The sequence below is a fragment of the Bradyrhizobium sp. SZCCT0231 genome (genome assembly GCF_018130245.1).
In the GTDB taxonomy this organism is placed as follows: domain Bacteria; phylum Pseudomonadota; class Alphaproteobacteria; order Rhizobiales; family Xanthobacteraceae; genus Bradyrhizobium; species Bradyrhizobium japonicum_F.
In genome coordinates this window covers 1-55,481 of record NZ_JAFCKP010000017.1, presented here as the reverse complement: position 1 = coordinate 55,481, position 55,481 = coordinate 1, and the positions used below count along the sequence as shown (strand labels likewise).

Here is a 55,481-nt window from a genome sequence, read left to right as displayed (position 1 = left end):
CGCGGCATTCCCGTCATCGTCGGCGTCGATCGCGCGATGGCGTTGCAGGATGGCCTGCTCGCGGCCGCCTCGCATCTGCTGTTCGCCAGCGCGCAGCTGCAGGAGACGACAGGCATAGCCGACGACGGCGCGGCGCTGAGGCGTCTCGCCAAGCTGACGCCGGCCTTCCTCGCGGCCACTCGCGGACCGCATGGCACGATCTGGCTGAACGAAATGGGCCAGTTGGAGGAAGCACCGGCCTTCCCGGTCCGGGCGGTCGATACGCTTGGCGCCGGCGACGTCTTCCATGGCGCCTTCACGCTCCGGCTCGCCGAGGGCGAGGGGGCGCGGGAGGCGCTCCGATTCGCCGCGGCCGCCGCAGCGCTGAAATGCACCCACCATGGCGGCGGCCTCGCCGCCCCGCAACGCATTGAAGTTGAAGAGCTTTTACGCGGGTATCCCTAGAGCAATTCCACTGCTGCGCGCAGATTATGGGCTTGCTGTGGAAGGATTTTCTCTATATCAGGGAAATCGACCCTTGAAATGGAACAAAGTTCTTCAAATGACTGATGTCGCCGTCCAGATCCCCGAGACCAGCCGCCGCCTCGATGCCATCGACCGCAAGATTCTGATGGTCCTCCAGGAAGATGCCTCCCTCTCCGTCGCCGAGATCGGCGACCGCGTCGGCCTGTCCTCGACCCCCTGCTGGAAGCGCATCCAGCGGCTGGAGGCCGACGGCGTGATCATCAAGCGCGTGGCGCTCGTCGACCAGAACAAGATCGGGCTCGGCATCTCCGTGTTCGTCTCGGTCGAGAGTTCCGATCATTCGGATGCCTGGCTGAAGCGGTTCGCCGAGGCCGTCAGCGCCATGCCGGAGGTGATGGAGTTCTATCGCATGGCCGGCGACGTCGATTACATGCTGCGCGTCGTGGTCGCGGACATGCAGGCCTATGACGTGTTCTACAAGAAGCTGATCAGCGCCGTGCCGCTGAAGAACGTCACCTCGCGCTTCGCGATGGAGAAGATCAAGTCGGTCACCGCACTGCCGATCCCGGCGGTGGTGGCAGCCTGACGCCCGATCGTTACCTTGACGCGTTTTCTTCACGCGAGCCGGTATCCACTTCGCTCAAAAACGCTTCAAGCCGGCTGGAACACCGGCAGCGTGACATTGACGCGCGTGCCTCCGCCCGGAGCCGCGCCGATTTCGACGGTCCCGCCATGGGCCTCGACCAGATTGCGGACCACGGCGAGGCCGAGGCCGGCGCCACCGGTCGCGCGATTGCGCGACCTCTCCAGCCGGTGGAACGGCTCCAGCACGGTCTGACGCTGATCTGAAGGAATGCCCGGCCCCTCGTCGTCGATCGACACGACGATGGCGCCGTCCTTCACGGCCGCGCACACATGCGCGGCATGGCCATAGGCGAGTGCGTTGTCGAGGATGTTGGCGAAGACCCGCCGCAGGGCGAGGCGGTCGCCGAGGACGACGGCGTTGCGCGCACGCTCGTCCGCGACCAGATCGACCGCCGCGCCCTGACGGCGGTCGTGAATATCGACAGCCAGCAGCGCGGCCAGCTCGACCATCTCCTGCGACAGTCCGCCGGCGCCCGCCCGCGTCGACAGCAACGCATCGTCGAGCAGCCGGATCATGTCGTCGATATCGGCAACCGCCCGTCGCCGCTCGGCATCATCGGGGATGTGCTCGACCCGCAGCCGCAGCCGTGTCGCAAACGTCCTGACATCATGGGCGATGCCACCAACCAGCGTCATGCGCGCGCGCAGCATCTCGGCAAGCCGGCCCTGGAGGCGGTTGAACGCGGCGATGACGGCGCGGATCTCCGGCGCGCTGCGCCGCGCATCCGGCAGCGGCGGCGGATCGGCGGACAGATCGACACGATCGACGGCAGCGGCGAGCTGCGCCAACGGCCGGGTCTCGCGCTGCATGACCAGAAGCGCGAGCAGCGCCACGATCGAGCCGAACAGGCCCGCGCCGAAACCCACGGGCAGCCCGAACTGGGTCACCGGCAGGCGGGTATAGGCGTCGATGACGAGCAGATCGCCGCTGCGCAGGCCAATGCGGAATTCGATCGCATTGGCCATCAGCCGCGCGAGCCGAGGAAACAATCGACTGGCGCGGTGATCGGGCGGCGACACAATCTCCACGGGGCGGCCCGCAAGACCGGCCGCATAGATCTCGCGCAATTGTCGCTGCGGCTCCGGCGTCTCGCCGTCGACCGGTGCCCCCGACGACACGATCCGCGCCATGAATTGCGGCGACGACACTGCGTCGAGGACGGCCTGCCGTGCGTCGCCGACCGTGCCCTCGAGCAACGTTGCAAGCGCATCGAGGCGCGCAGGCGATGGCCGCGTGAGCTCGTTCTCCTGCAGCGTCGTACGGTAGAAGATCCCCACGAGCACGGTAACCACCACGATGAAGCCGACCAGTCCGATCAGCGCCAGGCGCGCGGCGAGCGTCACGCGCAGCATCACGACACCTGCTTGACGGTCGCGGTGAACAGATAGCCGCCGTTGCGCACCGTGGTGATCAGGTTGGAGCCTGGGCTGGCGCCGTCGAGCTTCTTGCGCAGCCGCGAGATCAGCATGTCCACGGTGCGATCGAACGGCTCGGCCGAGCGGCCACGCGTCCAGTCGAGGATCTGGTCACGCGTCAGCACCCGGCGCGGGCGCTGCACGAAGCAGCCGAGCAGGTCGAACTCGGCGCCGGTCAATTGCAGCGCCGGCGTCTCGGCCTCGACTGCCTCGACAGTGCGTGAATCCAGATCGATGACAAAGCGATCGAATGCGAAGCGCCGGACCAGCGGCTTCGCCGGCGCCCCGTTGGCGCGGCGCAGGATGGCGCGAACGCGCGCAAGGAGCTCACGCGGCCCGAACGGTTTTGTCAGATAATCGTCGGCGCCCATCTCGAGACCGACCACGCGATCGATCTCGTCGCTCTTGGCGGTGAGCATCAGGATCGGGAGGGTGTCGTCGGCGCGCAAGCGACGGCAGATCGAAAGCCCGTCCTCGCCCGGCAGCATCAAATCGAGGATGACGAGGTCGGGCCGCAGGCGCTGGAGCATGGAATCCATCGCCTTGCCGTCGGCGACGCAGGCGACCTCGAACCCCTCGCGCCGCATGAAGTCGGCAACGAGGCGGCTGATCTCGGGATCGTCCTCCACCATGAGAATTGTGGCCGAATGCGCGTTCATCGCCGCATTGTGGACGACCGCGCGCGCCGCGCAAGGGCAGCGGCGCCGTTGTTACATAGTGTTACACGAGGCCGACAAAGCCATAACATTCGTTTCGTCCCGGCAATGCGACGCAGACGCCGCGGCCCCAGTCTCCTCCGCATGGCTCCCGCTCACGGCAGCCCCCAGAAGGAGACGACAAGCATGACCAAGTTCTTCCTCACCTCCCTCGTCATCGGCGCCCTGTCGGTTGCCGCGGCGGCCGACGCCAATGCCTGGACGCGCTCGGCGACGGCGAGCGGGCCGCGCGGCACCTCGAGCGTCACCGCGACGGGAAGCTGCGCCAACGGAAGCTGCACGCGCAGCGTGACCCGCACCGGTCCCGCGGGGAACACCTACACCCGCACCGGCACGGTCTCGCGCTGACGCCGCGCCGCCGTCGCCGCGTCAGCCCCGCGCGGCGACGGCCGATCTCGTCGAATCAGAAAGGATCAGCACCGTGTCATCGATTTTCCGTTTCCTGCCGCAAGCTGCAGCCATCGTGGCCCTCGGCGCTTCGACGTCCGCGTTCGCCCAGAGCCAGTTGCAAACGCAGATCACCCCGCAGATGCGCAGCGAAGCACGAGCGGTCATGCAGGCCTGCCGCACCGACTATCGCCGCCTTTGCAGCGACGTCGCACCGGGCGGCGGACGCATTCTCGCCTGCCTGCAATCTCACGCCGGCCAGCTCACCCCGACCTGCGCGCAGACGCTGCCTCGCACGCAGGCGGCGGGGGACGGCGCCGTAACGAAATAGGAGGATGCCGTGGGCTACGTCTCACTTCTGCTCGATCCGACGCTCAGGCGCGTGATCCTGGCGACGGCGATCTGCCTGATGCTGCTCGAATACGGCATCGGCCGGCTTGCCAATCGCGACACCCACGACTGGCGCGAGAGCGCTGCATCGTTCGGCGTGGCCCTCGGACAGAACCTGCTGCGCGCGATCGAGGCCGGCCTCCTCGCGGTGCCGTTCGCGTTCCTGTACGAGCATCGCCTGTTCGACTTCGCGCAGACCGCTCCGCTTGCGCTCGCGGGATTATTCCTGGGCAGCGAATTCCTGTACTACTGGCAGCATCGCGCCTCGCATCGCATCCGCTGGATGTGGGCGACGCATGCCGTGCATCACTCGACGACGCGGCTGAACCTGACCGCGGCGATCCGGCTCGGCTGGACCGGCAACATCTCGGGCAATTTCCTGTTCTTCCTGCCGCTTGCGCTGATCGGCTTCCACCCGTTCGCGATCGTCGCGATGCTCGGGATCAACCTGTCCTATCAGTTCTTCATCCACAGCAACTTCGCGCCGAAGCTCGGCGTGCTCGAATGGGTGCTCAACACCCCGAGCCATCATCGCGTGCATCACGCCTGCAACGAGGCCTGCCTCGACAAGAACTATGGCGGCATCCTGATCGTGTTCGACCGCCTGTTCGGGACCTTTGCCGAACGGCCCTCCGACCAACCTCTCCGCTTTGGCCTCGTTGGCGGCGCGCAATCCTTCAACCCGATCCGGATCGCGCTCGGCGAATGGATCGCGATGCTGGGCGACGCCTGGAAGGCACAGGGTGCGGGCGCGAAGCTCCGTACCCTGTTCGGCCCGCCCGGAGGCTGAGCGCGTTAGCGCTCATATCTTCTGGTTGTACTCGCCGACTTCGGGATGCGTGCGCAGCACGCTGTTCACCATCTCGAACATGTCGTGCATACGCTGCTCGGAGACCGGACTCTCGACCACGACGACGAGCTCGGGCTTGTTGGAGGAGGCGCGCACCAGGCCCCAGCTGCCGTCTTCGACGGTGACGCGCACGCCATTGACGGTGACGAGATCGCGGATCGCCTGATCGCCAATCTTGGCGCCCTTGGCCTGCAAGCCCTCGAAATGCTTCACCACCTTGTCGATGACGCCGTATTTGACCTCGTCGGCGCAGTGCGGCGACATCGTCGGCGACGACCAGGTTTTCGGCAGCGCGTTCTTCAGGTCGGCCATCGACTTGCCGGGCGCGCGATCGAGCATGTCGCAGATCGCGATCGCCGAGACCAGACCGTCGTCATAGCCGCGGCCGAACGGCTTGTTGAAGAAGAAGTGGCCGGACTTCTCGAACCCCGCCAGCGCGCCCATCTCGTTGGTGCGGCGCTTCATGTAGGAATGGCCGGTCTTCCAATAGGCGGTCTTGGCGCCCTGCTTCTGCAGCACGGGATCGGTGACGAACAGGCCGGTCGACTTCACGTCGACGACGAACTGCGCGTCCTTGTGGATCGCCGACATGTCGCGCGCCAGCATGACGCCGACCTTGTCGGCAAAGATCTCCTCGCCGGTGTTGTCGACGACGCCGCAGCGGTCGCCGTCACCGTCGAAGCCGAGGCCGACATCGGCCTTGTGATGCAGCACCGCGTCGCGGATCGCGTGCAGCATCTCCATGTCCTCGGGGTTCGGATTGTATTTCGGGAAGGTGTGGTCGAGCTCGGTGTCGAGCGGGATCACCTCGCAGCCGATCGCTTCCAGCACTTGCGGCGCGAAGGCGCCGGCGGTGCCGTTGCCGCAGGCCGCGACGACCTTGAGCTTGCGCTTGAGCTTCGGACGATTGGTGAGGTCGGCGATGTAGCGCGCCGGGTAATTCTCGTGGAACTGGTAGGAGCCGCCGGCTTTGTTCTTGAACTCTGCGTTGAGCACGATCTCCTTCAGCCGCGTCATCTCGTCGGGGCCGAAGGTCAACGGACGGTTGGCGCCCATCTTCACGCCGGTCCAGCCATTGTCGTTGTGCGAGGCCGTAACCATGGCGACGCAGGGCACGTCGAGATCGAACTGCGCGAAATAGGCCATCGGCGTCACCGCAAGGCCGATGTCGTGCACCTTGCACCCCGCTGCCATCAGGCCGGTGATCAGCGCATATTTGATCGAGGCCGAATAGCCGCGGAAATCGTGGCCGGTGACGATCTCCTGGCGGACGCCGAGCTCAGCGATCAGCGCGCCCAGCCCCATGCCGAGCGCCTGCACACCCATCAGGTTGATTTCCTTCTGGAACAACCAGCGCGCGTCGTATTCGCGAAAGCCCGTCGGCTTCACCATCGGCTCGGATTCGAAGGCGTAGGTGTTTGGCAACAATACGGATTTCGGCTTCGGGAACATTGAGACGGTCTCTTGAAAAGGGGAGCAGGATTTGCTGCAGCCTTAGCGAATGCCAGGCCGCAACGAAAGGCGGGAATGAAGGCTTATGGCCGATAATTGCGGCAGTTTGGTAACGGAGAAACGTTACCGCGAAGGCGGCCGAAGCAAGAAATCTTTTTGAAATGAGCGGCGCCCGATCGCGACGGGCTCTGCCTACTGCTCGAGCACCATCTGGCCGTTGGCGTATTCGAAGCGCTTGAGGCGGGACAGGAAGGAGAGGCCGAGCAGGTTCTCCGACAGCGCTTCGTCCGGCAATACCATGGCATCGACGTCGCGCACGATCAGGCCGCCGACCTCGAGCATGGCGATGCGGGTGCGCGCGGCCTTGATGGTGCCGTTGGCGGTGGAGACGGTGGCGTTGTACTCGCTGCGCGACGGACGGAGCCCAAAGCGTGCGGCCGAGGTCTCGTTCAGCGCAACCACGGAGGCGCCGGTATCGACCATGAAGCCCAGGCGCTGGCCGTCGATCCGGCCCTCGGTCTGGAAATGACCGCGGCCGTCACGGGAAATGGCCAGGCTGCGGCCGCCGGCCGGGGCTGTGGCCGCGACCGCGACCGTCGTGCGCGGCACTGACGTGGCGGAAGCCGAGCTCATCTTGTCCGCCATCTGCGCCATGAAGGTGCCGAGGCCGATCATGACGGCCGCGATGATCATAATGTTACGCATCACACCACTTCCGAGCCGAGAGCTCGATTTCACCACGCGGCGCACCCGTCCGCGAGCGAAGACGCGCCGGGGCTCCTGTCATTTTGACGAAAAGGATGAGCGGACGGTTAATGCGCTGGTTTAAACCTCTCCCCGCAATCGCGGGCGAGGGAGAAAGACACATCACGTCCCGCGCGGCTTCGCCCGCCTTGTCGGCACTGCGCTCGCGGGATCGTCGGGCCAGGGATGACGCGGATAGCGGCCGCGCAGGTCGGAGCGCACGGCGGCGTAGCTGCCGCGCCAGAACCCGGGGAGATCGCGCGTCACCTGCACCGGACGCTGGGCCGGCGACAGCAATTCCAGCACCAGCGGCACCTTGCCCCCGGCGACCGAGGGATGGGTGTTGAGGCCGAACAATTCCTGCAGCCGCACCGCGATGGTCGGCCCCTGCTCGGCCTCGTAGTCGATCGCGAGTGCGCTTCCGGTCGGCGCCTCGAAATGGGTCGGTGCCTCGCGATCGAGCCGTGCGCGCATGTCCCAGGGCAGCAGCGCCATCAGCGCATCGGAGATATCCCCCGCTGAGATGTCCTTGAGCGCGATCTTGTCGTAGAGCGCCGGCACCAGCCAATCGTCGCGCCGCGCGATCAGGCCGTCGTCGGACAGGTCGGGCCAGCCGTCGCCTTCGGCCTTGCGCAGGAACATCACGCGATCGCGCCATTGCTTGGCGGCCTTCGACCAGGGCAGCCGGTCGAGGCCGGCCGCAATCAGTCCTTCGGCAAAGATGCGCGCGGTGTCCTCCGAGGGCGACACTGAAAGCGTCGCCTCGGACAGCGTGATCGCGTGCAGCACGCGCTTGCGCCGCGCCCGCAGCGCCATCGCGCCGCGATCAAAGGAGATCTCGTCGGCGGTCTCGATATGCTCGGCGAAATGCCGCTCGATCTCGTCCTGGGTGATTTGCGCAGCGAGCAGGATGCGTCCGCTCGCCGCCGTCCCGGTCATCTCGCCGATCGCGATGTAGGGCGCGCGGGCGAGCGAGGAGGTCTGCTCGACGGCAGCGCCACGGCCGTTGGCCAGCACGAAGCTGCCATTGCCGCGATTGCGCGCGACACGGTCCGGGAATGCATAGGCGAGCATCAGGCCGGTTGAAAGATCCTCATGCTGCCCAGCCTTCTCCGACGCCGCGACCTGCGAGGCCCAGCGTCGCGCCAGATCGCGCGCGCTCGCGGCGCGCGGCGAGCGGTCACGGCGGAACTGGTCGCGCCGGTGCTCGAGATCGACGCTGTCGCCCCCTAACCCGCGCTCGGTGATGATGGCGGCGATCTCGGCGGCGGCCTCACCGCTGCCGGCGCGATGCGAATCCACGATCATGCGCGCCAGCCGCGGCGGCAGCGCCAGTGCGCGCAGGCTCTTGCCCTCGGCAGTGATGCGGCCGTCGCCATCGAGCGCGTCGAGCTCGGTCAGCAGGCTCTTCGCTTCCTTCCAGGCCGGCTGCGGCGGCGGATCGAGGAACGACAGCGCGGCGGGGTCGCTGACGCCCCATTGCGCGAGATCGAGCACGAGCGACGACAGATCGGCGCTGAGGATTTCCGGCTGGGTGTAGGGCGCAAGCGAGGCCGTCTGCGGCTCGTCCCAGAGCCGGTAGCAGACACCGGGCTCGGTGCGGCCGGCGCGGCCGCGGCGCTGGTCCACCGCCGCTCGCGAGGCGCGCACGGTCTCGAGCCGTGTCAGGCCGATGTCGGGCTCATAGCGCGGCACGCGGGCGAGACCGCAATCGACCACGATGCGGACGCCCTCGATGGTGAGCGAGGTCTCCGCGATCGATGTCGCCAGCACCACCTTGCGCATGCCCTTGGGCGCCGGCGCGATGGCACGGTCCTGCACGGCGGCATCGAGCGCGCCGAACAGCGGCACGATCTCGACGGAGGCATCCTGCACGCGCTCGCCGAGAAAATTCTGGGTGCGGCGGATCTCGGCAGCGCCCGGCAGGAACGCCAGCACCGAGCCGCCATCGGCGCGTAGCGCGGACGCAATCGCATCCGCCATCTGCCGCTCGATCGGCGCATCCGCCTTGCGGCCGAGATAGTGCGTCTCGACCGGAAAGGCGCGGCCCTCGCTTTCGACGACGGGGGCATCGCCGAGCAGCCTTGCCACGCGCGCGCCATCGAGCGTCGCCGACATCACGAGGATGCGCAGGTCTTCGCGCAGGCCGGTTTGCGCATCGCGCGCCAGTGCGAGGCCGAGATCGGCGTCGAGCGAGCGCTCGTGAAATTCGTCGAACAGGATCGCGGCGACGCCGGAGAGTTCGGGATCGTCGAGGATCTGGCGGCTGAAGATACCCTCCGTCACCACCTCGATGCGCGTCGCGCGCGAGATCTTCGAGCCGAAGCGGACGCGGTAGCCGACGGTTTCCCCAGTACGCTCGCCAAGCGATTTGGCCATGCGATCGGCACTGGCGCGCGCGGCGATGCGGCGCGGCTCCAGCACGATGATCTTCTTGTCCTTGGCCCAGGGCGCATCGAGCAAGGCCAGCGGCACGCGTGTGGTCTTGCCGGCCCCCGGCGGCGCCACCAGCACGGCGGCGTTATGCGCCTCCAGCGTGCGCGACAAATCGTCGAGCACGACATCGATCGGGAGGGGCGTGTCGAAGCTGCGGGGCAAGATCTATCCACTCGTCATGCCCGGGCTTGTCCCGCCTGCGCGGCCGAAGCCGCTTCGGCGAGGCGAAGGCCCGGGCATCCACGTCCTCGACCAGAAAACAGACGTGGATGGCCGGGACAAGCCCGGCCATGACGAATTTATGTGGCGCCGTGTAACGATCAGCCCTGCACCGGCGGGCGGCCGATGCTCTCGTAGGTGAAGCCGGCGGCTTGCATGTCTTCGGGGCGGTAGATGTTGCGGAGGTCGACGACGACCGGCTGCGCCATGGTCGCCTTCAACCGGTCGAGATCGAGCGCGCGGAACTGCACCCATTCGGTGACGATGACGAGCGCGTCGGCGCCTTGCGCGCAGGAATAAGCGTCCTCGCAATAGGTGATATCGGGCAATTCGCCCTTGGCCTGCTCCATGCCGACGGGATCGAACGCCTTCACCTTCGCGCCCATGTCGATCAGGCCTGTCACCAGCGGGATCGACGGCGCGTCGCGCATGTCGTCGGTGTCGGGCTTGAAGGTGAGGCCGAGCACGGCGATGGTCTTGCCGCGCAAGCCCCCGCCGAGCGCCTGGCTCACTTTGCGCGCCATCGCGCGCTTGCGGTTCTCGTTGACTGCGAGCACGGATTCGACGATGCGCAAGTTGACGTCGTAATCCTGCGCGATCTTGATCAGCGCCTTGGTGTCCTTCGGGAAACACGAGCCGCCGAAGCCGGGACCGGCATGCAGGAACTTGGTGCCGATGCGGTTGTCGAGGCCAATGCCGCGCGCGACCTCCTGGACATTGGCGCCGGCCTTTTCGGAGAGATCGGCGATCTCGTTGATGAAGGTGATCTTGGTCGCCAGGAACGCGTTGGCGGCGTATTTGATCATCTCGGCGGTGCGGCGCGCGGTGAACATCATCGGCGCCTGGTTCAGCGACAGCGGGCGGTAGATGTCGCCCATCACCTTGCGCCCGCGCTCGTCGGAGGTGCCGACCACGACGCGGTCGGGGAATTTGAAATCGCGGATCGCCGCGCCCTCGCGCAGGAATTCGGGATTGGAGGCGACAACCACATCGGCCTTGGGATTGGCTTCGCGGATGATGCGCTCGACCTCATCGCCGGTGCCGACCGGCACGGTCGATTTCGTCACCACCACAGTGAAGCCTTGAAGCGATTGCGCGATCTCGCGGGCGGCGGCGTAGACGTAGGAGAGGTCGGCGTGCCCATCGCCGCGGCGGGAAGGCGTGCCGACCGCGATGAACACGGCATCCGCATCGGCAACCGGCTTGGAAAGGTCGGTGGTGAAATCCAGCCGCTTGGCTTTGACATTGTTCGCGACCAGCTCGTCCAGCCCGGGCTCGTAGATCGGGATCTCGCCGCGATGGAGCGCCGCGATCTTCCTCTCGTCCTTGTCGACGCAGGTGACGTCGTGGCCGAAATCCGCAAAGCAGGCACCGGACACCAGTCCCACATAGCCCGTGCCGATCATCGCAATTCGCATGAAAAATCCTGTTCCAGCTTGGTTAACGGAAGCCCAATTTGGGGCGGTTTAGCATTTTCCCGAGGTCATGGAACAGTCCGCATGCAAAAACCGGCCCGCGATTTGAACCGGTAAAGAAGTCGGAAACCACTGGGCTCCAAACTGCCCCACACCCACACAGGGACAGGCGGAACGCGCCTCGAAAAGGGACACCATGGCACGATCAGGCACAATCGCGGCGGCCAGCCTTTCCAAGGCCCCTTCGGCCGCGCGTATCGACTGGGTCGACTACGCCAAGGGCATCTGCATCGTCATGGTCGTGATGATGCATTCGGTGCTGGGGGTCGAGCTCGCCGCCGGCCAGACCGGTTTCATGCACGTCGCCGTGGCCTTCGCAAAGCCGTTCCGGATGCCGGATTTCTTCCTGATCTCGGGCTTGTTCCTGTCTCTGGTGATCGATCGGGACTGGCGAACCTATCTCGACCGCAAGGTGGTGCATTTCGCCTATTTCTATGTCGTCTGGGTGACAATCCAGTTCGGCTTCAAGGCGCCGGCCTTCGCCGCGGAGACCGGCTGGCGCGCGGTCGGCTTCCTGTACCTCGAATCCTTCATCGAGCCGTTCGGCACGCTGTGGTTCATCTATCTGCTGCCGATCTTCTTCATCGTCACGAAACTGACACGCAAGCTCCCGCCGCTCGCGATCTGGCTCGTCGCCGCCGCGCTGGAGACCGCACGCATCACGACCGGCTGGACGGTCATCGACGAGTTCTGCGCGCGCTTCGTCTATTTCTATTCGGGCTATTTGTTCGCGCCTTATGTGTTCGCCCTGTCGGATCGCGCGCGGGCACGTCCCGTGCTCGCAGTCGCGGCGCTCGCGGCCTGGGCGCTGGTCAATGCCGGCCTGGTCGCGCATGGGGCCAGCGAATGGAAGCTCGTCTCGCTCGTGCTCGGCTTTGCCGGCGCCTGCGCCATCATTACGACAGGCACGCTGCTCGCGCGCGCGCAGTGGCTCAATTTCCTCCGCTTCTGCGGCGAGCATTCGATCGTGATCTACCTCGCCTTCTTCCTGCCGATGGCGGCGACGCGGACGCTGCTGCTGCGCACGGGCGTCATTGCCGACATCGGCACGGTGTCGCTTATCGTCACCATCGCCGGCGTGATCGGAGCGCTGGCGATCTGGCGGATTGCGTTGCGGCTTGGTGCGCACTTCCTGTTCGAGCGGCCCGATGTGTTCTGGATCGCGCCGAGGAAGGCCGGCGTGCGGTTGCAGGCGGCGGAGTAGCGCTCTCTCCCCGAGGTCGTCCCCGCCTAGTGCGCAATTGCGCACAGGGGCAGGGACCTATAACCCCAGGAAGCGGTTATGGCGGGAGATGGCAACCACGGGTCTTCGCAAAACTACATCCTGTGGCTATGTCCCGGATCTGCGCGCGCTTGAGGCGCGCTTGTCCGGGACGACGAGAGGTGTGGGAATCGCGCCAAAAATCCCTCTCCCATGGCTGTCAAAGCCCGCAAAAATTCATACATTGCGGCCATGCCCAAAACATCCCCGAAGACCACCGCCAAAGCTGACACCAAGGCCGCGCCGAAAGCTGCCGAGACCAAGCCCGCTGCTGCCAAGTCTGTTGCCAAGGCTGCTGCCAAACCGGTCGCGGCGAAGGCGGCCGGCAAAGGCGACCACGTCTTCCTGGTCGATGGTTCCTCCTACATCTTCCGCGCCTATCACGCGCTGCCGCCGCTGAACCGCAAGTCCGACGGGCTCCAGGTCAACGCCGTGCTCGGCTTCTGCAACATGCTGTGGAAGCTCTTGCGCGACATGCCCGAGGACAACCGGCCGACGCATCTGGCGATCGTCTTCGACAAGTCGGAGATCACCTTCCGCAACAAGATCTATCCTGAGTACAAGGCGCACCGGCCGCCGGCGCCGGAGGATCTCATTCCGCAATTCGCGCTGATCCGCGAGGCGGTGCGCGCGTTCGACCTGCCCTGCCTGGAACAGGGCGGTTTCGAGGCCGACGACCTCATTGCGACCTATGCGCGGCAGGCCAGCGAGCGCGGCGCCACCACGACCATCGTGTCCTCCGACAAGGACCTGATGCAGCTCGTGAATGACAAGATCATGATGTACGACACCATGAAGGATCGCCGCATCGGCATCCCCGAGGTGATCGAGAAGTTCGGCGTGCCGCCGGAGAAGGTGGTCGAGGTGCAGGCTTTGGCCGGCGATTCCACCGACAACGTGCCCGGCGTGCCCGGCATCGGCATCAAGACCGCGGCGCAGCTGATCACCGAATATGGCGATCTCGACCAGTTGTTGTTCCGCGCCGGCGAGATCAAGCAGCCCAAGCGGCGCGAGGCGCTGCTCGAGAACGCGGAGAAGGCGCGGATCTCGCGGCAGCTCGTGCTGCTCGACGACAAGGTCGACCTGGACGTGCCGCTGGACGACCTCGCCGTCCACGAGCCCGACGCGCGCAAGCTGGTCGCCTTCCTGAAGGCGATGGAGTTCACGACGCTGACGCGACGTGTCGCCGACTATTCGCAGATCGATCCTGCCAATGTCGATGCCGATCCCGGCTACGCAAAGGGCGCGAGCGTATTCTCGCCGCTGCCGCCCTCGGACGTCGCGCCCGCACCAGGGACCGGCACACCGGCGCAGACCGCGCCGGGCGCGCGCAACAAGTCGGCGGGCAAGGAGGACAAGGCTGCGAGCCCGAAGGGTGCGCCGATCTCGCTCGCCGCCGCGCGCGAGGAGGCGCTGCGCAAGCTTCCGGTCGATCGCGGCAAGTACCAGACCATCAAGACCCCTAGGGAGCTCGACGCCTTCATCGCGCGCATCCATGATGCCGGCCATGTCGCGATCGAGACGAGAGCCAACTCGATCGATCCGATGCAGGCCGATCTCTGCGGCATCGCACTGGCACTGGCACCGAACGAGGCCTGCTACGTGCCGCTGGCGCACAAGCAGTCCGGCGGCGGCGCCGGCCTGTTCGATGCCGGCCTCGCGCCGGACCAGGTCAAGCATGACGACGCGCTGCAAGCGCTGCGGCCGGTGCTGGAATCGTCAGGCGTCCTCAAGATCGGGTTCGACGTCAAGTTCACCGCCGTGATGCTGGCGCAGCACGGCATCACCCTGCGCAACATCGACGATGCGCTCCTGATCTCCTACGTGCTCGATGCCGGCCGCGGCTCGCATGCGCTGGAATCTCTGTCCGAGCGCTGGTTCGGTCATGCCATGCTGAAGGAAAGCGAGCTGCTCGGCAGCGGCAAGGGCAAGATCACCTTCGACCAGGTGCCGATCGACAAGGCCGCGCCACTGTCGGCGGAGGGCGCCGACATCGCCCTGCGCGTCTGGCGGGTGCTGAAGCCGCGCCTCGTCGCCGAGCACATGAGCGCGGTCTACGAGACCCTGGAGCGGCCGCTGGTAACGGTGCTCGCGCGCATGGAGCGGCGCGGCATCTCGATCGACCGCCAGGTGCTGGCGCGGCTCTCCGGCGACTTCGCCCAGACCGCAGCGCGCGTCGAGGCCGAGATCCAGGAGATTGCGGGCGAACCGGTCAATGTCGGCAGCCCCAAGCAGATCGGCGACATCCTGTTCGGCAAGATGGGACTATCAGGCGGCACCAAGACCAAGACCGGCGCGTGGTCGACCACCGCGCAGGTGCTGGACGAGCTCGCCGAGCAGGGCCACGACTTCCCGAAGAAGATTCTGGAGTGGCGCCAGGTCTCCAAGCTGAAATCGACCTACACCGACGCGCTGCCGACCTATGTCAACCCGCAGACCCATCGCGTCCACACCACCTACGCGCTGGCCGCGACCACGACGGGGCGGCTGTCGTCGAATGAGCCGAACCTTCAGAACATTCCGGTGCGCACCGAGGATGGCCGCAAGATCCGCCGCGCCTTTGTCGCGACACCCGGACACAAGCTGGTCTCCGCCGACTATTCGCAGATCGAGCTGCGACTGCTCGCCGAGATCGCCGACATTCCCGTGCTGAAGCAGGCCTTCCGCGACGGGCTCGACATTCACGCCATGACGGCGTCGGAAATGTTCGGCGTACCGATCAAGGGCATGCCGAGCGAGATCCGCCGCCGCGCCAAGGCGATCAATTTCGGCATCATCTACGGCATCTCCGCGTTCGGCCTCGCCAACCAGCTCGGCATCGCGCGCGAGGAAGCCTCCGCCTACATCAAGAAATATTTCGAGCGCTTCCCCGGCATCCGCGCCTACATGGACGAGACGCGCGATTTCTGCCGGAGCCACGGCTACGTCACCACGCTGTTCGGCCGCAAGTGCCATTACCCCGACATCAAGGCCTCCAACGCCTCGGTGCGCGCCTTCAACGAGCGCGCCGCGATCAACGCGCGGCTTCAGGGCACCGCGGCCGACATCATCCGCCGCGCCATGACGCGTGTGGAGGATGCGCTGGCCGCGAAGAAGCTGTCGGCGCAGATGCTGCTCCAGGTGCATGACGAATTGATCTTCGAGGTGCCGGACGACGAAGTCGAGGCGACGCTCCCTGTCGTGCAGCACGTGATGCAGGACGCGCCGTTCCCGGCCGTTCTGCTGTCGGTGCCGCTGCATGTGGACGCACGCGCGGCGAACAATTGGGACGAGGCGCATTGACGGCTGCTTTCCCCGGATGCTGCGCAACGCGCCGCACTTTGCGGCGTGGTGCGCTGCTGATCCGGGGCCCACGCCGCACCAACTGTTGGGTCCCGGCTCTGCGGCGCACCGTTTCACGCTGCGCCGCGTCCGGGACACGGGATGTGAATTGTCCTCCGAGCAATTGCGCGATGGCCCGGCACCACCGCGCATATTAGAACCGTGCCATCTCCCGCACCGGTTCGCCCATGCCCCACACCTCAGCTCTGCTCGGCTTTGCCCTCGTCTGCCTCGGTCTCGTGCTCACGCCGGGACCGAACATGATCTATCTGATCTCGCGCTCGATCACGCAAGGGCCTGCGGCCGGTATCGTCTCGCTCGGCGGCGTCGCGCTCGGCTTCGTGTTCTATATGCTGTGCGCGGCGTTCGGCATCACGGCGCTCTTGCTCGCCATTCCCTTCGCTTATGACGCGCTGCGCTTTGCCGGCGCCGGATACTTGCTGTGGCTCGCCTGGCAGGCGGTGAAGCCGGGCGGGCGTTCGCCGTTCCAGGTGAGAAAGCTCGCGATCGACAGCCCGCGCAAATTGTTCGCGATGGGATTCGTCACCAACCTGCTCAACCCGAAGATCGCGATGCTGTATCTGGCGCTGCTGCCGCAGTTCATCGATCCCGCCGCCGGCAGCGTGCTGGCGCAGTCGGTGGCGCTGGGGGTGATCCAGATCGCGATCAGCGTCAGCGTCAATGCGATGATTGCGCTCGCGGCCGGATCGATCGCGCTGTTCCTGGCGAACCGGCCGAGCTGGATGCTGGTGCAGCGCTGGCTGATGGGCACGGTGCTGGCCGGGCTCGCGGTGCGGATGGCGGTGGAAGCGAAGAAGGTGTGAGGACTTTCTTACCCTCCCCTGGAGGGGGAGGGTCGGCACGCGATCGAGCAAAGCGAGATTGCGTGACGGGGTGGGGTGATCTCTCCCCACGGGCACTGTTCGACGCGGAGAGACCGTCACCCCACCCCGCTCGCGCTGCGCGCGATCGACCCTCCCCCTCCAGGGGAGGGTAAGAGCGCCCTCAATCCAGCTTCGCGTCCATCCCGCGCTTCACCGCCGGGCGCGCCATCAGGGCCTCGTACCAGCGCTTGACGTTGGGGAAGTCGGCCAGATCAACCTTGTGGCGAGGATGACGCCAGGCCCAGCCCAGGATGGCAAAATCGGCAATCGAGAGCTCGCCGGCGACGAAGTCGCGCCCCTCCAGGCGGCGATCCAGCACGCCGTAGAGCCGACGCGTCTCAGCCATGAAGCGCTTCAAGCCGTAGGCGCGATCCTGCTCGTTCTCCAACGCGATGAAATGGTGCACCTGGCCCGGCATCGGGCCGAAGCCGCCCATCTGCCACATCAGCCATTCGTAGACGGGGATCCGCTGGCCAAGCGATTTCGGCAGGAATTTGCCGGTCTTTTCACCTAGATAAAGCAGGATGGCGCCGGATTCGAAGATGCTGACCGGCTTGCCGTCGGGCCCCTCGGGATCGACGATCGCGGGGATCTTGTTGTTCGGAGAGAGCTTGAGGAACTCGGGCGCCATCTGCTCGCCCTTGGTGATGTTCACCGGGATCACCTTGTAGGGCAGCCCCATCTCCTCCAGCGCGACCGAGATCTTGCGTCCGTTCGGCGTGTTCCAGGTGTGCAGCTCGATCGTCATTCCCATTTCCTTCTCAAGAGGCTTGCCCCCTCAACTACTCCAGAAGGTTGCGCCCTCACAACCGGCGGACCGGGATGGCCGATCCCTGTTGACGGGAGACAACCCCTCTGGAATGTCGCGGCCGTCGCGGATAAATTCCGCCTCCACCAAAGACGCTGTTCGAGGGACCGCCGTGTCGAAATCTGCCTCCCGCGCCCGCCTGTTCGAAATCATCCGCCGGCGCTCATTCGGCCGCGGCGAGGTGACGCTCGCGTCGGGCCGCAAGAGCGATTTCTACTTCAACCTGAAGCCGACCATGCTCGACCCCGAGGGCGCGACGCTGCTCGCCGAGCTGACCTATGAGGCGCTCAAGGACGACCAGCTCGATTTCATCGGCGGGCTCGAGATGGGCGCGGTGCCGCTCGCCGGCGCGCTGGCGCAGATCTCCTGGATCAAGGGCCATCCGATTGCAGCGTTCTTCGTGCGCAAGAAGCCGAAGGAGCACGGCGCCAAGCTCGCGATCGAGGGCCTGCCCAAGGGCGAGACGCTGGCCGGCAAGCGCGTCGTGATCGTCGAGGATGTCACCACCACGGGCGGCTCGGCGATGAAGGCGGTGGAATCCGTGCGCGAGACCGGCGCCAACGTCGTGCTGGTGCTGACCATGGTCGACCGCGAGGAAGGCGCCACCGACACGTTCGGTGCGGCCGGCCTGCCGTTCCGCTCGCTGTACAAGGCGTCGGAATTCTTGAAGGCATAGGAGGACGAGACATTCTCCGTCGACATGCCCGAGCGTGCCCCGGAAGCAACGCCGTCCGTGAAGCTGCGCCTGGCCTTAAAGAGATCACCGCCTCGTCTTGAAACCGCCTCCACGCAACTGCTCATTTACCATCGCGAATTAAGGTGAACCGTGTGCTGAGACCTCGAACGGTCTTGGCCGGTTCAGTAGCGTCGGGTGGAGTGAGCCTTGCGTACAGAGTTATCCCATACGCGGCGGCAGCGTCGTGCGATGCTCGTGGCCGTCATGGTTGCGGTTCCCATGCTCGCGACCTCGGCGCCGGTTTCGGCCGAAGGCCTGTTCGACTTCTTGTTCGGGGGAATGCAGCGGCCGCAGCCACAGCCGACAACCTCCTACTCCGATCCGTTCACAGGCCAGCAGAATCCCGCAAACCCGCAATATGTACCGCCGACACGCTCGGCCGCAGCCGGCTCGGGCCCGGCTTTCTGCGTGCGCAGCTGCGATGGCAAGTATTTTCCGCTGATGCGAGGCACCGTCTCACCGGCGCAGATGTGTCAGGCCTTCTGTCCCGCCACTGCCACAAAAGTGTATTTTGGGTCCAGCATCGACGGCGCCTATTCGCAGACCGGTGAGCGCTACGCCGACAGCGAGAACGCGTTCGCCTATCGCAAGGCGCTACGCGCCGACTGCACCTGCAACGGCCGTGAGCCGGTCGGCCTCGCCCCGGTCGATCTTGCGCTGGATTCCTCGTTGAAGGCCGGTGACGTGATCGCCACCACCGACGGCCTCGTCGCCTATACCGGCATCCGCGTCGGCAACGACCAGGCTGCGGAATTCACCCCGGTTGCCTCCTACCCCGGCCTCACCGCCCAGGTCCGCGCACGCCTTGGCGAAATGAAGGTGGCGCCGGTGCGGGCAGAGACGGTGTCGGCAGATGCCCCGGCTTCAAACGAGATCGTGCGTGAGGCGCTGCCGGATGTGTCGGTGCCGAAGGCGACGGCGCAGAAGCCGGCGAAGCGGGCGGGATTGGATTGATCTCGTGTCCTGGACGGCGGCGCAGCGCGAAAGCGATGCGCCGCCGAGGCGGGACCCATATGCCGCGAGATGGGCCCCGGCTCTGCAGCGCATCGCACCGGACGATGCTTCGCATCGCCGGGAGCGCTGCGCTTTGTCCGGCGCACGGCGATCACCTCCCGATGATCACCCCGATCACGTTCGGGGCTGCCAGATATTTCTCCTCGATCGCCGCGCGCGCAGCGGCACGGTTTTCCGGCGTCAAGAGGCCGCGCTTCTCGGCCAAGATCATCCAGCAGAAGCCCCACCAATCGGTCAGCATGCCCGCCTCGTCGACGAGGTCATAACCCTGCTCGGCCGCGAAGATGCGCGCATGCGCCTCGTCCAGGGTGTCGAGAAACAGATGGTCCTCGGTCGAGAACAGATCGTCGCTGATGTCGTCGATGGTGTAGCCCCAGATCGACTGGCACACCGCGTTGAACTCGCGATCGAACTGGTCGTCATCGACGGCGTAGCGCCGTGCCGCCTGATGCAGCCGTGACAGCGAGCGCGCGAAATCGGCGATCCGGGTGAGGGCAAACTGGTCGAAGGCAATGATGGACATGTAGTCCTCGCAAAGTCGGACAGACGCTAGATATTGTGTCGGCGATACGCCGAATCACAATGATATATCAAAGACTTGCTAAATTGTTCCTAATTTGTTCTGAGGCGCGACCGACGCCTCAATAACAGCGCGAGGCCGCAATGGCGTGGACGCGGCGGTCGCCGAGGAGATGGGCGACAAAGCCGTTCTTCGGAAAGATCTTGGCGAAGGCAGCGTCGCGGATGCTGAGGCCGCCGGCATAGGCGCCGAAGGCGGGCATCACGGCACGCATCCCGTCACTGGCGAAGCAGCGGCGCTCCATCGAGCGGCCGCGCGCGGAGACGCGCGCCTTGGGATGCAGATGGCCGGCGATCTCGCCATGCGCGCCGGTCGGCTCGTGACGGAAGGTGATCGGGCCGATCGCGACTTCGTCCGCGATGGTGCCGCCGAGATCGCGCGGCAGCATGGGATCGTGATTGCCTGAGATCCAGATCCAGTCGCGGCCGGTCTGGAGTGCGGCCACCGCGTCGCGGTCCTCGGCCGACAGGCGCTCATGCGCGCTTCGGTCGTGAAAACTGTCGCCAAGCGCGATGACGGTTCGCGGATCATGGCGGGAGATGACAGCAGCGAGCCGGCCGAGCGTCGCGATGGTATCGTAAGGCGGCAGCAGCACGCCGCGCGTGGCGAAGCTAGAACCCTTCTCCAGATGCAGGTCGGAGACGACGAGCAGGCGCTGCTCTTCCCAGAACAGGGCGCCGGAGAGATCGGCGAGGAACGAGATGCCCGCGACATCCAGCCCGCCCGTTGACGTAATCGATAGTGCAACATGCTCCGTCATGGCCGGGCTTGTCCCGGCCATCCACGTTCTTGCTGCGGCGATGAGAACGTGGATGCCCGGGACAAGCCCGGGCATGACGGTGTGGATGGATTAGCGCGCCTCACTGGCAAAATTCTCTACGACATCGCCTCTTTGACGAGTTCATCGGCGGCTTCCGCCAAAAGCTCGTCTGCAGCTTCGCCATAAACTGACTCGCGGCCGATTTCCAGCATCACGGGCACGGCGAGCGGGGAGACGTGGTCGAGTTCCCGGTGCGTGATGCGGCCCTGGATGCGCATCAGCATGTCGCCGAGGCGGCGCAGGTCGAGCAGGCCGGTGGCGGCATCGGCGCGCGCGGCGCGCAAGAGCACGTGATCCGCCTGGTGCTTGCGCAGCACGTCGTAGACGAGGTCGGTCGAGAACAGCACCTGACGGCGGCTCTTCTCTTCGCCGGTGTGGCGGCGCGCGATCAGGCCGGAGATGATCGCGCAGTTGCGGAAGGTGCGCTTCATCAGCGCGGATTCGGCAAGCCAAGCTTCGAGATCGTCGCCGAGCATGTCAGGGTCGAACAGCGCGTTGAGGTCGATCCTGCCGTCCCGGATCATGAACGAGAGATCGCCAAGCCCCCAGATCGCCACCGCATATTCATTGGCGACGAAGCCGAGCGGCCGCGCGCGGGCGCGCTCCAGCCGCCGCGTCAGCAGCATGCCGAGGGTCTGATGTGCGAGACGTCCCTCGAAGGGATAGCAGACCAGATAGTGCTTGTTGGCGCGCGGAAAGCTCTCGACCAGGAGCTCGCGCACCGCCGGCACGCGTGAGACGTCCTTCTGCAGCGACAGCCAGTCGCGCACCTGCTCCGGCAAGCCGCCCCATGCGCGGCCGTCGTCGAGCAGGCGGCGGACGCGCTCGGCGAGATAGGTCGAGAGCGGAAACTTGCCGCCCATATAGGACGGCACCTTCGGGTCCTTGTCGTGCGCGCGCGAGACATAGACCTGATCCTCGACCAGGGTCTCGTAGCGCACCACTTCGCCTGAGAACACGAAGGTATCGCCGGGGCTCAAGCCCTCGATGAAGGCCTCCTCGATCTCGCCAAGCAGCCGGCCGCCACGTGCGATCACGCCGGTTGAGCCGCCCGTCTTTCCTTGACCGCCGCCACGCGGGCGCACCAGCCGTACCTTCAGCATGTCGTCCTCGACGATGGTGCCGACATTCAGCCGGTAGCTCTGCCGCACCTTTGGATTGGCGACGCGCCAGCGGCCTTCCTTGTCCTGCTTGATGCGGGCGAAGCGCTCATAGGTCTTCAGCGCGTAGCCGCCGGAGGCGACGAAATCGACGACGTCGTCGAAATCCTGCCGCGAGAGGTCTGCGTACGGCGCGGCGGTGCGGACTTCGCCATAGAGCTCGTCCGAGAAGAAGGGTTCGCCGCAGGCGCAGCCGAGCACGTGCTGCGACAGCACGTCGAGCGCCCCTAGGCGCAACGGCGGCGTGTCCTGCGCATTCTCGGCGATGGCATCGATGGCGACGCGACACTCCAGCACCTCGAAGCGGTTGGCCGGCACCAGCACCGCGCGCGAGGCTTCATCGAGGCGGTGATTGGCGCGGCCGATGCGCTGCATCAGGCGCGAGGAGCCCTTGGGCGCGCCGATATTGACCACGAGATCGACGTCGCCCCAGTCGACGCCGAGATCGAGCGAGGAGGTGCAGACCACGCCGCGCAGTCGGCCCGCCGACATGGCGTCCTCGACCTTGCGGCGCTGGGCGACATCGAGCGAGCCGTGATGCAGCGCGATGGCAAGGCCATCGTCGTTCATGCTCCAGAGATTCTGGAACAGCATCTCGGCCTGGCTGCGCGTGTTGACGAAGACCAGCGTGGTCCTGTTGGCCTTGATCAGCTCGTAGATCTCGGGGAGCGCGTGGCGTGCGCTGTGGCCGGCCCAAGGCAGCCGCTCGCGCGTATCGAGCATCTCGACCACGGGCGACGCGGCGCCGCCGGCGATGACGATGTCGGCTGCTCGCTCCCTACCGTCGGGCTGCGGCACCAGGAAGCGCGCGAGCTGATCCGGCTCAGCCACGGTCGCCGACAGGCCGATCGCGCGCATCTGCGGCACGAGGCGCCAGAGCCGCGCCAGCCCGAGCGAGAGCAGATCGCCACGCTTGGACGTCACCAGCGCATGCAGCTCGTCGAGCACGATGCGCTTCAGGGAGGAAAACAGGTACGGTGCGTCGTCGGATGAGAGCAGCAGCGCGAGCTGCTCGGGCGTCGTCAGCAACACGTCCGGCGGATAGCGCCGCTGCCGCTGCCGCCGCGAGACCGGCGTGTCGCCGGTGCGGGTCTCGACCTTGATCGGCAGCGCCATCTCCGCGATCGGCCGCTCCAGGTTGCGCGCGATGTCGACGGCGAGTGCCTTGAGCGGCGAGATGTAGAGGGTGTGGAGACCGCCACTGCGTTGCACGCTGCGGCCGGTGGAGACGAGGTTCTGCTTCGCGCCCGCGTCTCGTTTGAGCGACCGCGCCGAAAGCTCCACCAGCGTCGGCAGAAATCCCGCCAGCGTCTTGCCGGCGCCGGTCGGCGCGATCAAGAGCGCCGAGCGGTCTTCGCGCGCCTTCTCCAGCAGCGCCAACTGATGCGCGCGCGGCGACCAGCCGCGGGCTGCGAACCATTGCTGGAAGCGATCCGGCAGCAGCGCGGCCGGCTCGACCGATGTTGGGAGGATACGGGGCGGCACGGCATGACAGGTAAGCCGCAAAAATGGCTTCGTCGAGGGGTGTTGCCCTCCCCGCCTGCGGCGAGAAGGGCAAGAGGTCTCACACCCCTGCCGGTACCTGATCGAGAAATCCGGTGACGCTTCTGATCCGACCGTCCTTCAGCACGGCGAAATCGGTGCCCTTGATCGGGCTGTCGGCGCCGTCGGGACCAAGTCCCCACGAAAAGCGGATGTGATCGCCGTAGCCATTGGGCTCGCCGATCAGCTTGAATTTGAACTCGGGAAAGCGCTGCTGCACGCCGGCGATCAGCGCCTCGATGCCGTCGCGGCCGTCGCCCTTCATGAGGGGATCGACATAGCTCGCATCCGTCGTCCAACTTTCGCTGAGCAGCTCGCGGCGTCGCTCGGCCGTACGCTCGTTCCAGAGCTCGATGTAGCGGCGGGCGATGGTGACGGGATCGGTCATGGTGCTCTCCTTCGATGGCGCCGTGTTGTCCGGCTGACCGTGACTATCGAAGGTTCACGCGCGTTGATCGATTACCTCGGAGGTCATCAACGCGCGTGAGGTGTTCGCAAAAGTTACTTCGCCGCCGTCACCATGATCTCGACGGTGTATTGCGGGGCCGCCAGCTTGGCTTCTACGGTGGCGCGCGCCGGGGTGTTGCCGGGCGACACCCAGGCGTCCCACACCGCATTCATCTCGCCGAAGGTCTTCATGTCGGTGATGTAGATCGTGGCCGAGAGCAGCTTCGACTTGTCGGTGCCGGCCTTGGCGAGGTGGCCGTCGATGGTCGCCAGGATGTCCTGGGTCTGCTTCGTCACGCTTTCGCCGGCCGCCTTGTTGGCGACGACGCCGGCGAGATAGACGGTGTTGCCGTGCACGACGACCTGGCTCATGCGCGAGCCGGTTTCAAAACGCTGAATGCTCATCTGGGATCTCCTGGTGGAATGGCGGCCCTGTCTAGCCCAGCGGTTTGCGGTGTGCCACCCCTGCCACGCATGCATTGCCCGGCACGCATGCGTCGTTCATGGAAACTGACTGAAGAACGTCCAGATCATTTCGGCGCCGTCGATGTCGCCGTTTTGCGATCCAAGCAAACTCCTGGCCATCTTCGGGAAGCGGGCATCCGGAGCGAAACCGGGCATGCGGTGGCCGCCATGGTTGACGCGATAGAGCACGACGTCGTGCCCAGTCGGGCAGCGCGAGCTGATCCGTGTCACTGTGGACTGGTCTGCGGGCGCCCTGTCGGGCATGTCGGTTACCCCGGCGTCATCGGTCTCGCAGCCATTGAGCCTGCGCCAGAACGCCAGCGTCTCGTCCGTGGACCAGAATCCGTCTGCGGCGAAATAGCTCGATCCGCGCCCGCCCTCGTAGGGGACCAGCGGGTCGGCGGTCCCGTTCATGAGCAGCATCGGCAGCGGCCGCGACGGATGACAGGTGACGGCGGCTTCATCGGTGAGATTCATGATCACACTCGCAGCTGCCGCAAACAAATCGGCGCGCGCGCAGGCCATGGTCATCGCCATAGCGCCGCCGTTGGAGACGCCCGCGACGAAGACGCGCTTCGCATCGGCCGTGCCGTCGGCCACCAGCTTCTCGACGAGCTTTGCGATGAAAGCGACGTCATCGGTGCCCGCCGGGGGTCCACGCAAGGCAGGCCCCGCCTTGGTTCGCGCGTCCGCCCATGCATGGTTGAACCCGTCCGGAAACACCACGGCCAGGCCCTCGCGCTTTGCAACCTGCGGCCAGGCCGTCCGCGCGACCATGTCGGCGCCGCGCTGGGTCTTGCCATGCAGCACGATCACGAGCGGTGCGGGCCGCTTGGCCGGCAGCTGCGCGGTGTAGGAGCGTTTCACGCCGTTGACGTCGATCGTATCGGCGGATGCAGCTGAAGCTGCCGCCAATGCAGCGATCAGCGTCCCGATGCGCATCCACCGCCGCACGATCTAGCCCACCGCCTTGGCGGCGGCACGGCCCGCATTGCGGCCCGAGAACAGGCAGCCGCCCAGGAAAGTCCCCTCCAGCGATCGATAGCCATGCACGCCGCCGCCACCAAAGCCGGCGGCTTCGCCGACGGCGTAGAGACCGGGAATGACGCTGCCCTCTTCCCCGAACACGCGGGAGTCGAGATCGGTCTCGAAGCCGCCCAGCGTCTTGCGAGTGAGGATGTTGAGCTTCACGGCGATCAGCGGCCCGTGCGCGGGATCCAGGATGCGGTGCGGGGAAGCGGTGCGGATCAACTTGTCGCCGATGTAGCGGCGCGCATTGTGGATGTTCATGACCTGCGCATCCTTGACGTAAGGATTGGCGATCTCACGGTCGCGCGCCTCGATCTGCATCTTGATGTGCTCGAGCTTGAGGAGATCGCTGCCGGCGAGCTTGTTCATGGCCGCAACGAGCTCATCGACCTTGTCGCGGACGATGAAGTCGACACCATGGCTTTTGAACGCCTCCACTGGAGCCGGCGCCCCCTTGTTGGTCGCACGGCGCAAGGTCATGCGCCAGCTCTTGCCGGTCAGATCGGGGTTCTGCTCCGAGCCCGACAGCGCAAACTCCTTCTTGATGATGCTCTGGGTCAGGATGAACCAGGAATAATCATAGCCGGTCGACATGATGTATTTGAGCTGGCCGAGCGTGTCGGAGCCGGGGAACAGCGGCGCCGGCAATCGCGTGCCTGTTGCGTCGAACCACATCGAGGAGGGACCTGGCAGGATGCGGATGCCGTGGCGCGGCCAGATCGGGTTCCAGTTCTGGATGCCCTCGACATAGTGCCACATGCGGTCGCGGTTGATCAGCCGCGCGCCGGTCTTCTCGGTGATGCCGATCATGCGGCCGTCGACATGCTCGGGCACGCCCGAGATCATGAATTTCGGCGGCTCACCCAACCGCCTCGGCCAGTTCTGCCGCACCAGCTCGTGGTTGCCGCCGATGCCGCCGGAGGCGACGATCACGGCCTGCGCCTTCAGCGCGAACTCGCCGACGACGTCGCGCGAGGAGCTCTTGCCGCGCTCGATAGTGTCGGGGGCGAGGATCGCGCCGCTGACGCCGTCCACAGTACCGTTGGTCACGGAGAGCGCATCGACGCGATGGCGGAATTTGAAGATCAATCGGCCATTCTTCATCGCCTCGCGCGCGCGGCGCTCGAACGGCTCGACGATGCCCGGCCCGGTTCCCCAGGTGACGTGAAAGCGCGGTACCGAATTGCCGTGGCCCATCGCGTCGTAGCCGCCGCGCTCGGCCCAGCCGACCACCGGGAAGATGCGGTGGCCCATCGCACGCAGCCAGCCGCGCTTCTCGCCGGCCGCGAACGCCACATAGGCCTCGGCCCATTGGCGCGGCCAGAAATCCTCGTCGCGGTCGAAGCCGGCGGCGCCGAGCCAGTCCTGCATGGCGAGCTCGTAGGAATCCTTGATGCCGAGCCGCCGCTGCTCCGGCGAATCGACCAGGAACAACCCGCCGAACGACCAGAACGCCTGGCCGCCGAGCGACTGCTCGCCTTCCTGGTCCACGACGATCACGCGCTTGCCCGCGTCGGCGATCTCGGTGGCGGCAACGAGGCCCGACAGTCCCGCGCCGACCACGATGATGTCCGTTTCTTCAGCCATGCGTTCCCCCTCCATGAGTTCCCCCCTGTAATTGCCCGGATTGAAGCCAGCGGTTGTAACTGAGATCAAGGGTATGGCGCGTAAGACCTCATTAACTTGTTCCACATTGGGATAAAGACAGGCCGGTGCAGCGCGGACGCAACACTGGACTTGAATTTGTTTTGCGTCAGCCGGCCTGCCTAGACAAAACCTTGGTTACGACGGACGCTAGTCGTGCATCACCACCTGACACGCAGATTCGAATTCGACCGGGGCGGGGGACAATGAAGTTTCTGACGGGGTTGCTTGCGGCGGGTCTCTTGATCGCGGGCATGGGGGCTTCTCACGCGGTGGTTCGTATCGCGGATGACCGCGGCGGCCGGATTGGAACCTACGTCGACAAATACCAGGACCTCAGGCAATCGGGCGAAACCGTCATCATCGACGGCCTCTGTGCCTCGGCCTGCACCATCGTCCTCGGCGCCATCCCGCACGACCGGATCTGCGTGACCTCGCATGCGACGCTGGGCTTCCACGCCGCCTGGGATTTCGGTGTCAACGGCCGCGCCGTCACCAATCCTGAAGCAACCCAGATGCTCTATGCGATGTATCCCTCGCAGGTGAGGCGCTGGATCGGCCAGCGGGGCGGGCTGACCCCACGCATGCTGTTCCTGAGGGGCAAGCAGCTCGAGGCCATGTACAAGCCCTGCTACCTGGACGCGCAGGCCTCGACAGCCAGGCCGTCGCGCCGATCGCTCCCACAGGCGGAGCAACTCGAATCCGCCCGGGGCCAGCTTCTCCACTGATATTCGCAGCCTGACGGCGGCTCTTGCGCCGCCGGCGGCGTCTTGCCCGCAGGCGGTGCAAGGCCTATCTGAAAGCCTGGGAACCGGGCCTTCGTCCCGATCGTTGTCATGGCTCAACCACTGCATCCAGCGCATCGGCTATCGGACAATTCGCCCACTGCCGGCCGGATGTCATCCGTGCTGCTCTGGGTTGGCGCGGCAATCGGCGGCCTCGCCGTGATCGGCGCGCTGGCGCTCTGGTTCCACTATGGCAGCCAGGTGTTCTTCGAAATGATCAGGACCGGCTTTGCCGCCTGCTTCTGACCTGCGACAGGAAGTATTCCGCCCATGAGCCCCGCCGCCCGTCCGCTGGTGATCGCGACCGCCTTCGCCGCAAGCCTCATTGTCGGGCTCCTGATCATGTTCTGGGCCATGGGCGGGGTCAGCAAGGTGACGCAGCCGGCCGCGATCGGCGGCCCGTTCCAGCTGACCAACCAGAACGGCAAAGCCGTCACGGACAAGAGCCTCAAGGGCAAGCCGACCCTGATCTTCTTCGGCTACACCCATTGCCCCGACGTCTGCCCAACCTCGCTGTTCGAGATCTCGGAAGTGCTGCGCGCGATGGGCAAGGATGCCGACAAGATCAATGCCGTCTTCATCTCGGTCGATCCCGAGCGCGATACGCCGGCGACGATGAAGGACTACCTGTCGAGCTTCGATCCGCATCTCGAAGGCCTCAGCGGCGATCCCGCCGAGACCGCCAAGGTCATCACCTCCTATCGGGTCTATGCCAAGAAGGTCCCGACCAAGGACGGCGACTACACCATGGACCACACCGCGCTGATCTATCTGATGGATCGCGACGGGAGGTTCGTCTCGCCGTTCAATTTGAAGCGCACGCCGGAAGAGGCGGCGGCCGATTTGAAGAAGTATCTCTGAGGGCCTCGCCCGGGCGCGGCTGCTTCACGTCGTCATGGCCGGGCATAGCCGTCGATGGACGGCGTCGCTTCCGCTCGCCTATGTCCCGGCCATCCACGTTCTTGGGCGGGCGAGAGAGTTCGTGGATGCCCGGGACAAGCCCGGGCATGACGTCTGAGAGACCTTTGCTCAGCCCGCAATCGGCGCTCGCGTTCCCGGCGGGATGGTCTATAACGCCCTCCGATCCCAACGAAATTCATTCATTTCCGGCCGATGGCTTCATCGCAACAGGCGAAATCGTTCAAATCTGCCCGTGGCTTGCTGACGGGGTTGGCCGCCGCCGCGTGCCTGCTCGCAGCCCTGCCCGCCGAGGCCCAGACGCCAGCCAAGCGGCCTCCGGCAGCGCCACAGACCACCCCTCAGGCCGCCCCGCAGGCCGTGCCCGGTTTCTGGGACCCGCGCCGGCGACCGGAGCGGCCGGACCTGTCGCGCCTGACCGTGATCCGCTTCCTGACCGAGACCGACTACCCGCCGTTCAATTACACCGGCGCCGACGGCAATCCGGCCGGCTTCAACGTCGATCTCGCCCGCGCCCTGTGCGAGGAGATCAAGGTCACCTGCACGGTGCAGATGCGGCGTTTCGAGACGCTGGTCGATGCGCTCACCTCCAACCGGGGCGATGCCATCATCGCCTCGATGGCGGTGAGCCCGCAGCTGCGCGCCCGCGTCGACTTCACCGATCCCTATTACCGGGTGCCGGCGCGCTTCGTCTCGCGCAAGGATGCGGTGATGCCGGAGATCCGCCCCGAATATCTCGAGGGCAAGAAGGTCGGCGTCATCGCCGGCTCCGCGCATGAGGCGTATCTCAAGGCGATGTTCACCGACGCCGAGCTGCACGCCTACCCCAGCGACGATGCGATGCGCGCAGCTCTACGCAGGGGCGAGGTCGATTTCATCTTCGGCGACGCCATCTCGCTGGCGTTCTGGATCAATGGCACCGATTCCGGCGATTGCTGCGCCTTCTCCGGCGGTCCCTTCGTCGAGAGCCGTTTCTTCGGCGAAGGCATCGGCATCGCCGTGCGCAAGGGCAACGACGTGCTGCGACAGGCCTTGAACTGGGCGATGTTCCGCGTCTGGGAGAAAGGCCGCTATACCGATCTATGGCTGCGCTATTTCTCGGTGAGCCCGTTTTAGTTTCGTCGCTGCCAGTGCAGCTGCCGTAGGGTGGGCAAAGGCGCGTCAGCGCCGTGCCCACCGTCTTTGGAAGTGGTGGGCACGCTTCGCTTTGCCCACCCTACGATTCCGCGATAGTTGCTCCGCAACTTTTGCATTCTGCCCGGAAATCGCTATTTTCCGCGGCCCGGAGGCCCCTGATGTCCGTTATCGATCTTGCCGCGAACCCGAGCGACCTGCGTGCGCTCGCCGAACAATCCAATGCCTGGCCGTTCGAGCAGGCGAAGGCCATTGTCGCGCGGCTGAAGAAAAGCCCGAAGGACGAGGTGCTGTTCGAGACCGGCTACGGCCCGTCCGGCCTGCCGCATATCGGCACCTTCGGCGAGGTCGCGCGCACCTCGATGGTGCGCCATGCCTTCCGCGTGCTGACCGAGGACAGGATCAAGACGCGCCTGCTCGCATTCTCCGATGACATGGACGGGTTTCGGAAGGTGCCGGACAACGTCCCCAACAAGGAGATGCTGGCTGCGCATCTCGGCAAGCCGCTGACGCGGGTGCCGGATCCGTTCTCCAACGAGTACCCGTCGTTCGGCCACCACAACAATGCGCGGCTGCGCGCCTTCCTCGATCATTTCGGCTTCGACTACGAGTTCGCGAGCTCGACCGACTACTATACGTCCGGCCGCTTCGACGCGACGCTGCTGAAGATGTTAGCTGCCTACGACAAGGTCATGGCGATCATCCTGCCGACGCTGGGACCGGACCGCCGCGCCACCTATTCGCCGTTCCTGCCCATCAGCAAGACCACGGGTGTCGTGCTGCAGGTGCCGATGATCCGCCGCGACGTCGCGGCCGGCACGGTGACCTATGTCGATCCCGATACCAACCAGGAAGTCGAGACATCAGTCACCGGTGGCAACGTCAAGTGTCAGTGGAAGGCTGACTGGGCGATGCGCTGGGTCGCGCTTGGCGTCGATTACGAGATGGCCGGCAAGGACCTGATCGATTCCGTGAAGCTCTCCGGCGCGATCGCCAAGGCGCTCGGCGCCACGCCGCCTGAAGGTTTCAACTACGAGCTCTTCCTCGACGAGAAGGGCCAGAAGATCTCGAAGTCGAAGGGCAACGGCCTCACCATCGACGAATGGCTGCGCTACGCTTCGCCGGAATCGCTGTCGTTGTTCATGTACCGCGAGCCGAAGGCGGCCAAGCGGCTGTATTTCGACGTCATCCCGCGCAACGTCGACGACTACCAGCAGTTCATCGACGGCTTCGCCAAACAGGATGGCAAGCAGCAGCTCGGCAATCCGGTCTGGCATATCCATAACGGCAAGCCGCCGAAGGGCGACATGCCGGTCACCTTCCAGCTGCTCTTGACGCTGGTGTCGTCGTCGAACGCGGAGAATGCCGAGACGCTGTGGGGCTTCATCGGCCGCTATCGTCCCGGCGTGAGCCCGCAGACGCATCCGAAGCTGGATGCGATGGTCGGCTACGCCATCAACTATTATCGCGACTTCGTCGCGCCGACGAAACAGTTCCGCGTGCCGACAGACAGCGAGCGCGCGGCGCTGCAGGACCTGCGCGATGCGCTCTCACAGCTTCCGCAGGATGCCTCGGCCGAGGACATCCAGAACGTCGTCTACGAGATCGGCCGACGCGAGCCGTTCCTCGACCAGGTCAAGAAGGGCAAGGACGGCCGCCCCGGCGTGACGCTGGACTGGTTCAACATGCTCTACCAGGTCCTGCTCGGCCAGGAGAAGGGCCCGCGCTTCGGCTCCTTCGTCGCGGTCTACGGCGTGCAGAACGCGGTGAACATGATCGACGGCGCGCTGGCGAGGAGCGCGTAACCGCACTTCCACTGTCATCGCCCGGCTTGACCGGGCGATCCAGTACGCTGCGGCAGATGTGATGAATCGAGAAGCCGCGGCGTACTGGATTCCCCGCCTTCGCGGGGAATGACGTCAAACCGGATGGCGAAGCTGCAGAGCCCATTCAATTCGACCGCAGCACGTAACGGCGATTGTCCTTCTGCACCGGGCGCGCGTTCATCGGGTAGAGCTTTGCGAACGCGGCGATATCAGATGCCGACACCTGGATCGGGTCGGTCAGCAACAGCCATTCGACGACCTCCGAGCAGGGCGGCGTCGTCAGCGAGCCGGGATAGCGGTAATAGCTGAGCTTCGGTGGCAGCATGGCGAGCGGATTGATGCTCGCATCCGCCTTCACCGCGGGCCCTTCCGCAGCCGGCATGGTCTTGACGATCTTGGCGAAGGATGCGTTCGGCCTGCCCTCGGTCATCAGCACGCCGACCACGGCGAGCCCGCCGGCCTCGTTGCGGTGGACGAAATGCGCCTCCATCGGAAAATTCTTGCCGCCGATCTTGTGCTCGCTCGGCCGATGAAAGTGCACCTGGAGCAGCTTGTACTTGACGTCGCCGAGCGTGAGCGTGCTACCTTCAGCAAAGTTGAGCTGGATCGTATGCCCGTTGTTGACGATGGTGTCGGCGCTCTTGCCCCAGTTCAGCTTCAGGACCGGCAATTGCGACTTGATCGTCGCCTCGATGTCGATCGGCGATTGTTGCAGGCCGACCGCGCAGGCCTTGTTGGCCGCGTCGAGATCGCCCCATTTGGCCGGGCCGCCGGCGCCCTCATAGCTCCAATGCGCGCCCTCGGCGGCGAAGCCCGGCTTGCACAACGGACAAAGCGCAAGACCCGCCAAGGCCTTCAATGCGTGACGGCGATTCATCATATTCCCCCTGCGATGAATTTGGTCGGCAATAGGTGCGCAACCTATGCGAGGGGGGCAGTGAGTCGCAAGGTCGCGGCAGACAAGACGCGGCGTGGCTGATGTCCTCGCCTGATCCGACGCCGGCGGGAAACAATTACTGGCTTGCCCACAGGATCCGCGCAATCCACGCCACATCGCCCGCGGCCATCGTGGATTCGGTCTGCGTCCCATCGAGCGGCTCGAGCTCCAGCGCCCTTGCAGTGCGGCGCTTCAGCGTCGCGACCGTCATCTCACCCGCTCTGCTCCTCACCACCACGCGATCGCCTTTGCGGATCGGCGCGCCGGGTGAGACCAGGACGATGTCGCCGTCGCGATAGACAGGCGCAAGCGCATCGCCGGAAATCTCCAGCGCAAACGTGTGGCGGTCCTCGGTGGTGGGAAGCGCGATTTCGGTCCAGCCCCTGCCGGATGGAAGGCCGGCCTCGTCGAACGCGCCGCTCGTCCCGGCCTGCGCGAAGCCGAGCAGCGGCACCGAACGGCCGTCGCGCACGCCGTCGTCGTCAATCAACTTCGCAAAGCTGTCGATCGAGGCGTCGGCCGCGGCCAGCGCCTTTGCGATCGATTCGGTCGAGGGCCAGCGCTCGCGGCCGTCGGCGGTGACGCGCTTGGACCTGTTGAAAGTGGTGGGGTCGAGCCCGGCACGCTTGGCAAGGCCGGACGGCGACAATCCGGCGCGCGCCGCCAGCCGATCCAGCGCGGCCCAGATCTGGTCGTGAGTCAGCATCCTCTGCGCTTTGGCCTGTTTGACCATGGAAGGTCCAGCCCGTCGCAACTCAGGAAAACTGTCCTCAAATCAACCGGTTTTCCGTTTTTTGCGCAAGAGGCGGCGATTTCACCGGACCGGAAAAGGCTCTAGGTCTTGAGTTCGGAAGGGACGGCCTTTACGGTCGCGCCCGGGTTTTGAGGACCCGCGAGAGACGAAAAAACCCAAAAGACTCAAAGAACAAACAAGGCTGCGTAAGCGGTGGTCAAGATCTACAAAATCTGTCCGGCCTCGGCCTGGCGCGAGGCGGAACGGCAGGGTGTCTACCGCGGCAGCGCGGATGACGCACGCGACGGGTTCATCCATTTCTCGACCGCCGCCCAGGTTCCCGAGACCCTGCGCAAGCACTATTTCGGGCAGCGTGCGCTGTTCCTGGTCGAGGTCGACGGCGATACGCTGGGCAGCGAGCTCCGCTGGGAACGTTCGCGCAATGACGAGCTCTTCCCGCATCTCTATGGCGAGCTGGATCTGGGCGCAGTGATCGCGGTGATGAACCTCAACATGCGCTCCGACGGCGGTCACGATGTTCCGGAGCTGTTGCCGTGATCCGCGCGTTCGACGCCTTTTCGCTGCCGGTGCTGCGCTGGCTCGATCCCGAAGACGCGCATCGCCTCGCGATCCAGGGCCTGCGCTTCCTGCCGCCGGTCAAGCCGCGCGCCGATGATCCCAAGCTCGCGGTGCGCGCCTTCGGGCTGAACTTTCCCAATCCGATCGGCATGGCCGCGGGCTTCGACAAGAGCGCCGAGGTTCCGGACGCGCTGCTGCGGCTCGGCTTCGGCTTCGTCGAGATCGGCTCCGTCACGCCGAAGCCGCAAGAAGGCAATCCGCGGCCGCGGCTGTTCCGGCTCGAGCGCGACGAGGCGATCATCAACCGCATGGGCTTCAACAATGACGGCGCGGAGGCGGCTCTGCGCCGGCTTGCCGCGCGCGCGCAGCACGGCGGCATCGTCGGCGTCAATGTCGGCGCCAACAAGGATTCGCCGGACCGCGTCGCCGACTACGTCAAGCTGATCGAGACCTTTGCACCGGTGGCGAGCTATTTCACCGTCAACGTCTCCTCGCCGAACACGCCGGGCCTGCGCAATTTGCAGGAAGGCGCGCTGCTCGACGAGCTCCTCGCACGCGTGATCGACGCCCGCGAGCGGGTGCGTCAGAAGGCCGGCGACACGCCGGTGCTGCTCAAGATCGCGCCGGATTTGAGCCTCGCCCAGCTCGACGACGTCGTGCAGGTGGCGCGCTCGCGCCGGGTCGACGGCATGATCGTGTCGAACACCACGATCGCGCGGCCGAGCACGTTGCGCGATCAGACGCGGGCGAAGGAGCAAGGCGGCCTGTCCGGCCGGCCGCTGTTCCGTCTGTCGACGCGCATGGTCGCGGAAACCTATGTGCGTGTCGAGGGTGCGTTCCCGCTGATCGGCGTCGGCGGCGTGGACTCGGGCGGCGCCGCACTGACGAAGATCCGCGCCGGCGCCAGCCTGATCCAGCTCTATTCGTCGCTGGTCTACAAGGGTCTCGGCCTCGTCGACGAGATCAAGCGCGACCTGACCTCGACGCTGCTACGAACGGGACGGGATTCGCTGTCCGATATCGTCGGCGCCGATGCCGCGACGCTCACGGCGGAAGACTGGCCGGGAATGTAGCGCGGTCTCGTGCCCCGGACGCAGCACAGCGCTCACGGCGATGCGAAGCATCGTCCGGCACGGTGCGCTGCAGAGCCGGGGCCCATGTGGCAGCGCTCTGGGTCCCGGCTCTGCGCAGCAGCGTTTCACGCTGCAGCGCGTCCGGGACACGAGAGCTACGGCTTCGCAAACGTCGCCCGATACAGCGCCGGATACCTCGCACCCTGCAAGCCGCCGCGGGCGACGTAGAACGCGATCAGCGCGCACCACAGTCCGGCATTGCCGAACGATTGCAGCCCCAGCCAAATGCCGAAAAAGATTGCCAGCGAGGCCAGCATCAGATTGCGCATCTCGTGCGCCCAGGTCGCGCCGACATAGATGCCGTCGAAGCCGAAGGCGAACACACCGGGGATGGGCGCGAGCACGATGAACGGCAGGAAGTCGCGCGCGGCACGGCGGACGTCCTCACTGGCGGTCATGACATTGATCAGGTTGGGGCCGAACAGCGCGAACAGCACGGCGACGACCAGCGCGAAGCCGAGGCCCCAGAGCAGCACCAGCTTGGTCGAATCCGCAAATCCCTTGGCGTCGCGTGCGCCAAAGGTGCGGCCGCAGAGCTGCTGGGCCGCATTGGCGAGCCCGTCGAGGAAGAAAGCGCTGACCAGGAGGAAATTGTTGAGCACCGAGTTCGCCGCCAGCGTGACGTCGCCGGCACGCGCGCCCTTCGCGGTGAAGAACAGGAACACGGCGATCAGCGCCGCGGTGCGGATCAGGATGTCGGCATTGACCGCCAGGAGCCGCATCAGCTTGGCCCGATCGAACAGCGTCGCGCGGGGCACTTTGAAGCCGCCGGCAGCATAACGGCGGCAGACGATCACGCCCAGCACGAAGCCTGTCATCTCCGACAGCAGCGCGGCGATGGCCGCGCCGGCGATGCCGGTGTCGTAGACCAGCACCAGCAGGATCGTCGCCACCATGTTGATGAGGTTGATGACGACCTGCAGCGCGAGCGCCGGATTGGCACGGGCCTGCCCGACCAGCCAGCCGAGCACGACGTAATTGGCGAAGGCGAATGGCGATGACCAGATCCGGATCATGAAGTAGGTCTTCGCGGCGCGCGTCGCGCCTTCGCTGCCGCCCATCAGGTCGAACAGCGCCGACGTCAGCGGCAGTTGCAGCGCGATCAGCGCGGCGCCGATCAGGCCGGCAACGATGAAGCCGCGCACCAGGATCGCGGTCTGCTCGCGCGCCTCGCCGGCACCCAGCGCCTGTGCGGTGAAGGCGAGCGTGCTCATGCGCAGGAAGCCGAACAGCCAGAACAGGCAGTCGAAGATGACGGAGGCCATCGCGACGCCGCCGAGCAGCGCGGCATCGTCGAGCCGTCCGATCGCGGTGGTCGAGACCACGCCGATCAGCGGCGTGGTCAGATTCGCGACCATCGCCGGTCCCGCGATGGCGAACACCTGGCGGGAGCCGATCCTGGGATGAACCGGTGCGTGCATGTCAGAACACGAGCACCATGCCGTCCTCTGCAGCGAGATGCGGCACTTCGCCCAGGCGCGACAGCATGTCGTCGCTCATATGGGTGAGGACGAGCCGCTTGGCGCCGATGTCGGGCAAATGCTGTTCCAAGGTCTTCAGGCTGAGATGGTTCTTGACCACCTTCTCGTACATATAAGCTTCCGCGATGAAAAGGTCCGCGCCATGCGCCAGCGGAATGAGCGTCTCCGTCCATTCGGTGTCGGCGCTGTAGGCCAGCGTGCGGCCCTCGGCCTCGACGCGATAGGCGAGGAAAGGCCCGCCGGATTCGCCGTGCACGACCGGGTAGGGTGTCACCGTTGCCGCGCCGAAGCTTTGGCTTTGCCGGGGCGCGAGTTCGACCACGTTCAGCTCGAAGCGCTGTTTGGTGTTCGAGGAATGCTCGAACAGGGCTTCCATCACTTGGGCAAGCCGCGCCGCGATGCCCTGCGGACCCGCGATCGTCAGCGGCCGCGTCCGCCGCGAGAATTGCGCATCGAGCAAGACAAACGGCAGCCCGGCAAAATGATCGCCGTGGAAATGCGTGATCAGGATCAGGTCGATCTCGTTGCGGTCGATCTCGAGCCGCTTCAGCGCCGGCAGCGCCGACGCGCCGCAATCGATCAGGAAGTTGGCCGCGCGCCCCGAGACGTGGAAGCAGGTGTTGAGCCTGCCGCCGGAGCCGAAGGCGTCACCGCAGCCGACGAAACGCAGTTGCATCGGCTGCGCACTCCCTCAATCAAATCCTCACCGGCCGCGCGGCGCGCCGAACACGCGCGAGAGCAGCCAGATCGGAATCACGATGACCGCGCCAAGCAGGAAGTAGCGCCACAGCCAGTTCACGGCATCGAAGCCGAGATCCCACAGACGCTGGAACAAGAGGCGAATGCTGTGGATGATGTTCCAGGGGTCGAAGCCGATCGCCGCGAGCACGACGCCGACCAGGATCGAGAGCAGGACCAGCCGGAACGCGACCGCCAGCGGGGAGCCGCCGAGAAAGCGGTGCAGGCCGTCGCTGCGGCCGGCCGGCAAATCTCTGACGTCTTGGACCATCGCAAACTCCTCAGGGGATTCGACCCATTATAGGGCACGGCGAGGCACATGGGGAACCCGGAACGGGGCGTCAATCTGGTTACGGGAGTTTAATTCGGGCGGTGCGGCACCTCTACCGCGCTTGTCCGCCGAAGCCTTGGCCAACGCGGATGCGGGAGAGGTCGGCGCGGAGCGCCGGGTGAGGGCTTTCTCCTCTGGGAGATTGTCCCGTTGCGGAGACACCCTCTCCCCAGCCCTCTCCCGCAAGCGGGAGAGGGAGCGCACCTGCCGCGCCTCAAACATCAATCTCCGCCGGCTCCGCCTTCAGCATCTTCTCCAGCGTTTCCAATCGGTCTGCCTCGCGCGGCGGCTTGTCCCAGCGCAGGCGGCTGATGCGGGGAAAACGCATGGCGACGCCGGATTTGTGCCGCGGCGAGCGCTGCAAGCCTTCGAACGCCACTTCCAGCACCAGCCCCTTGTCGCTCTCGTGCACGACATGACGCACGGGGCCGAATTTTTCGGTGGTGTTACGGCGGACGAAACGATCGATCTGCAGCAATTCCTCGTCGGTGAAGCCGAAATAGGCTTTCCCGACCGGCACCAGCTCGTCGCCCGTCTCGCCCTCGGTCCAGACGCCGAACGTATAGTCGGAATAATAGGACGAGCGCTTGCCGTGACCGCGCTGCGCATACATCAGCACGGCGTCGATGATGTGCGGATCGCGCTTCCACTTCCACCATTGGCCCTTCGGTCGCCCCGGCAGATAGGGCGCATCGCGCCGCTTCAGCATCACGCCCTCGACGGCCTCTGCATCCTCGCCGGCGCCGGCACTCGCAGGATCGGCGCGCGCGGCGGTCAGCGCCTCCCAGCTTGTGAAGGGGACGGTGGGCGACAGATCGATGCGGGGATCGTCGAGCTTCTTGATGAACCTCTCCAGCCCTTCGCGTCGCTCGGCAAAAGGCAGCTCGCGCAGATCGTTCTCGTCATCGCCGAGCAGATCGTAGGCGCGAAGGTGGATCGGAAATTCCTTGATCAGCTTCGGCGAGACGACCTTGCGGTTGAGCCGCTGCTGCAGGACGTTGAAACTCTGCACGCGACCTTCGCGCAGGATCAGCAGCTCGCCGTCGATCGCGCCGGGCAGGCGCAGCGACGGCAAGAGATCCGGAAAGCTGCCGGTGATGTCCTCGCCGGTGCGCGAGTAGAGCCGCGCCGTGATGTGGCCGCGATCGTCGCGGCCAGCCACCGCCTGCACGCGGATGCCGTCCCATTTCCATTCGGCGATGTAGTCGGCGGGGTCGAGTGCCGCGAAATCGCCGTCCTCGATCGCATGCGCCAGCATCACGGGCCGGAACGGCGCGGGATCGCGATTTACAGGTTTTTCGCCGCGGCCTTCCAGCCAGGCGAACAGGTCGAGATAGGGCGGGGCGAGCCCCGGCCAGATCAGCTCGACCTCATGCGGATCCTTGTCGCCGAGCGCCGCGGCCGCAGTCTTGGCGAGCCGCGCGGAGATACCGATCCGCAACGCACCGGTGACGAGCTTCAGCAGTGCCCAGCGGCCGGTCTCGTCCAGCTCGTCGAGCCAGCGCTCGAGCTGCTTTGGCAGTTCGGTCTTGCCGAGGTTGCGTAGCGTGGCGACGACTTCGGTGAGGGTTGGGGGTGGAGGGTTGTTGTGGGCAGCGAGCGCGGCCTTCGGCCACATCAGCGCCACCGTCTCCGAGAGATCGCCGACATAATCGTAACTCAAGCCGAACAGCACCTCGTCCGCGCGCGCCGCGATGAGATCGCGGATCAGCGCCGGCTTGGCGTGCTTGAAGCTGAGTGCGCCGGTCAGCGCCGCCAGCGCGTAGCCGCGGTCGGGATCGCCGACCTCGCGGAAATAGCCGGTGATCAGTCGCAGCTTGTTGTTGCGGCCGGGCTCGTAGGCGAGCCGGTCCAGAAGCTCGGCGAAGCGGTTCATGCTTCGGCCTCGCCCTGAATGGGCGTCTCGCTCTCCTCCTCGTCGCCATAACCGACGAGATCGAGCGGCTGCGCTTTCAGGCCCTTGCTCCGGCACCAATGCACCAGCGCATCTTCCTGACCGTGCGTGACCCAGATCTCGCCGGCGCCGGTCGCCGCGATCGTGGCGGTGAGGCCGTCCCAATCGGCATGATCGGAGATCACCAGCGGCAGCTCGACGCCACGCTGCCGCGCCCGGGCACGCACGCGCATCCAGCCCGAGGCGAAGGCGGTGACGGGATCGGGAAAGCGTCGCGTCCACAGATCGGAAGTGGCCGACGGCGGCGCCAGCGTGATGGTGCCGGCGAGCGCCGTCTTCTTCACGCCCTTCACCGGTCTGAGCTCGCCGAGGTCGATGCCGCGGCCCTGATAGTAATGCGTGATCGTCTCCATGGCGCCATGAAGGTAGATCGGCGCGTCATAGCCGGCCGCACGCAGCAGCGCGATCACGCGCTGCGCCTTGCCGAGCGAATAGGCACCAACGAGATGCGCGCGTTCCGGAAACAGCGCGACCGACGCCAGCAACTTCCTCACCTCGTCGGCGGCGTCGCCATGCCGGAATACCGGCAGCCCGAACGTCGCCTCGGTGATGAAGACGTCGCAGGGCACCAGCTCGAACGGCGTGCAGGTCGGGTCGGGCGCGTCCTTGTAGTCGCCGGAGGCGACGATGCAGGTGTCCTTGCAGGTCACGGCGATCTGTGCGGAGCCCAGCACGTGGCCGGCCGGGTGAAACTTGACCCTGACGTCGCCGAGCCGGATTTCCTCGCCATAGCGGATTGCTTGGGTCGAGCCGGCAAAATTCTCGCCGTAGCGCAGCCGCATCATGTCGAGCGTTTCCTGCGTCGCCAGCACCGCGCCATGGCCGGCGCGGGCATGGTCGGAATGCCCGTGGGTGATCACGGCCCGCTCCACCGGGCGGACGGGGTCGATATGGAAGCCGCCGGGCTTGCAGTACAAGCCGGCAGCAACTGGCAGCAGGATGTCTTGCGGACGCATGCTTGTTATATAAGTCGGGCCATCACATCTTCGAGTCACTTACCCGCTTCGCTTCCTGGTTCCTCAATGCCGCTCCGCCTGTTCCTGACCTCCGGCGATCTCATGGCCGACCGCCGTTTCGAGTTCGCGCGCGACCTCCAGCTCAAGGGCGACCTGCCCGCCGCCGCCGACCTCCTGGAGCAGGCGATCGAGCTTGCGCCGAATTTCACCTCGGCCTGGTTCACGCTCGGCGAAATCCGTCAGCAGCTCGGCGAGCGCGACAAGGCGATCGCGGCGTTTCGAGAGGCGCGGAGGTCCGACCCCGGGGACCAGCACGGCGCCGGCCTGCATCTGACGCGCCTCGGCGATACCGAGATGGCGGAGATGCCCAAGGCCTATGTGCAGACGCTGTTCGATCAATATGCGCCTCGCTTCGAGCACGTGCTGATCAACGATCTCGGCTACCGCGCCCCCGCGCTGATCTTCAAGGCGGTGCTGGCCGCGCGCGTTGCCGCGAAGAAGCCGGCCTTCTTCAAGCGCACCATCGATCTCGGTTGCGGCACTGGTCTTGCGGCAGCCGCGTTCGCCAAACAGGTCGACCATTTCATCGGCATCGATCTGTCGTCCGGCATGATCAAGGAGGCGCGCGCGACGAACCTCTATGCCGAGCTCGAAGTCGCCGACATGATCGAGGGCCTGCGCGGCAAGGCCGACGCCAGCGCGAACCTCGTCGTGGCCGCGGATGCGTTCGTCTATCTCTCCGATCTCGCACCGGTGCTGAGCGAAGCCAGGCGCGTGCTCGTATCAGGCGGCGTGCTCGCCTTCACGCTGGAGACGCATGACGGCAGTGGCATCGTGCTCGGCGAGGGCCTGCGCTATGCCCATTCCGCGGAATATGTGCGCGGTGCGATCGCCAAGACCGGGTTGAAGCTGCTGACATTGGAGCCGGCCTCGCCGCGCAACGAGAACAACGAGCCGGTGCGCGGCCTCGTCATCGTCGCGGAAAAAACTTGAGTCTAGGCGCTAGCGCCCCCACGATTTGAGCGTCATTGCGTCGCAAAGCTGCGACTTCCCACTTGCGAGCGTAGCTGCGATGCCAGCACAATACGCTCGCTAGGGAGAAACAAATAATGACGAAGAATCCATCGCGGCGCGATTTCAGCGCCGCCGCGCTCGCCACCATCGCCGCATCGACCTTGCCCGCGCCCTATGTCTGGGCCGCGGAGAAGAAATACGATGCGGGCGCCAGCGACACCGAGATCAAGATCGGGCAGACCGTGCCGCATTCCGGCCCCGGCTCGCTGTATGGCGTGCTCGGCCGCATCGGCGAAGCCTATTTCCAGATGCTGAACGAGAGGGGCGGCATCAACGGACGCAAGGTCAAATTCCTCACCATGGACGACGCCTACAGCGCGCCGAAATGCGTCGAGGCGACGCGACGGCTGGTCGAGCAGGAAGAAGTGCTGGCGCTCTATGGCTCGCTCGGCACCGCGCCACAGACCGCCGTGCACAAATACCTGAACTCCAAGGGCGTACCGCAGCTGCTGCTCAACACCGGCGCATCGAAGTGGAACAACCCGAAAGAGTTCAAATGGACGATGGCGGGCCTGCCGCTCTATCCGACCGAAGCGCGCATCCTGGCGCGACACGTCGTTGCCGTGAAGCCGAATGCGAAGATCGGCATCCTCTACCAGAACGACGACTTCGGCCGCGACTTCTTGGGTCCCTTCAAGAAGGTGCTGACCGACGCCGGCGGCACCGCGCAAGTGATCATGGAGCAGACCTACGATCTCACCGAGCCGACGGTCGATTCCCAGCTCATCAATCTCTCCAAGTCCGGCGCCGACGTGTTCTACAACATCTCGACCGGCAAGGCCTCGTCGCAGTCGATCCGGAAAGTGGCCGAGCTCGGCTGGAAGCCGCTGCAGCTTCTTTCCGCCGGCTCGACCGGCCGGTCGATCCTCAATGCCGCGGGCCTCGAGAACGCCACCGGCATCGTCGCGATCCGCTATAACAAGGAGGTCGGCCTGCCCAAATGGGAGAAGGACCCCGACGTGATGGCGTTCGAGGAACTGCGCAAGAAGTACACACCGGCGATCGACCCCGACAACACCATCGCCTTCGCCGGCTACGGGCAGGCCGTGACCATGGGCGAGATCCTGCGCCGCTGCGGCGACGACCTCACCCGCGCCAACGTGCTGAAGCAGGCCTCGACGCTCGCGGGCTTCCACTCGCCCTATTTCCTCGACGGCGTCACCTACAGCTACACGCCCGAGAACTACACGCCGATGAAGACGCTGTTCATCTCCACCTTCACCGGCAAGGACTGGGACATCTCCGACAAGCCGATGTCGGAGTAGGCTTGGGGCCCCCGCCGTGCTTCCCCTCTCCTGCTCTGCCAGGAGAGGCAGGAGGACACCAACGCTTCGAGCTAACCTGCGATAGCCAGCCGATACGCCCGCGTCGCATTCACACCAAAAGCCTTGTCCCGCACGCGCGGGCCAAGCCTCGCCAGGCAGGCCTCCAGCGCGGTCTTGATCTCGCCGTAACCTCCCGCAAGCAGGCACACTGGCCAGTCCGAGCCGAAGATCAGCCTGTCCTCGCCAAAGCATTTTGCGGCGTGCTCGACGAACGGAAACAGCCGTTCCGCATCCCAGTCATTCCAGACCGCCTCGGTCGCGAGCCCCGAGATCTTGCACCAGACATTGCCGCAAGCGGCTAACGCGGCGATGCGGTCGGCCCATTCGTCGCTTCCACCGTCCGCGATCGGCGGCTTGGCGGCGTGGTCGAGCACGAAGCGCGCCTGCGGAAAGGCCTGCGCGGTTGCGATCGCCGACGGCAGCTCGCGGGCACGAACGAGGAAATCGTAAGCGAGATCGCGGGCGAACACCGCCGTGAGGCCGCGCTGAACATCCTCGCGAAGCAGCCAATCAGGATCGGCCTCGTCGTGGACCTGGTGGCGGATGCCGACCAGCTTGCCGCCGCCGGGCAACGCGCGCAGCCGGTCGAGCGTTTCGTCAAGCGCACCATCGGTCAGATCGGCCCAGCCGACCACGCCGACGACGAAGGGATTTGCCTGCGCGATACGCAAGAACTGCTCGGTCTCCTCCAGCGTGGAGCGGCACTGCACCACGATGCTGGCGTCGACGCCGTTTGCTTTCAGCAATGGCGCGAGATCGGCAGCGCCGAAAGCGCGGCGGATGGGCGCGAGCTCGTCCGCCGCCATCCAGGGATAGTCGGCGCGCGCCGGATCCCAGAAATGCTGATGGCTGTCGATGATCATGCCTTACGTTCCGCCGGGAAGTGGCGCCCGCGCATCGACGAGCTTTCGTGCACGCAACTCCTGCCAGAACGCGGCGGGCACCGCCTTTTCCGACATCGCGATATTGTCGGCAACCTCACCGGCGTTGCGCGCACCTAACACGGCGACCGTCACCGCCGGGTGCGCCATGCAGAACTGCAGCGCAGCGGCTTTCAGCTCCGTGTCGTGCCTGCGGCAGAGTTCATCAAGCTCCAGCGCACGTGCCATGAGCGCCGCATCGGCATCCTGATAGTTGAACTTCGCGCCGGTCCGCGGATTGGCCAGGATGCCGCTGTTGTAGATGCCGCCGAGCAGGATTCCGATATTTCTGGCCTGGCAGAGCGGAAACAGCGCCTCCAGCGCGCCCTGATCGAGCAGCGTGTAGCGCCCGGCGAGCAGGAAGCAGTCGACCGGCACGGCCTCGGCGAAGCGAACCGGCATTTCCGATTGGTTCATGCCGGCGCCGATCGCCTTGACCGTGCCGGCCTCACGCAACCGCTGGAGCGCGCGGAAGGCGCCGGTGACGGCCTCGTCATAATGGTCGTCGGGATCATGCACGAGCAGGACGTCGACGCGGTCGAGCCCAAGGCGCTCCAGGCTCTCCTCGACCGATCGCATCACGCCGTCATGGCTGAAATCGAACACCGGCCGCTCGCGCGGTGTGCCCTTGTAGTGCTCGTCCTCGGCGGCAGCGCCATCCGGTGCGCGCAGCAGGCGGCCGACCTTGGTCGAGATGACGTAGGAATCGCGCTTCTGTTGCCGCAGGAATGCACCGAGCCGCCGCTCCGCCAGGCCAAAGCCGTAGAGCGGCGCGGTATCGAAGAAGCGGACACCGAGCGCCCAGGCTCTTGCGAGTGTCGCCTCCGCATCGGCGTCGCTGACTGGCGCGAACAATCCGCCGAGCGGGGCGGAACCAAGGCCGATTGAAGTGACGTCGAGAGCGCCGAGCCGTAACCTTTTCATTCCCATTGCCTTCCAGCAGTCTTCTTCCAGACAGTCCAAATCATCTCTCCCGCTTGCGCAAACCGCAAGCGGGAGAGACATGCAGGAGCACGGGGCTGGCGGCGCTCCTACTTCAACATCTGCGCGACGTTGTCCTTGGTGACGAGATCGAGGCCGGTATAAACGATCTCCGGCACCTTCTCGCCCTTCTTGATGGCGAGCAGCGTGTCCATCGCCTTCTCGCCCATCTCGAACGGACGCTGGCCGACCAGCGCATTGGCATAGCCGTCACGCAGCAGCTCGAGCTGCATCTTCAGCGTATCGGCGACGACCAGCGTGAACTTGCCGGAATCAATGTCCTTCTTGTTGCGGGAGGCGAAGGCCTTGAAGCCTTCGGGGGCGAACATCGGCCAGCCGCCGATGGGAACGATTGCGGCGAGGTCGGGCGTTGCGGTGCGCATGTCCGTCATCTGCTGGACCGCCAGCGCGGGATCGTCGTTGCAGAAGGTCGGGGAGCCCGCGACCTCGGTCCATTTCGAGCCCTTCAGCGCCTCGCGCACGCCATCGACACGCTCGGCGAGGTTCTTGGCGCCGGGGCCGCCGGAAACCATCGCGTATTTGCCGCCGTCCGGCCGCATCTTCAGAAGCTGCTTGCCGAGGGCCAGGCCGAACTCCTTGTTGTTGGTGCCGATATAGGCGATGCGCTTGGAGCCAGGAGCATCGGCATCGAAGGTGATGACGGGGATGCCGGCGGCGGTCGCCGCCTCGATCGACTTGGTCATGGCCGCGACGTCCGCAACCGAGATGGCGAGGCCGTCGACCTTCTGGGTGACGAAGTCCTGGATGATCTGGGCCTGCGTCGCCGGCTCATGCTCCACCGGTCCCTTGTAGATGCACTCAATGTTTCCTAGCTCCTTGGCGCGCTTCAGGCAGCCGTCGCGCGCGAAGTCGAAGAACGGATTGTTCATCGCCTTGGGCACGATGACGAAGCGATAGTTCGCAGCGAACGCCGGCGTCGCCATCATCGCAACGGCGATACCGGCAAGAAGAAGTTTCCTCATTGTCTCCTCCACCCTTGTTTGGTGCCCATCCATTCGAAAGCGCCCGGGAAGCGGACAGGCGGCATTTTCGTTGCCTTCCCGGGACGACGTCACGTCAGGTCATCCGCGAGCGGATGCGATCGACCAGCACGGCCAGGATGATGATCACGCCCACCAGCGTCTGCTGCCAGTAGGAGCTGACCTGTGCCAGCACGAGACCGTTGCGGATCACTTCCAGCAGCACGCAGCCGACGATGGCCCCGAGCGGACCGCCGATGCCGCCGGCGAGATTGGCGCCGCCGATCACGGCCGCAGCGATCACGTTGAGCTCGTAGGACGTCGCCATGTTGGCCGGCGCCGATCCGAGCCAGCCGGAGATGATGATGCCCTGGAGGCCTGCTGCGAGCGCGCAGATCACGTAAACCTCGATCTTCACCCGGACCACCGGGATGCCGGTGAGCTCCGCCGCCTTCTCGTTGCCGCCAAGCGCAAAGACGTGGCGGCCGAACGAGGTGTGGTGCAGCACCACGGCCATCGCCAGCGCCAGGATCACGAGATAGATGAAGGGCACGGGCACGCCGAGCACGTCGCCCGAGGTCAGCGCATAGAAATAATCGGCGTCCGGCCCGCCCGGAAAACTGCCGCGTCCGTTGGAGACGACATAGCCGAGCCCGCGCACGATCGAGAGCATGCCGAGCGTGGTGACGAAGGGCGACAGGCCGAGCACGGCGATGCAGAAGCCGTTGACGAGGCCCGCGACCAGCGCGACGCCGAGGCCGGCGAGGAGCGAGACAAGCAGGATCAGCCCCGGCACATTGGCGAGCACGGTCTTGCCGTCGGCCGCCATGTGCACCAACGGCGAACCGGGCGCCGACAGCTCGGTCATCACCATCGAGGTGATCATGGCGGAGAAGCACATCATCGAGCCGACCGACAGGTCGATGCCGCCGGTGATGATGACGAAGGTGACGCCGAGAGTGGCGATGGCGATGAAGGAAAAATTCTTCGCCACGTTCTGCATGTTGCCTTGGGTGAAGAAGTAAGGGCTGGCGAAATGCATGATCACCAGCAGCACCGCCAGCGCGAGCAGGACGTAGCCGGTCTGCGAGGCGAAGATGCCGCGCTGCCACCACCTGATCTTGCCGACATTGGTGAAGGTGATCGGGGATTCCATGGGCATGGCCATCACGCCGCCTCCTTCGCGCCGGTGATCAGGGCGGTGACCTCTTCCGGGGACGTCTGATGAATCGGCTTGTCGGCCCGCTTCTCGCCGCGGCGCATGACGACGACGCGGTCGCACACCGCGAACACGTCGGGCATGCGATGCGAGATCAGCATCACGGCGACGCCCTGCTCCTTGAGACGATGGATCAGGCCGAGCACCTGCTCGACCTGGCGCACCGAGATCGCGGCGGTCGGCTCGTCCATCATCACCAGCCGCGCATTGGAGAGCCGCGTCCGCGCGATCGCGACCGCCTGGCGCTGGCCGCCGGACATCTGCTTGACGAGATCGTCGGGGCGCGTCTCCGAGCGCAATTCGCCGAATAGTTCCAGCGCGCGCGCCGCCATCGCCTTGTGGTCAAGCAAGGCCAGCGGTCCAAACCTGCGCTTCAGCTCGCGGCCGAGGAAGACGTTGGCGGCGGCGGTCAGATTGTCCGATAGCGCGAGGTCCTGGTAGACGACCTCGATGCCGACGGCGCGGGCATCGACGGGACGATTGAAATGCACGGCGCTGCCGGCGAAACGGATCTCGCCGTGGGTGGGGCGGAAATTGCCGGCGATGATCTTGACCAGCGTCGACTTGCCCGCGCCGTTGTCGCCCATCAGCCCGACCACCTCGCCCGGAAACACCTGCATGTCGACGTCATGCAGCGCGCGGATCGCACCGAACTCCTTGCCGATGCCGGAGAGCTCGAGCACCGGTGTCGCGTCAGCCTTTGTCATCAGCGGCGTTCCTCAGACATAGCGGTTGACCAGGGATTCCAGATATTCCTGCCGGCCCGAGCGCGGCTGCGGATCGAAGCCGGGACTCATGGCGCGGTCGGCGAGATCGGCGAGCGAGCGCTGGCCGCCGAGAATGGCGCGTCCCTCGGGGCCGGCCCATCCGTCGTATCGCTTCGCAAGCGGCGCAGCGAGGACGCCGGCATCGAGCATGTCGGCGGCGGCGAGGAAGGCGCGCGCACAGGCATCCATCGAGCCGACATGGGCATGGATGAGATCATCGGGATCGATCGACTGGCGGCGGATCTTGGCATCGAAATTGAGCCCGCCCGTGGTGAAGCCGCCGCGGTTCAGGATCTCGTGGAACACCAGGGCGAGCTCCGGCACATTCATCGCGAACTGGTCGGTGTCCCAGCCGAGCAGATCGTCGCCGCGGTTGATGTCGAGCGAGCCGAACACGCCGAGCGCCTCGGCCAGCGCGACCTCGTGATGGAAGGAGTGGCCGGCGAGGATGGCATGATTCTGCTCGATGTTGAGCTTGACGTCCTTGAGCAGGTCGTAGCGTTCGAGGAAGCCGTAGCAGGTGGCGACGTCGAAATCATATTGATGCTTGGTCGGCTCCTTCGGCTTGGGCTCGATCAGGATCGGGCCCTTGAAGCCTATTCTGTGCTTGTGCTCGACGACGAGCGAGACGAAGCGGCCGAGCTGGTCGAGCTCGCGCTTGAGATCGGTATTGAGCAGCGTCTCGTAGCCCTCGCGGCCGCCCCACAGCACGTAGTTCTGACCGCCGAGCCGGTGCGTCACTTCCAGCGCGGCGCGGACCTGGCCGGCAGCATAGGTGAAGATATCGGGGTCCGGGTTGGTCGCGGCGCCCGCCATGTAGCGGCGATGCGTGAACAGGTTTGCAGTGCCCCAGAGCAGGCGCACTTTTGCCGAGGCCATCTTCGCTTCGAACAAATCGCCGATCGCGTTGAGGTTGGCGACGGACTCACTGAGCGAATCCCCTTCCGGCGCGGCGTCGACGTCGTGGAAGGTGAAGAAGGGCACATCCAGCAGGCGGAACAGCTCGAAGGCGACATCGGCCTTGGCGCGCGCCATCGCCATCGGATCGGTGCCGTGGTGCCAGGGCCGCAAAAAGGTCTCGCCGCCGAAGGGATCGCTGCCGGGCCAACAGAAGGAGTGCCAATAGCAGACCGCAAAGCGCAGATGATCCTCAAGCCGGCGGCCATGCACGAGGCGGTCCTTGTCGTACCAACGGAAGGCGGGCGCGCTTTCTGCTTCCTTGCCGGCGAAGGCGACCGGTGCGCTTGCATCGAAGAATTTGGCTGACACGTTCACTTAAACAGACTCCTTCAATGCGGGATAAAGTGCGCGCCATCGCCGATAGGCCTCGTCATAGGCCGCCGCGACGGACGGGCGGGGTGTGAAGCTCGCGAGCCGCCGCGGGCGCGTACAGACATCCGCGGGATCTTGGCCCGTCGCGGCAAGCCGGCCCAGCCGCGCAGCGCCGAGCGCGGCGCCCACCTCGCCTTCCTCGACGCGGTGGACGGGAATGCCGAGCACGTCGGCGCAGATCTGCGCCCAGAGCGATGAGCGCGAGCCGCCGCCGACGAGATCGAGCTCGGCAATCGGCCCACTCGTCGCGCTCAGCGCCGCCAGATTGTCGCGCGCAGCAAAGGCGACGCCTTCGAGCACGGCCTGCACGATCTCGCCGCGCCCGGTCGCGCCGCGCAAGCCGACGAAGGCGCCGCTCGCGGCGGCATCGTTGTGCGGCGTGCGCTCGCCGTCGAGATAAGGGAGGAATTTGATCGGGCTTGGCCCGTCGACGCGCTCACCGAGCGGCGCCAGCAGCGCTGCGGCCGGCGTCTCCATCACGCCGGCGAGCCAGGCGAGCGAGGCCGCCGCCGACAGCATCACGCCCATCTGGTGCCAGAGGCCGGGCAGCGCGTGGCAGAAGGCATGCACGACTGATGCCGGCGCCGGGGCGAAGCGATCGGTGACGCGGAACAGGACACCCGACGTTCCCAGCGACAGGAACGCATCGCCCGGCGCGATCGCGCCAAGCCCGATCGCGCTGGCCGCATTGTCGCCGGCGCCGCCGGCGACCACGACATCTTTCGCCATGCCCCAGCGCTGCGCGTAATCAGGCGCGAGCACCGCGCTCACCGCGCTGCCCTCGACGAGGCGCGGCATGTGGTGCAGATCGAGCCCGGTGGCATGCAGCAGCAGGGCCGACCAGCGGCGCAGACCGACATCCAGCCACAGCGTGCCCGCCGCGTCCGACATATCTTCGACCATCTCGCCGGTGAGGCGATAGCGGACATAGGCTTTCGGCAGCAGCACCTTTGCCACGCGGTCGAAGATCTTTGGCTCATGCCGCGCCACCCAGAGCAGCTTCGGCGCGGTGAAGCCGGGCATCGCGAGATTGCCGGCGATCGCGTGCAACGAGGGACAGCGCCGCTCCAGCGCTGCGCATTCGGCCTGCGAGCGGCCGTCGTTCCAGAGGATGGCCGGACGCAGCGGCCGACCGTCCTCGCCAAGCAGCGTCGCGCCATGCATCTGACCTGACAGCCCGACGCCACGAACCTGCGCAACCTCCCGCGGATGGCGCGCGGCGAGATCGTCGACTGCGCCGATCGCCGCATCGACCCAGGCATCGGGATCCTGCTCGGACCACAGCGGCGCGGGGTGCGACAGCGCAAGCTCGCGCGCCGCGGTCGCGACAACCGCGCCGGCTTCGCTCACGAGCACCGCTTTCACACCGGACGTGCCGATGTCGATCCCGAGATACACGTCTTCCTCCCTTTCGCCTGCTGCGGAGTGCGATCTTGCGTCGCTTTCCCCCGCAACGGGCCGCTTCGAAATCCACCTGCCGCTAAGGCAGATTGTCCCGCATCACGATGTCGATCCTGATCTTCTCCTGCTCGTGCAAGATCGGCTCGCCGCGAGCGAGCGCGAGCAGCACGCGGACAGCCGCGCGCGCTTCATGTCCGGGGTTCTGCGAGATCGCGGCATCCATCACGCCCTGCAGCAACAATCGGCGCGTCAGTGCGGTGACGTCGTGCCCGACGAACACCACCTGCTTGTCGCGCCCGGCCTCGCTCAGCGCTTTGGCGACGCCCTGCGTGCCGGCGCCGACGTTATAAAGGCCGACAATGTCAGCATGCTGGCCGAACAGCCGTGCCAGTAGCTGCTCCGAGCGATCGTCCTCGTCGCGCCCTTCCAGCACCGGCAGGACGCTGAGATCGGGGAATTCGGTCGTCATCACCTGGTTGAAGCCGAAGATGCGCTCGGCATGATCGCGCAGGCCCTGCGAGCCCGCGACGATCGCGACCTTGCCGGACCTTTGGCCGACCAGCCGCCCGACCAGCGCGCCGGCGGTGCGCCCCGCCGCGATGTTGTCGATGCCGACATAATGGTGGCGGCGCGAGGACGGCACGTCCGAGACCAGCGTCACCACCTTGGTGCCGGCATCGACCAGATCATTGATGGCCGCGCGGACGCCGGGATGGTCCAGCGCCACGACGGCGATGCCGTCGTAATCGCCCGACAGCGCCTCCAGCGAGGCCGCGAGCACCGACGGATCGAACACGTCGGTTGCGACCATCTCGACACTGAGGCGGCGGGCCGAGAGCCAGCCCGACATCTCGCCGAGATAGTCCTCGATCTGCTGCATGAACGGGTTCGGCCCCGACGGCATCACGAAGGCGAAGCGGCGGGCGCGGCCGCGGGCGAGCTCGGCGGCGGCCACATGCGGTTGGAACGAATTGCGCTCGATGGCTTCCTTGACGCGGCGGACCGTGTCCGGGCGTACCCCCGTCCTGTTGTGCAGGACGCGGTCGACCGTCGCGAGACTGACGCCAGCCTCGCGGGCGATGTCCTTCAGGGTCAGCGCAGTCGGGGTGAGTGTCTCGGCCATGGTTGAAGGCTAGCAGAGGTGTTTTGAGGTACGCAACTCATTTTGAGGGGAATGCCGGCATTTCGGGCCCGGCCGTCGGCCGGAAGGCTCAGCGGCCGCTCAGGTCGAGCGTCAGGAACAGGCTGTTGGGATCCTCGACATAGCCCTCGAACGGGCCGCAGAGGACGAAGCCATGCGCCTGATAGAGCGCATGCGCCGGCTTGAAGTAATCCCATGAGCCGGTCTCGAGGCTGAGCCGCCGAAGGCCGCGTGCGCGGGCTTCCGCGATGATGTGGCGGAGCATCTGGCCGCCAAAGCCGCGGCGCCGCGTGGTCTGGAGCGTGTGCATCGACTTCACCTCGCCGTGGCCAGGCGAGAGCGTCTTCAGCGCACCGGTGGCGACCAGCGTCTCGCCGTCCCAGCCGGTCCAGAACGCAACGTCGCTCGCACGCAGACCGGCCAGATCGAGCGCATGCGCGCTGCCCGGCGCAGTCTGCGCCCGCGCGGCTGTGACGTGATGATCGAGCAGCGCAACCACGCGCGGATCATAGGTGTCACCGATGCGGATCTGCATGGTCGGCCTCATTTCAACGTATCCATTGTCGGGCGGCGACATCACATTTTCCCGTACGATGTGCCGCGCCGCGTGATGATGACATAGCGCGCGTCCTGCTTGGTTTCGTTCTCGAAGGTCACCGCGCGCATCACGTCGAAGTCGAGACAGTCGCCGGTGCGCAGGCGCACCGTCTTGGCGTCGATATGCACGCAGACCGCGCCCTCCAGCATCAGGAGCTGCTGGGTGAAGGCGTTGCGGCCCCAGGGGCTGTAGGAGACGCGCGCGCCGGCCGGCAGGTCGACGACGATGATCTCGATGCCGCTGGCCGCATCCGGCGGCGAGGCGTGACGCCGGCGGTAGCCGCTGTCGGGATCGCGCCAATGCGGCTGGTCGGCAAGCCGCACCAGGCGCTCCGGCGGCTTCTCCGCGAGCGCGACGACATCGCTGAGCGTGACGTCGAGCGCCGCACAGAGCTTGTTGAGCAGCGCCGCCGTCGCACTGCTCTGCGCCCGCTCCACCCGCCCGATCATGGCCCGGCTGACACCGGAGCGTGCTGCGAGTTCGTTCAACGTCATGCCCGCCTGCGTCCGCAGCGTCTTCAGGCGCCGGCCGATCGCGCGGTCGAGTTTCTGCTGGTCCATCTCTTTGCAGGTCCTGGTCTTCATCCGAACATCGCCCGACAGGAGGACCGCACCCGCCGGGGCATGAGGAAGCTTAAGCCAGCGAGCGGCCAATGCCGGGCTCAAGGGGCCAATATATTAGAATCTTCGCCCGGTTCACGAGCGCGGAGTTACTCTCCGCTGGCCCGCTCTTGCGCATTCCGCGCGGAAGCATCGCCCGCCAACCGATCATATTCGCGTATACAGAGGTCGAGATCGGACCGGAGGCGCTGCGCGGCTTCTATGTCGAAGTTCACATAGTTGGTCGGCGCCCCTTCGGGGCCTGCATAGGCGTCGGGGCGCATCCTGAGCGCGACGAAATACTGCCCACCCACCATGCTCTTCTTAATGCGCCATTGAAAAAAGGAGTGTGAAGATGAGCCTTTGATTTCGGGTGTTTCAAACACGACGTCGCCGACGGTCTGATTCAAGAGCTTGGATTTCGCCAGAATTCTTTTGACGGATGCCCACATGGAAATCACCCCAAGACGAATTGCGGCCCGCCCAAGTCCGCCAGCGCTGGATAGGATATGTCCGCCACCAAGTCTCTGTGCTTCGAAAACTTGGAGCGGGCGAAGGGAATCGAACCCTCGTATGCAGCTTGGGAAGCTGCCGTTCTACCATTGAACTACGCCCGCGGATGCGCAGCTTGCGCGCCTCCTGATTAGCCGAGACGGCGCCTCCCGCCAAGCGGTTTGGCGCGTCCGCCCGGACGGTTGTTAACGTCCTGATAAGATTCCAGGTGCGCTGGATTGTGGCGGTGTTATGGTCGACCTGTCGGGGGAAAAACGTGCACTGAGTGGGGCGTGTGCATGGTGGGGCGTGGCTACACGGTATTCGACACGGCGCTGGGGCGCTGTGGCATCATCTGGAGCAGCATCGGCGTGGTCGCCGTGCATTTGCCGGAGGCGAGGGAGATCGATACCCGCCGCCGGATTTTCCAGGTCCATCCCGAGGCGCGCGAGCAGCGCCCGTCCGAGAACGCCGAGCTTGCGATCGAGGGCATCAGAGGCCTGCTGCAAGGCAACGAAGCCGATTTCTCCGACGTCAGCCTGGATGCCGGCGGGGTGCCTGGCTTCAACCGGCGCGTCTACGAGTACGCCTGCACCATTCCGCGCGGAGAGACACGCACCTATCGCGAGATCGCCAAGGCGCTGGGCGCCTCCGGCGCGGCTTATTCGGTGGCGCAGGCGATCGCGAAAAATCCCTTCATGCTGATCGTGCCCTGCCACCGGGTGCTGGAGGCCGGCAATTACACCGACCGGCTCTCGCCCTATGGCGGCGTGATCTCCAAGCGACGGCTACTGGCGCTCGAAGGCGCCCATCCGGTCGCCAGCAAGACGCTGTTCGAAGTGCTGCTGCCGGTTGCTCCGCCCCGCGCGCCTACCTAAATAGGCGGCATGGAAGCCACCACGCTGCTGACGACGCCATCGATGACGGTCTCCGAGTTTCGCTGCGATGCGGGACCGGACGACACGCCGTTCGCGGAATGCCGCACCGGCCATTCCATCGCCTATGTCCGCTCCGGCAGTTTTGGCTGCCATTGCCGTGCCGGCTTCTTCGAGCTGGTGGCGGGCTCGATGCTGATCGGCGCCCCCGGCGAGGAATACACCTGCACGCACGAGCACGTGTCCGGCGACGTCTGTCTCGGCTTCTTCTTCAGCGAGGACCTGGTCGATGCCCTCGGCGGGCGGCGCGAGATCTGGCAGGTCGGCGCGACACCGCCGCTGCCCGAGCTGATGGTGCTGGGCGAGCTGGCCCAGACGGCAGCAGATGGCAACAGCGACCTTGGTCTCGACGAGATCGGACAGATCCTGGCCGGCCGTTTCGTCGACGCCGTCTCGGGCAAAGCGCGCAAGCCAGCCAACCCCACCGCGCGCGACCGCCGCCGCGCGGTGGAGGCTGCGCTGTGGATCGACGACAACTCGCATGCCGAGCTCGATCTCGAGCAGGCCGCATGGCAGGCCGGCCTCAGCCCGTTCCATTTCCTGCGGCTGTTCTCGAGCGTGCTCGGCGTCACCCCGCATCAATATCTGGTGCGCTCGCGGCTGCGGCACGCCGCGCGCAGGCTTACTGAGGACGACATCGCCGTCACCGACATCGCCTATGACGTCGGCTTCGGCGATCTCTCCAACTTCGTCCGCACCTTCCATCGCGCCGCCGGCGTGTCGCCGACCAAGTTCCGCCAGGCCTCGAAGGGGATGCGCAAGATTCTCCAAGAGCAGCTTGCCCTCAACTGACTAGGGTCGTCTCCGGCGCGTGCCATTCGCGGCACGCTTTTCGCAATGGAGACGAATATGTACGACCACATCGGATTGCGTGTTGCCGACCTCGACGCAGCGACGCGCTTCTACACCGCAGTGCTGGCGCCGCTCGGCTATGTCCTGTGCTCGAGCGGCGACGGTTATGCCGGCTTCGGGCCGAAGGGCGAGCCGGCGCTATGGCTGCACCTGAACAAGGGCCGAAAGGCGGATGGTGCACATATCGCGTTTCGCGCCAAGAATCACGACGCGGTCAAGGCGTTCCACAGCGAGGGCCTGAAGAGCGGCGGCCGCGACAATGGTGGCGCCGGGCCGCGCAAGGATTACAGCCCGACCTATTACGCGGCGTTCCTGATTGACCCCGATGGCAACAATGTCGAGGCGGTTTGTCCGTAGAGGCCGCCGCGCACGAGCACTCGTAGATTCCATGGGCGGTGAGCGTGGCCTTTCCGATAGGTTTGGGTTTCCACACTCGAACCCACGGAGAGTCAGA

The 55,481-nt window shown here is 65.8% G+C and carries 54 protein-coding genes and 1 tRNA gene (1 of these 55 running past the window's edge); 22 read left to right on the top strand and 33 right to left on the bottom strand.

All coding sequences use genetic code 11. The features are described from left to right. A protein-coding gene (locus tag JQ566_RS28610; protein WP_212378633.1) for a PfkB family carbohydrate kinase crosses the window boundary here: on the top strand, window positions 1-444 show its 3' end. Its footprint begins 474 nt before the window's first position; only the last 444 of its 918 coding nucleotides appear in the window; its start codon lies beyond the left edge, outside the window; the stop codon is at window positions 442-444. Window positions 445-541: 97 nt separating this feature from the next. Beyond that, complete coding sequence (locus JQ566_RS28605) at window positions 542-1,051, top strand: Lrp/AsnC family transcriptional regulator (RefSeq protein WP_025032510.1); 510 nt, start codon at window positions 542-544, stop codon at window positions 1,049-1,051. 65 nt (window positions 1,052-1,116) lie between these two features. Here JQ566_RS28605 and JQ566_RS28600 read toward each other — a convergent pair whose 3' ends face one another. Both JQ566_RS28600 and JQ566_RS28595 read right to left on the bottom strand, forming a co-directional pair. Continuing rightward, window positions 1,117-2,463: a sensor histidine kinase gene (locus JQ566_RS28600; RefSeq protein WP_212378631.1), complete on the bottom strand. Its 1,347-nt coding sequence runs from the start codon at window positions 2,461-2,463 to the stop codon at window positions 1,117-1,119. Then, a complete protein-coding gene (locus tag JQ566_RS28595; protein WP_212378629.1) occupies window positions 2,463-3,185 on the bottom strand; it encodes a response regulator in 723 nt (240 codons plus the stop codon). The genes JQ566_RS28600 and JQ566_RS28595 overlap by 1 nt, the downstream gene beginning before the upstream one ends. Window positions 3,186-3,368: 183 nt before the next feature. Here JQ566_RS28595 and JQ566_RS28590 point away from each other — a divergent pair, with 183 nt between their 5' ends. The 3 genes from JQ566_RS28590 to JQ566_RS28580 all read left to right on the top strand — a co-directional run bounded on the left by JQ566_RS28590 (window position 3,369) and on the right by JQ566_RS28580 (window position 4,809). Then, window positions 3,369-3,590, top strand: coding sequence for a hypothetical protein (locus JQ566_RS28590; RefSeq protein WP_212378627.1), 222 nt, complete (start codon window positions 3,369-3,371; stop codon window positions 3,588-3,590). Between the two features lie 73 nt (window positions 3,591-3,663). Then, the gene (locus JQ566_RS28585) at window positions 3,664-3,960 is read left to right on the top strand and encodes a cysteine rich repeat-containing protein (protein WP_349643362.1); all 297 of its coding nucleotides are present in this window, start codon (window positions 3,664-3,666) and stop codon (window positions 3,958-3,960) included. A gap of 9 nt (window positions 3,961-3,969) precedes the next feature. Further along, entirely contained in the window at window positions 3,970-4,809 is an 840-nt protein-coding gene (locus JQ566_RS28580; RefSeq protein ID WP_212378625.1) for a sterol desaturase family protein, read from the top strand. A gap of 12 nt (window positions 4,810-4,821) precedes the next feature. Here the strand turns inward: JQ566_RS28580 and JQ566_RS28575 are convergent, their stop codons facing one another. The 4 genes from JQ566_RS28575 to JQ566_RS28560 form a co-directional block, all read right to left on the bottom strand. Continuing rightward, window positions 4,822-6,321: a phosphomannomutase/phosphoglucomutase gene (locus JQ566_RS28575; RefSeq protein WP_212378623.1), complete on the bottom strand. Its 1,500-nt coding sequence runs from the start codon at window positions 6,319-6,321 to the stop codon at window positions 4,822-4,824. A gap of 192 nt (window positions 6,322-6,513) precedes the next feature. Further along, complete coding sequence (locus JQ566_RS28570) at window positions 6,514-7,026, bottom strand: TIGR02281 family clan AA aspartic protease (protein WP_212378621.1); 513 nt, start codon at window positions 7,024-7,026, stop codon at window positions 6,514-6,516. Window positions 7,027-7,188: 162 nt separating this feature from the next. Then, the gene (gene hrpB, locus JQ566_RS28565) at window positions 7,189-9,663 is read right to left on the bottom strand and encodes an ATP-dependent helicase HrpB (RefSeq protein ID WP_212378619.1); all 2,475 of its coding nucleotides are present in this window, start codon (window positions 9,661-9,663) and stop codon (window positions 7,189-7,191) included. A 158-nt stretch (window positions 9,664-9,821) separates the two neighbouring features. Next, window positions 9,822-11,138 (bottom strand): UDP-glucose dehydrogenase family protein, encoded by a 1,317-nt coding sequence (locus JQ566_RS28560; protein WP_212378617.1) that lies wholly within the window; start codon window positions 11,136-11,138, stop codon window positions 9,822-9,824. Window positions 11,139-11,331: 193 nt separating this feature from the next. On the opposite strand from JQ566_RS28560, the gene JQ566_RS28555 reads away from it, so the two are divergent. From JQ566_RS28555 to JQ566_RS28545, 3 genes are all read left to right on the top strand, one after another. Beyond that, window positions 11,332-12,399: an acyltransferase family protein gene (locus JQ566_RS28555; RefSeq protein ID WP_212378615.1), complete on the top strand. Its 1,068-nt coding sequence runs from the start codon at window positions 11,332-11,334 to the stop codon at window positions 12,397-12,399. A gap of 249 nt (window positions 12,400-12,648) precedes the next feature. After that, entirely contained in the window at window positions 12,649-15,738 is a 3,090-nt protein-coding gene (gene polA, locus JQ566_RS28550) for a DNA polymerase I (RefSeq protein ID WP_212378613.1), read from the top strand. 227 nt (window positions 15,739-15,965) lie between these two features. Beyond that, window positions 15,966-16,601, top strand: coding sequence for a LysE family translocator (locus JQ566_RS28545; protein WP_212378611.1), 636 nt, complete (start codon window positions 15,966-15,968; stop codon window positions 16,599-16,601). Window positions 16,602-16,782: 181 nt separating this feature from the next. On the opposite strand, the gene JQ566_RS28540 is transcribed toward JQ566_RS28545, so the two are convergent. After that, complete coding sequence (locus JQ566_RS28540; protein ID WP_212378609.1) at window positions 16,783-17,409, bottom strand: glutathione S-transferase family protein; 627 nt, start codon at window positions 17,407-17,409, stop codon at window positions 16,783-16,785. Window positions 17,410-17,581: 172 nt separating this feature from the next. On the opposite strand from JQ566_RS28540, the gene pyrE reads away from it, so the two are divergent. Both pyrE and JQ566_RS28530 read left to right on the top strand, forming a co-directional pair. After that, entirely contained in the window at window positions 17,582-18,145 is a 564-nt protein-coding gene (pyrE, locus tag JQ566_RS28535) for an orotate phosphoribosyltransferase (protein WP_027575142.1), read from the top strand. Between the two features lie 249 nt (window positions 18,146-18,394). Beyond that, a complete protein-coding gene (locus JQ566_RS28530) occupies window positions 18,395-19,159 on the top strand; it encodes a DUF2865 domain-containing protein (protein WP_212378607.1) in 765 nt (254 codons plus the stop codon). 151 nt (window positions 19,160-19,310) lie between these two features. On the opposite strand, the gene JQ566_RS28525 is transcribed toward JQ566_RS28530, so the two are convergent. From JQ566_RS28525 to JQ566_RS28495, 7 genes are all read right to left on the bottom strand, one after another. Then, window positions 19,311-19,742 carry a hypothetical protein gene (locus JQ566_RS28525; protein WP_212378605.1) on the bottom strand — a complete coding sequence of 144 codons (432 nt, stop codon included), beginning with the start codon at window positions 19,740-19,742 and terminating at the stop codon, window positions 19,311-19,313. Between the two features lie 118 nt (window positions 19,743-19,860). Further along, window positions 19,861-20,559 carry a ligase-associated DNA damage response endonuclease PdeM gene (gene pdeM, locus JQ566_RS28520; RefSeq protein ID WP_212378603.1) on the bottom strand — a complete coding sequence of 233 codons (699 nt, stop codon included), beginning with the start codon at window positions 20,557-20,559 and terminating at the stop codon, window positions 19,861-19,863. A gap of 116 nt (window positions 20,560-20,675) precedes the next feature. After that, window positions 20,676-23,264 (bottom strand): ligase-associated DNA damage response DEXH box helicase, encoded by a 2,589-nt coding sequence (locus tag JQ566_RS28515; RefSeq protein WP_212378826.1) that lies wholly within the window; start codon window positions 23,262-23,264, stop codon window positions 20,676-20,678. 79 nt (window positions 23,265-23,343) lie between these two features. Continuing rightward, a complete protein-coding gene (locus JQ566_RS28510) occupies window positions 23,344-23,709 on the bottom strand; it encodes a nuclear transport factor 2 family protein (RefSeq protein WP_212378601.1) in 366 nt (121 codons plus the stop codon). A 113-nt stretch (window positions 23,710-23,822) separates the two neighbouring features. Next, entirely contained in the window at window positions 23,823-24,173 is a 351-nt protein-coding gene (locus tag JQ566_RS28505; RefSeq protein WP_212378599.1) for a RidA family protein, read from the bottom strand. Between the two features lie 96 nt (window positions 24,174-24,269). Beyond that, window positions 24,270-25,175 carry a CE1 family esterase gene (locus tag JQ566_RS28500; protein ID WP_249139859.1) on the bottom strand — a complete coding sequence of 302 codons (906 nt, stop codon included), beginning with the start codon at window positions 25,173-25,175 and terminating at the stop codon, window positions 24,270-24,272. Between the two features lie 15 nt (window positions 25,176-25,190). Next, on the bottom strand, window positions 25,191-26,849 hold the full coding sequence (locus tag JQ566_RS28495) for an FAD-binding dehydrogenase (protein WP_212378595.1): 1,659 nt from the start codon (window positions 26,847-26,849) through the stop codon (window positions 25,191-25,193). A 263-nt stretch (window positions 26,850-27,112) separates the two neighbouring features. Here JQ566_RS28495 and JQ566_RS28490 point away from each other — a divergent pair, with 263 nt between their 5' ends. From JQ566_RS28490 to JQ566_RS28470, 5 genes are all read left to right on the top strand, one after another. Beyond that, the gene (locus JQ566_RS28490) at window positions 27,113-27,634 is read left to right on the top strand and encodes a Clp protease/crotonase-like domain-containing protein (protein ID WP_212378593.1); all 522 of its coding nucleotides are present in this window, start codon (window positions 27,113-27,115) and stop codon (window positions 27,632-27,634) included. A gap of 177 nt (window positions 27,635-27,811) precedes the next feature. After that, window positions 27,812-27,937 (top strand): hypothetical protein, encoded by a 126-nt coding sequence (locus JQ566_RS35055; RefSeq protein ID WP_283814383.1) that lies wholly within the window; start codon window positions 27,812-27,814, stop codon window positions 27,935-27,937. A 24-nt stretch (window positions 27,938-27,961) separates the two neighbouring features. After that, window positions 27,962-28,552 (top strand): SCO family protein, encoded by a 591-nt coding sequence (locus JQ566_RS28480; protein WP_212378589.1) that lies wholly within the window; start codon window positions 27,962-27,964, stop codon window positions 28,550-28,552. Between the two features lie 252 nt (window positions 28,553-28,804). Continuing rightward, window positions 28,805-29,725 carry a transporter substrate-binding domain-containing protein gene (locus tag JQ566_RS28475; protein WP_212378587.1) on the top strand — a complete coding sequence of 307 codons (921 nt, stop codon included), beginning with the start codon at window positions 28,805-28,807 and terminating at the stop codon, window positions 29,723-29,725. Window positions 29,726-29,904: 179 nt separating this feature from the next. Continuing rightward, window positions 29,905-31,548 (top strand): lysine--tRNA ligase, encoded by a 1,644-nt coding sequence (locus JQ566_RS28470; protein ID WP_212378585.1) that lies wholly within the window; start codon window positions 29,905-29,907, stop codon window positions 31,546-31,548. A gap of 145 nt (window positions 31,549-31,693) precedes the next feature. Here the strand turns inward: JQ566_RS28470 and JQ566_RS28465 are convergent, their stop codons facing one another. Both JQ566_RS28465 and JQ566_RS28460 read right to left on the bottom strand, forming a co-directional pair. Continuing rightward, window positions 31,694-32,446 carry a carbonic anhydrase gene (locus tag JQ566_RS28465; RefSeq protein WP_212378583.1) on the bottom strand — a complete coding sequence of 251 codons (753 nt, stop codon included), beginning with the start codon at window positions 32,444-32,446 and terminating at the stop codon, window positions 31,694-31,696. Between the two features lie 136 nt (window positions 32,447-32,582). After that, window positions 32,583-33,239, bottom strand: coding sequence for a S24 family peptidase (locus JQ566_RS28460; RefSeq protein ID WP_212378581.1), 657 nt, complete (start codon window positions 33,237-33,239; stop codon window positions 32,583-32,585). A 213-nt stretch (window positions 33,240-33,452) separates the two neighbouring features. Between JQ566_RS28460 and JQ566_RS28455 the strand changes: the two genes are divergently transcribed. Beyond that, window positions 33,453-33,797, top strand: a complete 345-nt coding sequence (locus tag JQ566_RS28455) for a DUF952 domain-containing protein (RefSeq protein WP_212378579.1) — start codon at window positions 33,453-33,455, stop codon at window positions 33,795-33,797. Then, entirely contained in the window at window positions 33,794-34,891 is a 1,098-nt protein-coding gene (locus JQ566_RS28450) for a quinone-dependent dihydroorotate dehydrogenase (protein WP_212378577.1), read from the top strand. Before JQ566_RS28455 ends, JQ566_RS28450 begins: the two co-directional genes overlap by 4 nt. Before the next feature lie 155 nt (window positions 34,892-35,046). Here JQ566_RS28450 and JQ566_RS28445 read toward each other — a convergent pair whose 3' ends face one another. The 5 genes from JQ566_RS28445 to JQ566_RS28425 all read right to left on the bottom strand — a co-directional run bounded on the left by JQ566_RS28445 (window position 35,047) and on the right by JQ566_RS28425 (window position 40,411). Then, window positions 35,047-36,372, bottom strand: coding sequence for an MATE family efflux transporter (locus tag JQ566_RS28445; protein ID WP_212378575.1), 1,326 nt, complete (start codon window positions 36,370-36,372; stop codon window positions 35,047-35,049). 1 nt (window position 36,373) lies between these two features. Further along, window positions 36,374-37,108, bottom strand: coding sequence for an MBL fold metallo-hydrolase (locus tag JQ566_RS28440; RefSeq protein ID WP_212378573.1), 735 nt, complete (start codon window positions 37,106-37,108; stop codon window positions 36,374-36,376). Between the two features lie 27 nt (window positions 37,109-37,135). Then, window positions 37,136-37,441 (bottom strand): DUF6460 domain-containing protein, encoded by a 306-nt coding sequence (locus tag JQ566_RS28435; protein ID WP_027575165.1) that lies wholly within the window; start codon window positions 37,439-37,441, stop codon window positions 37,136-37,138. A gap of 274 nt (window positions 37,442-37,715) precedes the next feature. Next, on the bottom strand, window positions 37,716-39,377 hold the full coding sequence (locus tag JQ566_RS28430) for an ATP-dependent DNA ligase (protein WP_212378571.1): 1,662 nt from the start codon (window positions 39,375-39,377) through the stop codon (window positions 37,716-37,718). Further along, window positions 39,374-40,411: a ligase-associated DNA damage response exonuclease gene (locus JQ566_RS28425; RefSeq protein WP_212378569.1), complete on the bottom strand. Its 1,038-nt coding sequence runs from the start codon at window positions 40,409-40,411 to the stop codon at window positions 39,374-39,376. The genes JQ566_RS28430 and JQ566_RS28425 overlap by 4 nt, the downstream gene beginning before the upstream one ends. Window positions 40,412-40,477: 66 nt before the next feature. Between JQ566_RS28425 and JQ566_RS28420 the strand changes: the two genes are divergently transcribed. Together JQ566_RS28420 and JQ566_RS28415 are read left to right on the top strand one after the other, a co-directional pair. After that, a complete protein-coding gene (locus tag JQ566_RS28420; RefSeq protein WP_212378567.1) occupies window positions 40,478-41,404 on the top strand; it encodes a class I SAM-dependent DNA methyltransferase in 927 nt (308 codons plus the stop codon). A 116-nt stretch (window positions 41,405-41,520) separates the two neighbouring features. Further along, on the top strand, window positions 41,521-42,750 hold the full coding sequence (locus tag JQ566_RS28415; protein ID WP_212378565.1) for an ABC transporter substrate-binding protein: 1,230 nt from the start codon (window positions 41,521-41,523) through the stop codon (window positions 42,748-42,750). A gap of 71 nt (window positions 42,751-42,821) precedes the next feature. On the opposite strand, the gene JQ566_RS28410 is transcribed toward JQ566_RS28415, so the two are convergent. From JQ566_RS28410 to JQ566_RS28355, 12 genes are all read right to left on the bottom strand, one after another. Continuing rightward, a complete protein-coding gene (locus JQ566_RS28410) occupies window positions 42,822-43,673 on the bottom strand; it encodes an amidohydrolase family protein (RefSeq protein WP_212378564.1) in 852 nt (283 codons plus the stop codon). A gap of 3 nt (window positions 43,674-43,676) precedes the next feature. Further along, window positions 43,677-44,654, bottom strand: a complete 978-nt coding sequence (locus tag JQ566_RS28405; protein WP_212378562.1) for an aldo/keto reductase — start codon at window positions 44,652-44,654, stop codon at window positions 43,677-43,679. A 107-nt stretch (window positions 44,655-44,761) separates the two neighbouring features. Further along, window positions 44,762-45,694: a sugar-binding protein gene (locus JQ566_RS28400; protein WP_061879645.1), complete on the bottom strand. Its 933-nt coding sequence runs from the start codon at window positions 45,692-45,694 to the stop codon at window positions 44,762-44,764. Window positions 45,695-45,788: 94 nt separating this feature from the next. Continuing rightward, window positions 45,789-46,859, bottom strand: a complete 1,071-nt coding sequence (locus tag JQ566_RS28395) for an ABC transporter permease (protein WP_212378561.1) — start codon at window positions 46,857-46,859, stop codon at window positions 45,789-45,791. Next, on the bottom strand, window positions 46,859-47,617 hold the full coding sequence (locus tag JQ566_RS28390; RefSeq protein ID WP_212378559.1) for an ATP-binding cassette domain-containing protein: 759 nt from the start codon (window positions 47,615-47,617) through the stop codon (window positions 46,859-46,861). Before JQ566_RS28390 ends, JQ566_RS28395 begins: the two co-directional genes overlap by 1 nt. Before the next feature lie 12 nt (window positions 47,618-47,629). Continuing rightward, complete coding sequence (gene xylA, locus JQ566_RS28385) at window positions 47,630-48,952, bottom strand: xylose isomerase (RefSeq protein WP_212378557.1); 1,323 nt, start codon at window positions 48,950-48,952, stop codon at window positions 47,630-47,632. Continuing rightward, complete coding sequence (xylB, locus tag JQ566_RS28380; protein ID WP_212378555.1) at window positions 48,953-50,407, bottom strand: xylulokinase; 1,455 nt, start codon at window positions 50,405-50,407, stop codon at window positions 48,953-48,955. It lies immediately after the preceding gene. Window positions 50,408-50,489: 82 nt separating this feature from the next. After that, window positions 50,490-51,533: a LacI family DNA-binding transcriptional regulator gene (locus JQ566_RS28375; protein WP_212378553.1), complete on the bottom strand. Its 1,044-nt coding sequence runs from the start codon at window positions 51,531-51,533 to the stop codon at window positions 50,490-50,492. A gap of 88 nt (window positions 51,534-51,621) precedes the next feature. Further along, window positions 51,622-52,086: a GNAT family N-acetyltransferase gene (locus JQ566_RS28370; protein ID WP_212378551.1), complete on the bottom strand. Its 465-nt coding sequence runs from the start codon at window positions 52,084-52,086 to the stop codon at window positions 51,622-51,624. A 41-nt stretch (window positions 52,087-52,127) separates the two neighbouring features. Beyond that, the gene (locus JQ566_RS28365) at window positions 52,128-52,709 is read right to left on the bottom strand and encodes a helix-turn-helix domain-containing protein (protein WP_212378550.1); all 582 of its coding nucleotides are present in this window, start codon (window positions 52,707-52,709) and stop codon (window positions 52,128-52,130) included. 149 nt (window positions 52,710-52,858) lie between these two features. Then, window positions 52,859-53,200, bottom strand: a complete 342-nt coding sequence (locus JQ566_RS28360; protein WP_212378548.1) for a hypothetical protein — start codon at window positions 53,198-53,200, stop codon at window positions 52,859-52,861. A gap of 91 nt (window positions 53,201-53,291) precedes the next feature. Further along, window positions 53,292-53,365: transfer RNA gene (locus tag JQ566_RS28355), tRNA-Gly, on the bottom strand. A gap of 174 nt (window positions 53,366-53,539) precedes the next feature. Here JQ566_RS28355 and JQ566_RS28350 point away from each other — a divergent pair. The 3 genes from JQ566_RS28350 to JQ566_RS28340 are packed head-to-tail and all read left to right on the top strand — an operon-like array spanning window position 53,540 to window position 55,384. After that, window positions 53,540-54,118 (top strand): methylated-DNA--[protein]-cysteine S-methyltransferase, encoded by a 579-nt coding sequence (locus JQ566_RS28350; RefSeq protein WP_212378546.1) that lies wholly within the window; start codon window positions 53,540-53,542, stop codon window positions 54,116-54,118. Between the two features lie 9 nt (window positions 54,119-54,127). Next, window positions 54,128-54,967, top strand: coding sequence for a helix-turn-helix domain-containing protein (locus tag JQ566_RS28345; protein ID WP_212378544.1), 840 nt, complete (start codon window positions 54,128-54,130; stop codon window positions 54,965-54,967). Window positions 54,968-55,024: 57 nt separating this feature from the next. Further along, a complete protein-coding gene (locus JQ566_RS28340; protein WP_212378542.1) occupies window positions 55,025-55,384 on the top strand; it encodes a VOC family protein in 360 nt (119 codons plus the stop codon). Window positions 55,385-55,481 lie beyond the last annotated feature (97 nt).

What these genes read in the sequence shown, in the direction of transcription:
- JQ566_RS28340 (WP_212378542.1), top strand. Translation starts at nt 55,025, where the DNA reads ATGTACGACCACATCGGATTGCGTGTTGCCGACCTCGACGCAGCGACG.
- JQ566_RS28415 (WP_212378565.1), top strand. Translation starts at nt 41,521, where the DNA reads ATGACGAAGAATCCATCGCGGCGCGATTTCAGCGCCGCCGCGCTCGCC.
- pdeM (WP_212378603.1), bottom strand. Translation starts at nt 20,559, where the DNA reads ATGACGGAGCATGTTGCACTATCGATTACGTCAACGGGCGGGCTGGAT.
- JQ566_RS28420 (WP_212378567.1), top strand. Translation starts at nt 40,478, where the DNA reads ATGCCGCTCCGCCTGTTCCTGACCTCCGGCGATCTCATGGCCGACCGC.
- JQ566_RS28600 (WP_212378631.1), bottom strand. Translation starts at nt 2,463, where the DNA reads ATGCTGCGCGTGACGCTCGCCGCGCGCCTGGCGCTGATCGGACTGGTC.
- JQ566_RS28500 (WP_249139859.1), bottom strand. Translation starts at nt 25,175, where the DNA reads ATGCGCATCGGGACGCTGATCGCTGCATTGGCGGCAGCTTCAGCTGCA.
- JQ566_RS28555 (WP_212378615.1), top strand. Translation starts at nt 11,332, where the DNA reads ATGGCACGATCAGGCACAATCGCGGCGGCCAGCCTTTCCAAGGCCCCT.
- JQ566_RS28445 (WP_212378575.1), bottom strand. Translation starts at nt 36,372, where the DNA reads ATGCACGCACCGGTTCATCCCAGGATCGGCTCCCGCCAGGTGTTCGCC.
- JQ566_RS28375 (WP_212378553.1), bottom strand. Translation starts at nt 51,533, where the DNA reads ATGGCCGAGACACTCACCCCGACTGCGCTGACCCTGAAGGACATCGCC.
- JQ566_RS28545 (WP_212378611.1), top strand. Translation starts at nt 15,966, where the DNA reads ATGCCCCACACCTCAGCTCTGCTCGGCTTTGCCCTCGTCTGCCTCGGT.
- JQ566_RS28350 (WP_212378546.1), top strand. Translation starts at nt 53,540, where the DNA reads ATGGTGGGGCGTGGCTACACGGTATTCGACACGGCGCTGGGGCGCTGT.
- JQ566_RS28595 (WP_212378629.1), bottom strand. Translation starts at nt 3,185, where the DNA reads ATGAACGCGCATTCGGCCACAATTCTCATGGTGGAGGACGATCCCGAG.
- JQ566_RS28365 (WP_212378550.1), bottom strand. Translation starts at nt 52,709, where the DNA reads ATGGACCAGCAGAAACTCGACCGCGCGATCGGCCGGCGCCTGAAGACG.
- JQ566_RS28440 (WP_212378573.1), bottom strand. Translation starts at nt 37,108, where the DNA reads ATGCAACTGCGTTTCGTCGGCTGCGGTGACGCCTTCGGCTCCGGCGGC.
- JQ566_RS28410 (WP_212378564.1), bottom strand. Translation starts at nt 43,673, where the DNA reads ATGATCATCGACAGCCATCAGCATTTCTGGGATCCGGCGCGCGCCGAC.
- JQ566_RS28470 (WP_212378585.1), top strand. Translation starts at nt 29,905, where the DNA reads ATGTCCGTTATCGATCTTGCCGCGAACCCGAGCGACCTGCGTGCGCTC.
- JQ566_RS28370 (WP_212378551.1), bottom strand. Translation starts at nt 52,086, where the DNA reads ATGCAGATCCGCATCGGTGACACCTATGATCCGCGCGTGGTTGCGCTG.
- JQ566_RS28465 (WP_212378583.1), bottom strand. Translation starts at nt 32,446, where the DNA reads ATGAATCGCCGTCACGCATTGAAGGCCTTGGCGGGTCTTGCGCTTTGT.
- JQ566_RS28475 (WP_212378587.1), top strand. Translation starts at nt 28,805, where the DNA reads ATGGCTTCATCGCAACAGGCGAAATCGTTCAAATCTGCCCGTGGCTTG.
- JQ566_RS28605 (WP_025032510.1), top strand. Translation starts at nt 542, where the DNA reads ATGACTGATGTCGCCGTCCAGATCCCCGAGACCAGCCGCCGCCTCGAT.
- JQ566_RS28425 (WP_212378569.1), bottom strand. Translation starts at nt 40,411, where the DNA reads ATGCGTCCGCAAGACATCCTGCTGCCAGTTGCTGCCGGCTTGTACTGC.
- JQ566_RS28560 (WP_212378617.1), bottom strand. Translation starts at nt 11,138, where the DNA reads ATGCGAATTGCGATGATCGGCACGGGCTATGTGGGACTGGTGTCCGGT.
- JQ566_RS28590 (WP_212378627.1), top strand. Translation starts at nt 3,369, where the DNA reads ATGACCAAGTTCTTCCTCACCTCCCTCGTCATCGGCGCCCTGTCGGTT.
- JQ566_RS28390 (WP_212378559.1), bottom strand. Translation starts at nt 47,617, where the DNA reads ATGACAAAGGCTGACGCGACACCGGTGCTCGAGCTCTCCGGCATCGGC.
- JQ566_RS28460 (WP_212378581.1), bottom strand. Translation starts at nt 33,239, where the DNA reads ATGGTCAAACAGGCCAAAGCGCAGAGGATGCTGACTCACGACCAGATC.
- JQ566_RS28505 (WP_212378599.1), bottom strand. Translation starts at nt 24,173, where the DNA reads ATGAGCATTCAGCGTTTTGAAACCGGCTCGCGCATGAGCCAGGTCGTC.
- polA (WP_212378613.1), top strand. Translation starts at nt 12,649, where the DNA reads ATGCCCAAAACATCCCCGAAGACCACCGCCAAAGCTGACACCAAGGCC.
- JQ566_RS28525 (WP_212378605.1), bottom strand. Translation starts at nt 19,742, where the DNA reads ATGTCCATCATTGCCTTCGACCAGTTTGCCCTCACCCGGATCGCCGAT.
- JQ566_RS28575 (WP_212378623.1), bottom strand. Translation starts at nt 6,321, where the DNA reads ATGTTCCCGAAGCCGAAATCCGTATTGTTGCCAAACACCTACGCCTTC.
- JQ566_RS28400 (WP_061879645.1), bottom strand. Translation starts at nt 45,694, where the DNA reads ATGAGGAAACTTCTTCTTGCCGGTATCGCCGTTGCGATGATGGCGACG.
- JQ566_RS28435 (WP_027575165.1), bottom strand. Translation starts at nt 37,441, where the DNA reads ATGGTCCAAGACGTCAGAGATTTGCCGGCCGGCCGCAGCGACGGCCTG.
- JQ566_RS28430 (WP_212378571.1), bottom strand. Translation starts at nt 39,377, where the DNA reads ATGAACCGCTTCGCCGAGCTTCTGGACCGGCTCGCCTACGAGCCCGGC.
- JQ566_RS28530 (WP_212378607.1), top strand. Translation starts at nt 18,395, where the DNA reads ATGCTCGTGGCCGTCATGGTTGCGGTTCCCATGCTCGCGACCTCGGCG.
- JQ566_RS28480 (WP_212378589.1), top strand. Translation starts at nt 27,962, where the DNA reads ATGAGCCCCGCCGCCCGTCCGCTGGTGATCGCGACCGCCTTCGCCGCA.
- JQ566_RS28540 (WP_212378609.1), bottom strand. Translation starts at nt 17,409, where the DNA reads ATGACGATCGAGCTGCACACCTGGAACACGCCGAACGGACGCAAGATC.
- JQ566_RS28395 (WP_212378561.1), bottom strand. Translation starts at nt 46,859, where the DNA reads ATGGCCATGCCCATGGAATCCCCGATCACCTTCACCAATGTCGGCAAG.
- JQ566_RS28495 (WP_212378595.1), bottom strand. Translation starts at nt 26,849, where the DNA reads ATGGCTGAAGAAACGGACATCATCGTGGTCGGCGCGGGACTGTCGGGC.
- JQ566_RS28490 (WP_212378593.1), top strand. Translation starts at nt 27,113, where the DNA reads ATGAAGTTTCTGACGGGGTTGCTTGCGGCGGGTCTCTTGATCGCGGGC.
- JQ566_RS28360 (WP_212378548.1), bottom strand. Translation starts at nt 53,200, where the DNA reads ATGTGGGCATCCGTCAAAAGAATTCTGGCGAAATCCAAGCTCTTGAAT.
- JQ566_RS28405 (WP_212378562.1), bottom strand. Translation starts at nt 44,654, where the DNA reads ATGAAAAGGTTACGGCTCGGCGCTCTCGACGTCACTTCAATCGGCCTT.
- JQ566_RS28345 (WP_212378544.1), top strand. Translation starts at nt 54,128, where the DNA reads ATGGAAGCCACCACGCTGCTGACGACGCCATCGATGACGGTCTCCGAG.
- JQ566_RS28570 (WP_212378621.1), bottom strand. Translation starts at nt 7,026, where the DNA reads ATGCGTAACATTATGATCATCGCGGCCGTCATGATCGGCCTCGGCACC.
- JQ566_RS28510 (WP_212378601.1), bottom strand. Translation starts at nt 23,709, where the DNA reads ATGACCGATCCCGTCACCATCGCCCGCCGCTACATCGAGCTCTGGAAC.